56 protein-coding genes and 1 pseudogene (1 of these 57 running past the window's edge) are annotated in these 56,026 nt (G+C 61.7%); 27 read left to right on the top strand and 30 right to left on the bottom strand.

From position 1 onward, the window contains the following. The 6 genes from ACODTD_RS12920 to ACODTD_RS12895 form a co-directional block, all read right to left on the bottom strand. Nucleotides 1–552, bottom strand: coding sequence for a disulfide bond formation protein B (locus tag ACODTD_RS12920; protein WP_011336511.1), 552 nt, complete (start codon nt 550–552; stop codon nt 1–3). 220 nt (nt 553–772) lie between these two features. Next, nucleotides 773–2,011, bottom strand: coding sequence for a heme biosynthesis protein HemY (locus ACODTD_RS12915; RefSeq protein WP_011336512.1), 1,239 nt, complete (start codon nt 2,009–2,011; stop codon nt 773–775). Then, nucleotides 2,008–3,150: a uroporphyrinogen-III C-methyltransferase gene (locus tag ACODTD_RS12910; protein ID WP_489104902.1), complete on the bottom strand. Its 1,143-nt coding sequence runs from the start codon at nt 3,148–3,150 to the stop codon at nt 2,008–2,010. The genes ACODTD_RS12915 and ACODTD_RS12910 overlap by 4 nt, the downstream gene beginning before the upstream one ends. A gap of 16 nt (nt 3,151–3,166) precedes the next feature. Next, the gene (locus tag ACODTD_RS12905; protein ID WP_489104901.1) at nt 3,167–3,934 is read right to left on the bottom strand and encodes a uroporphyrinogen-III synthase; all 768 of its coding nucleotides are present in this window, start codon (nt 3,932–3,934) and stop codon (nt 3,167–3,169) included. Then, the gene (hemC, locus tag ACODTD_RS12900) at nt 3,931–4,872 is read right to left on the bottom strand and encodes a hydroxymethylbilane synthase (RefSeq protein ID WP_011336515.1); all 942 of its coding nucleotides are present in this window, start codon (nt 4,870–4,872) and stop codon (nt 3,931–3,933) included. The genes ACODTD_RS12905 and hemC overlap by 4 nt, the downstream gene beginning before the upstream one ends. Before the next feature lie 138 nt (nt 4,873–5,010). Further along, entirely contained in the window at nt 5,011–5,757 is a 747-nt protein-coding gene (locus ACODTD_RS12895) for a LytR/AlgR family response regulator transcription factor (protein ID WP_011336516.1), read from the bottom strand. 474 nt (nt 5,758–6,231) lie between these two features. On the opposite strand from ACODTD_RS12895, the gene argH reads away from it, so the two are divergent. After that, nucleotides 6,232–7,626, top strand: a complete 1,395-nt coding sequence (argH, locus tag ACODTD_RS12890; protein WP_011336517.1) for an argininosuccinate lyase — start codon at nt 6,232–6,234, stop codon at nt 7,624–7,626. 55 nt (nt 7,627–7,681) lie between these two features. On the opposite strand, the gene ACODTD_RS12885 is transcribed toward argH, so the two are convergent. Next, nucleotides 7,682–8,341: a glutathione S-transferase family protein gene (locus ACODTD_RS12885; protein ID WP_201818816.1), complete on the bottom strand. Its 660-nt coding sequence runs from the start codon at nt 8,339–8,341 to the stop codon at nt 7,682–7,684. A 123-nt stretch (nt 8,342–8,464) separates the two neighbouring features. Here ACODTD_RS12885 and ACODTD_RS12880 point away from each other — a divergent pair, with 123 nt between their 5' ends. The 3 genes from ACODTD_RS12880 (at nt 8,465) to ACODTD_RS12870 (ending at nt 12,224) form a co-directional block, all read left to right on the top strand. Continuing rightward, nucleotides 8,465–8,749, top strand: coding sequence for a hypothetical protein (locus ACODTD_RS12880; protein ID WP_027610447.1), 285 nt, complete (start codon nt 8,465–8,467; stop codon nt 8,747–8,749). Nucleotides 8,750–8,940: 191 nt separating this feature from the next. After that, complete coding sequence (locus tag ACODTD_RS12875) at nt 8,941–9,186, top strand: TIGR02647 family protein (RefSeq protein ID WP_127648051.1); 246 nt, start codon at nt 8,941–8,943, stop codon at nt 9,184–9,186. 194 nt (nt 9,187–9,380) lie between these two features. After that, on the top strand, nt 9,381–12,224 hold the full coding sequence (locus ACODTD_RS12870; RefSeq protein ID WP_285354312.1) for a class I adenylate cyclase: 2,844 nt from the start codon (nt 9,381–9,383) through the stop codon (nt 12,222–12,224). 6 nt (nt 12,225–12,230) lie between these two features. On the opposite strand, the gene rnk is transcribed toward ACODTD_RS12870, so the two are convergent. The 3 genes from rnk to cyaY form a co-directional block, all read right to left on the bottom strand. Further along, on the bottom strand, nt 12,231–12,641 hold the full coding sequence (gene rnk, locus ACODTD_RS12865) for a nucleoside diphosphate kinase regulator (protein WP_007951886.1): 411 nt from the start codon (nt 12,639–12,641) through the stop codon (nt 12,231–12,233). A 128-nt stretch (nt 12,642–12,769) separates the two neighbouring features. Then, nucleotides 12,770–12,994: a DUF1289 domain-containing protein gene (locus ACODTD_RS12860; protein ID WP_045121669.1), complete on the bottom strand. Its 225-nt coding sequence runs from the start codon at nt 12,992–12,994 to the stop codon at nt 12,770–12,772. A 4-nt stretch (nt 12,995–12,998) separates the two neighbouring features. After that, complete coding sequence (gene cyaY, locus ACODTD_RS12855; RefSeq protein ID WP_007951887.1) at nt 12,999–13,331, bottom strand: iron donor protein CyaY; 333 nt, start codon at nt 13,329–13,331, stop codon at nt 12,999–13,001. A 239-nt stretch (nt 13,332–13,570) separates the two neighbouring features. Between cyaY and lptM the strand changes: the two genes are divergently transcribed. From lptM to ACODTD_RS12825, 6 genes are read left to right on the top strand one after another with little or no spacing between them, the layout of a single operon-like run. Further along, nucleotides 13,571–13,744: an LPS translocon maturation chaperone LptM gene (gene lptM, locus ACODTD_RS12850; protein ID WP_007951888.1), complete on the top strand. Its 174-nt coding sequence runs from the start codon at nt 13,571–13,573 to the stop codon at nt 13,742–13,744. Between the two features lie 9 nt (nt 13,745–13,753). Continuing rightward, nucleotides 13,754–15,001: a diaminopimelate decarboxylase gene (lysA, locus tag ACODTD_RS12845; protein WP_007951889.1), complete on the top strand. Its 1,248-nt coding sequence runs from the start codon at nt 13,754–13,756 to the stop codon at nt 14,999–15,001. Nucleotides 15,002–15,005: 4 nt separating this feature from the next. Then, nucleotides 15,006–15,836 (top strand): diaminopimelate epimerase, encoded by an 831-nt coding sequence (gene dapF / locus ACODTD_RS12840; RefSeq protein WP_011336523.1) that lies wholly within the window; start codon nt 15,006–15,008, stop codon nt 15,834–15,836. Nucleotides 15,837–15,849: 13 nt separating this feature from the next. After that, nucleotides 15,850–16,575, top strand: a complete 726-nt coding sequence (locus ACODTD_RS12835) for a DUF484 family protein (RefSeq protein ID WP_007951894.1) — start codon at nt 15,850–15,852, stop codon at nt 16,573–16,575. A 2-nt stretch (nt 16,576–16,577) separates the two neighbouring features. After that, a complete protein-coding gene (gene xerC, locus ACODTD_RS12830; protein ID WP_011336524.1) occupies nt 16,578–17,477 on the top strand; it encodes a tyrosine recombinase XerC in 900 nt (299 codons plus the stop codon). Beyond that, entirely contained in the window at nt 17,474–18,178 is a 705-nt protein-coding gene (locus tag ACODTD_RS12825; protein ID WP_011336525.1) for an HAD family hydrolase, read from the top strand. The genes xerC and ACODTD_RS12825 overlap by 4 nt, the downstream gene beginning before the upstream one ends. A 65-nt stretch (nt 18,179–18,243) precedes the next feature. Here ACODTD_RS12825 and sutA read toward each other — a convergent pair whose 3' ends face one another. The 4 genes from sutA to glnK form a co-directional block, all read right to left on the bottom strand. Next, entirely contained in the window at nt 18,244–18,570 is a 327-nt protein-coding gene (sutA, locus tag ACODTD_RS12820) for a transcriptional regulator SutA (protein WP_007951900.1), read from the bottom strand. 102 nt (nt 18,571–18,672) lie between these two features. Then, nucleotides 18,673–19,098: a secondary thiamine-phosphate synthase enzyme YjbQ gene (locus ACODTD_RS12815; protein WP_011336526.1), complete on the bottom strand. Its 426-nt coding sequence runs from the start codon at nt 19,096–19,098 to the stop codon at nt 18,673–18,675. 215 nt (nt 19,099–19,313) lie between these two features. Next, a complete protein-coding gene (locus ACODTD_RS12810) occupies nt 19,314–20,651 on the bottom strand; it encodes an ammonium transporter (RefSeq protein ID WP_007951904.1) in 1,338 nt (445 codons plus the stop codon). A gap of 37 nt (nt 20,652–20,688) precedes the next feature. Further along, on the bottom strand, nt 20,689–21,027 hold the full coding sequence (glnK, locus tag ACODTD_RS12805; protein ID WP_002555808.1) for a P-II family nitrogen regulator: 339 nt from the start codon (nt 21,025–21,027) through the stop codon (nt 20,689–20,691). Nucleotides 21,028–21,425: 398 nt separating this feature from the next. Here glnK and ACODTD_RS12800 point away from each other — a divergent pair, with 398 nt between their 5' ends. The 8 genes from ACODTD_RS12800 to ACODTD_RS12765 all read left to right on the top strand — a co-directional run bounded on the left by ACODTD_RS12800 (nt 21,426) and on the right by ACODTD_RS12765 (nt 30,220). Beyond that, nucleotides 21,426–21,686: an accessory factor UbiK family protein gene (locus ACODTD_RS12800; protein WP_007920416.1), complete on the top strand. Its 261-nt coding sequence runs from the start codon at nt 21,426–21,428 to the stop codon at nt 21,684–21,686. A gap of 488 nt (nt 21,687–22,174) precedes the next feature. Next, nucleotides 22,175–23,668: a YifB family Mg chelatase-like AAA ATPase gene (locus ACODTD_RS12795; protein WP_011336528.1), complete on the top strand. Its 1,494-nt coding sequence runs from the start codon at nt 22,175–22,177 to the stop codon at nt 23,666–23,668. A gap of 368 nt (nt 23,669–24,036) precedes the next feature. Then, nucleotides 24,037–25,203, top strand: a complete 1,167-nt coding sequence (locus tag ACODTD_RS12790) for a hypothetical protein (RefSeq protein WP_011336529.1) — start codon at nt 24,037–24,039, stop codon at nt 25,201–25,203. Nucleotides 25,204–25,277: 74 nt separating this feature from the next. Further along, nucleotides 25,278–25,826 (top strand): adenylyl-sulfate kinase, encoded by a 549-nt coding sequence (locus ACODTD_RS12785; protein ID WP_011336530.1) that lies wholly within the window; start codon nt 25,278–25,280, stop codon nt 25,824–25,826. Continuing rightward, nucleotides 25,823–26,572 carry a class I SAM-dependent methyltransferase gene (locus tag ACODTD_RS12780; protein ID WP_489104900.1) on the top strand — a complete coding sequence of 250 codons (750 nt, stop codon included), beginning with the start codon at nt 25,823–25,825 and terminating at the stop codon, nt 26,570–26,572. Before ACODTD_RS12785 ends, ACODTD_RS12780 begins: the two co-directional genes overlap by 4 nt. A 6-nt stretch (nt 26,573–26,578) precedes the next feature. Further along, nucleotides 26,579–28,894: a PEP-utilizing enzyme gene (locus ACODTD_RS12775; RefSeq protein WP_011336532.1), complete on the top strand. Its 2,316-nt coding sequence runs from the start codon at nt 26,579–26,581 to the stop codon at nt 28,892–28,894. Beyond that, entirely contained in the window at nt 28,891–29,487 is a 597-nt protein-coding gene (locus ACODTD_RS12770; protein WP_489104899.1) for a gamma-glutamyl-gamma-aminobutyrate hydrolase family protein, read from the top strand. The genes ACODTD_RS12775 and ACODTD_RS12770 overlap by 4 nt, the downstream gene beginning before the upstream one ends. A 19-nt stretch (nt 29,488–29,506) precedes the next feature. Then, on the top strand, nt 29,507–30,220 hold the full coding sequence (locus ACODTD_RS12765; RefSeq protein WP_201818805.1) for a phosphocholine cytidylyltransferase family protein: 714 nt from the start codon (nt 29,507–29,509) through the stop codon (nt 30,218–30,220). 14 nt (nt 30,221–30,234) lie between these two features. On the opposite strand, the gene ACODTD_RS12760 is transcribed toward ACODTD_RS12765, so the two are convergent. From ACODTD_RS12760 to ACODTD_RS12750, 3 genes and pseudogenes are all read right to left on the bottom strand, one after another. Further along, nucleotides 30,235–30,957, bottom strand: a complete 723-nt coding sequence (locus ACODTD_RS12760) for a methyl-accepting chemotaxis protein (RefSeq protein WP_489104918.1) — start codon at nt 30,955–30,957, stop codon at nt 30,235–30,237. 132 nt (nt 30,958–31,089) lie between these two features. Next, a pseudogene (locus tag ACODTD_RS12755) lies at nt 31,090–32,211 on the bottom strand (Cache 3/Cache 2 fusion domain-containing protein); the annotation flags it as partial. Nucleotides 32,212–32,392: 181 nt separating this feature from the next. After that, nucleotides 32,393–33,313, bottom strand: coding sequence for a LysR substrate-binding domain-containing protein (locus tag ACODTD_RS12750; RefSeq protein ID WP_011336536.1), 921 nt, complete (start codon nt 33,311–33,313; stop codon nt 32,393–32,395). 157 nt (nt 33,314–33,470) lie between these two features. Here ACODTD_RS12750 and ACODTD_RS12745 point away from each other — a divergent pair, with 157 nt between their 5' ends. After that, nucleotides 33,471–34,865: a NorM family multidrug efflux MATE transporter gene (locus ACODTD_RS12745; RefSeq protein ID WP_489104898.1), complete on the top strand. Its 1,395-nt coding sequence runs from the start codon at nt 33,471–33,473 to the stop codon at nt 34,863–34,865. Nucleotides 34,866–34,907: 42 nt separating this feature from the next. On the opposite strand, the gene ACODTD_RS12740 is transcribed toward ACODTD_RS12745, so the two are convergent. Further along, nucleotides 34,908–36,578 (bottom strand): putative bifunctional diguanylate cyclase/phosphodiesterase, encoded by a 1,671-nt coding sequence (locus ACODTD_RS12740; RefSeq protein ID WP_489104897.1) that lies wholly within the window; start codon nt 36,576–36,578, stop codon nt 34,908–34,910. A 264-nt stretch (nt 36,579–36,842) separates the two neighbouring features. Between ACODTD_RS12740 and rep the strand changes: the two genes are divergently transcribed. Further along, nucleotides 36,843–38,852 carry a DNA helicase Rep gene (gene rep / locus ACODTD_RS12735; protein WP_489104896.1) on the top strand — a complete coding sequence of 670 codons (2,010 nt, stop codon included), beginning with the start codon at nt 36,843–36,845 and terminating at the stop codon, nt 38,850–38,852. A 57-nt stretch (nt 38,853–38,909) separates the two neighbouring features. Then, nucleotides 38,910–39,482, top strand: a complete 573-nt coding sequence (locus tag ACODTD_RS12730) for a xanthine phosphoribosyltransferase (protein ID WP_150734030.1) — start codon at nt 38,910–38,912, stop codon at nt 39,480–39,482. Nucleotides 39,483–39,531: 49 nt separating this feature from the next. Here the strand turns inward: ACODTD_RS12730 and ACODTD_RS12725 are convergent, their stop codons facing one another. The 6 genes from ACODTD_RS12725 to dadA form a co-directional block, all read right to left on the bottom strand. Next, nucleotides 39,532–41,454 carry an acetyl-CoA hydrolase/transferase C-terminal domain-containing protein gene (locus ACODTD_RS12725; protein ID WP_489104895.1) on the bottom strand — a complete coding sequence of 641 codons (1,923 nt, stop codon included), beginning with the start codon at nt 41,452–41,454 and terminating at the stop codon, nt 39,532–39,534. Nucleotides 41,455–41,590: 136 nt separating this feature from the next. Then, a complete protein-coding gene (locus ACODTD_RS12720) occupies nt 41,591–42,007 on the bottom strand; it encodes a c-type cytochrome (RefSeq protein ID WP_039765242.1) in 417 nt (138 codons plus the stop codon). A gap of 182 nt (nt 42,008–42,189) precedes the next feature. Continuing rightward, a complete protein-coding gene (locus ACODTD_RS12715) occupies nt 42,190–42,738 on the bottom strand; it encodes a cupin domain-containing protein (protein WP_003229444.1) in 549 nt (182 codons plus the stop codon). Nucleotides 42,739–42,826: 88 nt separating this feature from the next. Then, nucleotides 42,827–43,900: an alanine racemase gene (gene alr / locus ACODTD_RS12710; protein ID WP_201818877.1), complete on the bottom strand. Its 1,074-nt coding sequence runs from the start codon at nt 43,898–43,900 to the stop codon at nt 42,827–42,829. Between the two features lie 95 nt (nt 43,901–43,995). After that, complete coding sequence (locus ACODTD_RS12705) at nt 43,996–44,349, bottom strand: RidA family protein (protein ID WP_039765240.1); 354 nt, start codon at nt 44,347–44,349, stop codon at nt 43,996–43,998. Next, entirely contained in the window at nt 44,321–45,625 is a 1,305-nt protein-coding gene (gene dadA / locus ACODTD_RS12700; protein WP_011336544.1) for a D-amino acid dehydrogenase, read from the bottom strand. The genes ACODTD_RS12705 and dadA overlap by 29 nt, the downstream gene beginning before the upstream one ends. A gap of 155 nt (nt 45,626–45,780) precedes the next feature. Here dadA and ACODTD_RS12695 point away from each other — a divergent pair, with 155 nt between their 5' ends. Then, nucleotides 45,781–46,269, top strand: coding sequence for an Lrp/AsnC ligand binding domain-containing protein (locus ACODTD_RS12695; RefSeq protein WP_003177284.1), 489 nt, complete (start codon nt 45,781–45,783; stop codon nt 46,267–46,269). A 2-nt stretch (nt 46,270–46,271) separates the two neighbouring features. On the opposite strand, the gene ACODTD_RS12690 is transcribed toward ACODTD_RS12695, so the two are convergent. Continuing rightward, complete coding sequence (locus ACODTD_RS12690) at nt 46,272–46,625, bottom strand: YkgJ family cysteine cluster protein (RefSeq protein WP_221615864.1); 354 nt, start codon at nt 46,623–46,625, stop codon at nt 46,272–46,274. Nucleotides 46,626–46,770: 145 nt separating this feature from the next. Here ACODTD_RS12690 and ACODTD_RS12685 point away from each other — a divergent pair, with 145 nt between their 5' ends. Continuing rightward, a complete protein-coding gene (locus ACODTD_RS12685; RefSeq protein ID WP_221615804.1) occupies nt 46,771–48,081 on the top strand; it encodes an NAD(P)/FAD-dependent oxidoreductase in 1,311 nt (436 codons plus the stop codon). A 36-nt stretch (nt 48,082–48,117) separates the two neighbouring features. On the opposite strand, the gene ACODTD_RS12680 is transcribed toward ACODTD_RS12685, so the two are convergent. Continuing rightward, on the bottom strand, nt 48,118–48,363 hold the full coding sequence (locus ACODTD_RS12680) for a DUF1127 domain-containing protein (RefSeq protein ID WP_201818792.1): 246 nt from the start codon (nt 48,361–48,363) through the stop codon (nt 48,118–48,120). A 179-nt stretch (nt 48,364–48,542) separates the two neighbouring features. Here ACODTD_RS12680 and ACODTD_RS12675 point away from each other — a divergent pair, with 179 nt between their 5' ends. Beyond that, on the top strand, nt 48,543–49,964 hold the full coding sequence (locus ACODTD_RS12675; RefSeq protein WP_221615805.1) for an aminotransferase-like domain-containing protein: 1,422 nt from the start codon (nt 48,543–48,545) through the stop codon (nt 49,962–49,964). 60 nt (nt 49,965–50,024) lie between these two features. After that, nucleotides 50,025–51,593, top strand: coding sequence for a phospholipase D family protein (locus ACODTD_RS12670; protein ID WP_201818788.1), 1,569 nt, complete (start codon nt 50,025–50,027; stop codon nt 51,591–51,593). A gap of 21 nt (nt 51,594–51,614) precedes the next feature. Here the strand turns inward: ACODTD_RS12670 and ACODTD_RS12665 are convergent, their stop codons facing one another. Further along, the gene (locus tag ACODTD_RS12665) at nt 51,615–52,760 is read right to left on the bottom strand and encodes an MFS transporter (RefSeq protein ID WP_285354293.1); all 1,146 of its coding nucleotides are present in this window, start codon (nt 52,758–52,760) and stop codon (nt 51,615–51,617) included. 184 nt (nt 52,761–52,944) lie between these two features. After that, complete coding sequence (locus ACODTD_RS12660; RefSeq protein ID WP_201818784.1) at nt 52,945–54,438, bottom strand: aldehyde dehydrogenase; 1,494 nt, start codon at nt 54,436–54,438, stop codon at nt 52,945–52,947. A gap of 234 nt (nt 54,439–54,672) precedes the next feature. Here ACODTD_RS12660 and ACODTD_RS12655 point away from each other — a divergent pair, with 234 nt between their 5' ends. Next, nucleotides 54,673–55,035, top strand: a complete 363-nt coding sequence (locus ACODTD_RS12655; RefSeq protein ID WP_007954453.1) for a cupin domain-containing protein — start codon at nt 54,673–54,675, stop codon at nt 55,033–55,035. Between the two features lie 73 nt (nt 55,036–55,108). Here the strand turns inward: ACODTD_RS12655 and rpmG are convergent, their stop codons facing one another. After that, the gene (gene rpmG, locus ACODTD_RS12650; RefSeq protein ID WP_003177274.1) at nt 55,109–55,264 is read right to left on the bottom strand and encodes a 50S ribosomal protein L33; all 156 of its coding nucleotides are present in this window, start codon (nt 55,262–55,264) and stop codon (nt 55,109–55,111) included. Between the two features lie 11 nt (nt 55,265–55,275). After that, nucleotides 55,276–55,509: a 50S ribosomal protein L28 gene (gene rpmB / locus ACODTD_RS12645; RefSeq protein WP_003177273.1), complete on the bottom strand. Its 234-nt coding sequence runs from the start codon at nt 55,507–55,509 to the stop codon at nt 55,276–55,278. 446 nt (nt 55,510–55,955) lie between these two features. Here rpmB and ACODTD_RS12640 point away from each other — a divergent pair, with 446 nt between their 5' ends. Further along, on the top strand, nt 55,956–56,026 hold the beginning of the coding sequence (locus ACODTD_RS12640) for an ABC transporter substrate-binding protein (protein ID WP_221615806.1). It continues 1,516 nt past the right edge of the window; only the first 71 of its 1,587 coding nucleotides appear in the window; the start codon lies at nt 55,956–55,958; the stop codon falls past the right edge of the window.

The following is a 56,026-nucleotide window of genomic DNA, read 5'->3' as shown; positions in this document are numbered from 1 at the left end:
TTAATCCCTGACCAGCGCCGGGTGCGACGGTTGGCCGCTGAGTGGTCGCTGCAAAGCCATCCAGACCTGTCGCAATAACTGGTAAACGGCGAGGATCGACATCCCCACGAAAAACAGCAGACTCCACTCCGGAATGCTCAGATCGAACAGCGTCCAGGACAATTCCGCGCAATCGGCAGTGTCGTTGAACATCCGCATCAGCGCGCATAACCACGGCAGACTGCTGAACATTTCTTCTGGATTGGGCGCACAGTGCGCCAGTTCCTGCAGTGAATCGCTTTGAAATAACACCTGCCGCCACGCCGCCGTCGTGCCGCCGAGACTGCTCAGCAACGTCACCATCCAATACAGCGACAGGCCGACACGCTGCGGACCATGGACCGCAGCCAAACCACAACACAAGGTGAGGACGCTCATGAACAGGCGCTGGACCAGGCACAGACTGCAGGGCACCAGACCAACCGCGTATTCGAGGTAATAGGAAGCTCCCAGGGCTAGAATCCCCGCAGTGAAAGCCATAAAGAACAGGGAGCGTGAGCAGGCCAACGACATGGCTTATCCGTAACAATAAAGACAGGCAGTTACGGTAGAGGAAAGGGCCTCGGGCTTTCAAGACAGGGTAATGGCGACACTTCACCAGAGGTGTAGGGAAATCCCGACAGAGACGAGAGGATTCTGCGAAGTCCGCTGTAGGACTTTGTTCCGGAGGTGGTTTTCCGAAGGTTATTCAATCACTCGGGAAGAAACGGAGGAGCAAGCTCCTCCATCCCGATCACGCGCGAGCCGCCACCGGCAGCGGTGCTGCGAGCAAGCGCTCGTCCAGCAGACCGAGGCCCTCCTGGAACAACATGTTGCTACGGTCAGTGTCGCCAAGCCGTGCCAGAAGACGAGCCAGTTCCGCGCACGCTTCCGGATTGCGCTGCACGCGCAGGCTGCTTTCCAGGTAATCCCGCGCCTTGCCCCAAAGACTGGCTTGCAGGCACAGACGTCCCAGCGTCAGCAGCAGGCTGGCATCGCCCGGATGATCCTTGAGCCAGCCTTCCGCCGTCTGCAACTGCCGCGCCGGGTCACTGCCACGTACCAGACCATAGAGGCGCGCCAGATGGCTGTCGTACTTGCGCTTGAGCGCCGTGCGCAAAACTTCTTCCGCCTCGACCTGAGCGCCCAGCTGACGCAGTTGCTCGGCGTATGCCAGCACCAGCGCAGGCTCCTGACGCTGGGCAGACGTCAGTTGCTGCCAGGCCCGGTTCAGCGACTGCAAACCCACCGCACCATCCTCTTCGCGATGCGCCGCCAGGGAGAGGTTTTCTCCCCAGGCACGACGCTCGAGTTCGGTCAGTTCGGCCGGTGGCAGAACTTTGTCCTTGCGCAGCTCCGGCAACAGCCGGATCACTGACGACCAGTCACCGCGCTGCTGATGCAGGCGCTGCAACTGACGCAAGGTCTGGACATTGTGCGGATGGCGCTCGTGCATCGCCTGCAATGTGACCAGCGCACCATCGGTATCGCCACGATCGGTCTGCAACTGCGCATGGCTGAGGGCGATCGCCAGTTCGGCCTGCGGCTGACGCTCGAGCGCGCGCTCCAGCAGGCGATCGCTTTCCTCGTAGTTGCCTTGTTCGTTGGCGGCGCGGGCGGCACCCAGGTAATACAGCAACGGTTGACGCTCGGCTTCGGCGGCCCGGTAAAGGTGACGCTGGGCACTGGCCCAGCGACCTTCGGCCAGGTCGAGCTGACCGTGCTCGATCGCCACCTGCACGCGACGGCTGCGGTTGCGACGCGACCATGGATTGACCACGCCGCCGGAGGTCAGCACCAGTTCGACCAGCGCCTTGATACCCCAGACCAGCAGCCACAGCACCGCCACCACTGCCAGGGTTGCCCACAGGCTCGATTCATAACGAAAGCTTTTGTAGGCGACCAGCACGTAACCGGAATGCTCGGCAATCGCCAGACCCAGCGCCGCCGTTGCCGCGATCACCAGAAACACGATCACATACAGGCGCTTCATGGTGTCGCCTCCTGCGCGGTACTTGCGGCCGGTTTGGCGAAGGGTTTCACCGAGTCTTCGGCGTTGACGTTACGGCGCTCCAGATAGGCCTGCACCGTGCTCAAGGTTCCGGTGAGATCCGGCGTGTTGACGGTAACCGGTTGCTTGCTCAGTTCCGCGACCTGTTCGAGCATGATTTTGCTCTGCGGGTTGTCCGGGTTGAAGTTGCCCGTGAGGACGTCACGCGCTTCGGCCAGGGCCTGGGTGTACACCGGCGCCTGACCGTTGAGCGCGGCCCATTGCGCCTGCTCGAGCGCAAGGCTCAGGGCCAGACGCACCTGGCTCAGGCTCTGGCCGGCGAGCAGCGGCCGGACGTTCTTGTCGGCGTTGAAATCGATGCGGATATAGCGCGAGATCTGATCCCACCACTGCGCCCAACGACTGGCACCGTCGCCATCGGAAGTCAGGCCCAACAGCGAATCGCCGCGATCCTTGTACTCCGGCGCCAGCTCGGTGAGACCGACGACCTGATCGCGCAAGGCGCCCAGGCGCAGGAACAGCCCGGTGCGATCCGGCTGCTCGGTACTGCGCAGCGCTACAAGAGTTTTCGCCACTTGCTCGCGGGCGGCGAACGAGCCGGGATCGTTCTGCTCGCGCAGGATTTCGTCGGCACCCTGGACCAGCGCCTGGGCGCTGCTGATGTCCTGCAGGGCGGAAAGACGCAGGCTGGCCAGACGCAGCAAGTGCTCGGCCTCGGCCAGGCGCCAGTCCTTGCGGCTGGCGCCGAGGACGGTTTCCAGGCGTTGATTGAGGCGCTGCTGATCGCCCTGAAGTTGCGACACCAGACGCTGGCGATCAGCAAGCTCATCGGCGCCAGGCAATTGCCCGAGGCGCTCGGTCAGTCGTTGCTCGTTGAGCTTCAGGGTCTGGGCCTGATCGTTCAACGCCTGAACCTGACTCAACTGATTCTGAGTGCTGGTCTGCAGGTGTCGCACCTGCCAGACACCCCAGCCACCCACCGCAACACCGGCGGCGCCGAGCAGCAGCGCGAGAATGGCCAATCCGTTGCCTCGGCGCGGTTCCGCGGCCGGTGGCGGTGCATCAACCGGTGTATCGATCACAGGTTGAACGTCATCTTTAGGCAAGGCTGTTTCGCTCACGTATCCATCCTTTGCATTAGAGAACGGGCACGGGATGCTCCCGTAACGCCGTCAGCAAGGCCGCAGCACTGGCGCCGCGACAATCCACAACTGTTCGGGCCCCGGCGGCACTTGCCTGCTCGGCAACCCTTGGGCTTGGAACAAACAACGGCAACTGCGCCAGTGCAGGCCAGCTGTCGCCGGCCAGTTGGCGCAGGTGCTCGAAACCCTGTCCACTGCTGACCACCAGCCCGTTCAGGCGTTCCGCTGCAATCCTGCGGGGCAGCTCCTGCGGCGGATAGTCCGGCAGGTCGCGACGGTACAACTCCAAGTATTCGACACTAGCACCAAGCGTGCGCAGGCGCTCGGCCAGCAGCTCGCGTCCGCCCTCCCCGCGCAGGATCAATACCTGTGAACCGGGCATGGCCACCGCCTCAAGCAGACGCGGCAATTGCAGCAAGGCTTCGCTGTCGTCGCCCGCGTCCGGGAAGCTCACATCCAGCCCCCGATCCCGAAGGATAGCGGCGGTCGCCGCGCCCACGCTGAACCACGGCATCGTCGGCGTCGCCAGCCGCAGAGCGTCGAGCAGATCCACCGCGATCCGCGCCGCTGGCTTGCTGACCACGATCACCGCGCTGTAGCGCGGCAGTTGCATGATCGTGCGGCGCATTGTGTCAGAGACCGGCAGAGGGGCGTTTTCCAAAAGCGGCAGACAGCTGCTGAAAAACCCTTGTTCGGCCAGCACGGCGGCGAGCGCCGAACAGTCCTCCGCCGGGCGCGTGAGCAGCAGGCGCCAGGCGGTCACTCGTGACCTGCCTCGCCGTAGACTGCCTTGAGAATATCGTCGGCGCCTTGGCTGAGCAGGTCTTCGGCCACCTGCACGCCCAGCGTCTCGGCTGCCGCACGCGGTGCACGGGCTTGTGCGTTGAGCAGCTTGCCGCCGCTCGGCTCGCCCACCAGCCCGCGCAGCCACAACTGATCGCCTTCGAGCACGGCGTAGCAGGCGATCGGCACTTGGCAGCCGCCATTCAGGTGTTTGTTGAGGGCACGCTCGGCCGTGACACGGTCAGCGGTGTCGGCATGATGCAGGGGCGCAAGCAAGGCATGGATTTCAGTGTCGGCGCTGCGGCATTCGATACCGACGGCGCCCTGGCCACCGGCCGGCAGACTGTCGTCGACGCTGATGGCCGAGGTGATGCGATCTTCGAAACCGAGGCGGATCAGGCCCGCTGCCGCGAGGATGATCGCGTCGTACTCGCCGGCGTCGAGCTTGGCCAGACGGGTGTTGACGTTGCCGCGCAGGAAACGGATCTCGAGATCAGGACGGCGCGTCAGCAACTGCGCCTGACGGCGCAGGCTGGACGTGCCGACGATGCTGCCGGCTGGCAACGCATCGAGGCTGGAATACGTATTGGAGACAAACGCGTCACGCGGATCTTCGCGCTCGCAGATGCAAAACAGACCAAGGCCTTCGGGAAAATCCATCGGCACGTCTTTCATCGAGTGCACGGCAATGTCGGCTTCGTTTTCCAGCAGCGCGGTTTCCAGTTCCTTGACGAACAGGCCCTTGCCACCGATTTTCGACAGGGGCGAATCAAGCAGCTTGTCGCCGCGACTGACCATGGGCACCAGCGTCACCAGCAGGCCCGGGTGGGCTGCTTCCAGACGGGCTTTGACGTATTCGGCCTGCCAGAGGGCCAGAGCACTTTTGCGGGTGGCGATGCGGATTTCGCGAGAGGACATGGATCAATCCGTACTGAATAGATACGGCGGATAATAACAGCTCAGCCAAATCCACTTTGACCTGAATCAGAAACGGCGTGGCCTCCCTGGCCTGCAATGCCTGGTGAAAAGAACGAAGAACCGCCCGGAGCCTGCGGACTAAAGCCCCTGCATCATTTTGCGCACGCCCGCCACATGCCGGCGGCTGACGATCAGCGCGTCACCGTTGAGGCCCTTGAGGAACAACTGGAAGTGGCCCAGCGGTGTACGTTGCAGACGCTCGATGCGGTCGCGGGCGACCAGCGCGTTGCGGTGGATCCGCACGAAGCGCTCGCCGAATTCGTCTTCCAGCGCCTTGAGCGGCTCATCCAGAAGGACTTCGCCAGCTTCGTGGCGCAATGTCACGTATTTGTGGTCGGCAATGAAGTACACCACCTGATCCAGCGGAATCAGTTCGATGCCTTTGCGGGTGCGGGCGCTGATGTGGCTGCGCGGGCCGTTACCGCTTTCGGCGGCAGGACGGGTCAGGGCCGAGAGCTGGGCCCGGTTGGGACGTTCAGCCCGTTTCAGGGCGTCATGCAGATGTTCGGTTCGCACGGGTTTCACCACATAGCCCACGGCGCTGGCCTGCAGGGCTTCCACGGCAAATTCATCGGGACCTGCGCAAAACACCACGGCCGGCGGGGTTTCGCGTTCGCACAGACGGGCAGCCACCTGCAGGCCATCGAGGCCCGGCATGCGGATATCGAGCAGTACGATATCCGGCTTGTGGCTGTCGATCAGTGCCAACGCCTCTTCGCCATTGGTGGCGCTGGGCTCCAGGACTGTGTAGCCCTCGAGCTCGCTCACCATTCGGCTGAGTCGCTCGCGGGCCAGTGGTTCGTCATCAACGATCAGGACATTCATATTGCGCTGGATTCCTGCGTGAGTCTCGCACAAGGATAGCGTAGACAAGTGGAGTGACGTCCGTCACCGCGATCCACGCTAAGACTAGCGCGAGCGCCAAAAAGTGCCGTACGTCGGCTGGCAATATTTGCCGACACCTGCAACGTACCGCCTGAAGCCCGTCGCCGACTGCGTTTTACGCAGGGTATGCCAATGGCCAATACACCCACCCCTCTCTCTTCTTATAGTCGGTGGCCGGACCTTTGCGCGATCCGCCGCCACGTCGACCCCTATGTCCTACTGTAGACGCTCGTCGGACCGATATTGCTCAATCGGAAAATATCCTTGCGCAAATCCTCCCGCGACACCGGCGACTATGGAGGAGGAGATGAGAAAAAAACGTATCGACCAGTGTCAGCGACAGGATTGGCAACCCTGTTATTATCCGCGCCAGCGTTTCACGCCTTCTTTCTTCAAGCCGATACGAGCGAATTCATGAGCACTGACAAGACCAATCAGTCCTGGGGCGGCCGCTTCAGTGAACCCGTCGACGCCTTCGTCGCCCGCTTCACCGCCTCCGTCACTTTCGACCAGCGCCTGTATCGCCACGACATCATGGGCTCGATCGCCCACGCCACCATGCTGGCCAAGGTCGGCGTGCTGACGGATGCCGAGCGCGACAGCATCATCGATGGCCTGAAGACCATCCAGGGCGAAATCGAGGCCGGCCAGTTTGACTGGCGCGTCGACCTCGAAGACGTGCACATGAACATCGAAGCACGCCTGACCGACCGCATCGGCGTCACCGGCAAGAAGCTGCACACCGGCCGTAGCCGCAACGACCAGGTCGCCACCGACATCCGCCTGTGGCTGCGTGACGAAATCGACCTGATCCTGAGCGAAATCACCCGCCTGCAAAAAGGCCTGCTGGAGCAGGCCGAGCGTGAAGCCGCCAGCATCATGCCGGGCTTTACTCACCTGCAGACCGCTCAGCCGGTGACCTTCGGGCACCACATGCTGGCCTGGTTCGAAATGCTCAGCCGCGACTACGAGCGTCTGGTCGACTGCCGCAAGCGCACCAACCGCATGCCGCTGGGCAGCGCCGCACTGGCCGGCACCACTTACCCGATCGACCGCGAATACACCGCACAACTGCTGGGCTTCGACGCCGTCGGCGGCAACTCGCTGGACAACGTGTCCGACCGTGACTTCGCCATCGAATTCTGCTCGGCCGCGAGCATCGCGATGATGCACCTGTCGCGCTTCTCCGAAGAGCTGGTGCTGTGGACCAGCGCGCAATTCCAGTTCATCGATCTGCCAGACCGTTTCTGCACCGGCAGCTCGATCATGCCGCAAAAGAAAAACCCCGACGTGCCAGAGCTGGTACGTGGCAAGACCGGCCGTGTGTTCGGCGCCCTGATGGGCCTGTTGACCCTGATGAAAGGCCAGCCACTGGCCTACAACAAGGACAATCAGGAAGACAAGGAACCGTTGTTCGACGCCGCCGATACCCTGCGCGACTCGCTGCGGGCTTTTGCCGACATGATCCCGGCGATCAAGCCAAAGCACGCGATCATGCGTGAAGCGGCACTGCGCGGTTTCTCCACCGCCACCGACCTGGCCGACTACCTGGTACGCCGTGGCCTGCCGTTCCGTGATTGCCACGAGATCGTCGGTCATGCCGTGAAGTACGGCGTCGACACCGGCAAGGATCTGGCGGAAATGAGCCTGGAAGAACTGCGTCAGTTCAGCGACCAGATCGAGCAGGACGTGTTTGCAGTGCTGACCCTGGAAGGTTCGGTAAATGCCCGTGACCACATCGGCGGCACTGCGCCGGCGCAGGTCAAGGCTGCCGTGGTTCGTGGTCAGGCGTTGATCGCCAGCCGCTAAAAGCATCGCGGGCAAGTCGAGTTTTCGACTTGCCCGCGAACTTGCTCAAGGTTTTCTACTTTTTGGCGGCGATCATCGCCAAAAACGCCGGCATCGCCGCATCCTTGTCCGCTGCAATCTTCTGCACATGAGGATTCCGCTCAAGCCGCTCCAGCAGCGCCTTGGCCTTCGGCATGTCCGCCAGCAGATCCAGACCGAACAGTTTGTGCCCCACCGCAGCCGCCAGCGGCACGCTGTAGAGAAAGTACAAATCCGCAATGCTCAGGCGGTCGCCCGCCACATACGGGGCGAACTTGCCGTGACGTCCCAACGCCGCAAAGCCCAGCAGTAATTCAGCCTTGGTTTTCTCCTTGATCGCCTCCGGCAGCGCCGTGCCGAAAAACGCTTCGCCGTAACAGGCACGGGCCGGCAGCTCGATATACAGTTCGATCTCCTTGGCCACCGCCATTACCTGAGCGCGGGCAAACGGCTCGGTCGGCAGCAGCGGGACACCCTTCTGGCTGCTTTCGAGGTATTCGAGCATCACCATCGTTTCATTGATGTAGCCGCCTTCGGCCCCCAGCACCGGGACCTTGCCGCGCGGACTGATGGCCAGAGATTCAGGCGTAGGCGTCGGGTAGAACGTGACCTCTTCGAACGGCAGGCCTTTTTCCAGCAACGCCAGTTTGACCATGTTGTAGTAGTTGCTGACGGAGAATCCATAGAGCTTGAACATCACATAGCCTCCAGGCCGTGCGGGGTGGGCAGTGCCTGTTTATAGATTGCACCGGGGATTCGCGCCAGCAGCATCACGCCGCTGAATGCGGGTAAACTGGCGCCTTTCCTTGAGGAGCCTGCCATGAGCGAGCCGACTGACATCGACAATGATGAAGAAGAGTTCACCGAATCGACGCTGATCGAAGCGATCGAGAACCAGATCGAAAGTGACAACCCGCCAGCGGCCAAGGCAACCTTCAACAAGCTGACGCTGGTCGGCTACGAGCGTGACGACATCCTGAATCTGATGGCCCACGTGCTGGCCTACGAAATCGACGCGATGCTCGACGAAGACCGCGCGTTCAATACCGAGTGGTACGAAACCGCGCTGCGCGCGCTGCCGGAACTGCCACCGGAAAAGCAGTAAACGGCCCTGCCCCGTGGGAGCAGGCCTGCTCCCACACAATTTGTCACCCATCTCTGCGGCCTTCCGCCACCCCCTGACTACACTGGAATCCACCCCGGGACAAAAACCCTGACACGCGCACTGGACAGGCCGCGCCGGCAGGTTCACCTTAGGGGCGCTGTCGTCCAATTCCTAGAAAGTCTGGAGTCCTTATGTCGCTTACCCCTGAGTTGGTTGCCGAACTGGAAGTCCTCGCACTCTTCAACCTGGACAGTTCCCAGGAAGGTCTGAAAATTCATCAGACCGCTGCCCCGAAGCACATTGCCGCCGCACAACGCCTGTTCGAAAAAGAACTGACAGACCAGCCTGATGGCGGTTACCTGACCAGCCTCGGTCGCGATGCCGCACAAAACGTGCAAACCGTACTGACGATTCTCAGAGAGCAGCAAACCGCCTGATCCTCCCGACTTTGCCCACGGAAACCCCTGCCACGGGATTTCCGCGGGCCAGCCATGAACGTCCCCCATCGCCGCGCGATAGAAATCTGACGTCAAAAAACAAATTCAGCTTAAAACTCCTGCCGCTCAGGCGCTAAACTCCCGGACACCCGAGACCCCTTGCCTCCGAGCCCTGCGCGCCGGTTTGAGCCGACATGACCCGCACCCATGAAATCCGCCCCGACCTGGACGAAGGCATCGACCGCAAGGTACTCAGCCAGCTACGCGCGCGTTTTCTGAAACTCAATGAAGGCCGCCTGAACCGGGCGCTGGAAGGTCTGTCGACGCGCCAGCAAAGCGTGCTCACGCTGCTGCCACTGTTTTTCCACGTCAATCATCCGCTGTTGCCCGGTTATGTCTCGGGCAGTACGCCGGCCGGGCTGTCGAATTACGAACCCGACGCCGATGTGCTGGCCGAAGCTCAGCGCCTGACGCGCTCGTTCTCCTATAAGCCGCGTCACGGCAGCAACCCGCCACGGCCGATTCACGGGCTGTTCCTGATGGGCAGCCTCGGCACGCTGGCCCAGGCCGACCAGAGCGACATGGATGTGTGGGTCTGCCACGCCCCCGACCTTAGCGACAGTGATCTGGCCGAGCTGCGCAAGAAATGCCAGCTGCTCGAAACCTGGGCCGCCAGCCAGGGGGCCGAGGCGCACTTTTTCCTGATCGACCCGGTGCGCTTCGTCAAAGGCGAACGCGACACCCAGCTCAGCTCCGAAGATTGCGGCACCACCCAGCATTACCTGCTGCTGGACGAGTTCTACCGCACCGCGATCTGGCTCGCCGGGCGCACGCCGATCTGGTGGCTGGTGCCGGTCTATGAAGAACGCGCCTACGATGCGTACACCCACACCCTGATTTCCAAGCGTTTCATCCGCAACGATGAAACCCTCGACCTGGGGCCGATGGCGCACATTCCGCCGGGCGAGTTTGTCGGCGCCGGGCTGTGGCAACTGTTCAAGGGCATCGAATCGCCTTACAAATCGGTGCTCAAGCTGCTGCTGACCGAGGTCTACGCCAGCGAACATCCCCAGGTGCAGTGCCTGAGCCTGCGCTTCAAGCAGGCCGTATTTGCCAACCGGCTGGACCTCGACGAGCTCGACCCGTACATGGTGGTCTACCGCCGGATCGAGGAATACCTCACTGCGCGCAACGAGCCGGAACGGCTTGAGCTGGTACGCCGGGCGCTGTACCTCAAGATCAACCGCAAGCTCACCGGCAACACTCGCACCCAGAGCTGGCAACGCTCACTGCTGGAAAGGCTGGCCAGCGAATGGCATTGGGATCAGCGGCAACTGGCGCTGCTCGACAGCCGCAGCCAGTGGAAAGTCCGCCAGGTCAGCGCCGAGCGCCGGGCGCTGGTCAACGAGCTGAACTACAGCTACCGCTTCCTGACCCAGTTCGCCCGCACCGAACAGACTGTCAGCCTGATCAACAAGCGCGACCTCAACGTTCTCGGACGACGGCTGTATGCCGCGTTCGAACGCAAGGCCGACAAGGTCGAGTTCATCAACCCCGGCATCGCCCCGGATCTGGCCGAAGACACCCTGACCCTGGTGCAATCGCCGAACAAAAAGGAACCGGGCCAAACCCAGTGGGGCCTGTACAACGGCAGCCTGACGGCGCTGGAGTGGGAACACTTCGCGCCGATCAAGCGCAGCCGCGAGTTGCTGGAACTGCTGACCTGGTGCCACCGCAACGGCGTGATCGACAGCAGCACCCGACTGGCGCTGCACCCCGGCACCAGCGATATGAGCGAGTTCGAGCTGTTCAACCTGCTCGGCAGCCTGCAACAGAGCATCGCCCTACCCTTGTCGACCGTTGCCGAAGAACCGCTGTTGCGTGCCGCCGTGCCGAGCGAAGTGCTGATGCTGGTGAATGTCGGGGTCGATCCGCTCAAGCATCACCGCGACCTGAACATCCTGATGACCACCGAACGCACGGATTCGCTGAGTTACGCCGGCGTGCGCGAGAATCTGGTGCTGACCCTGGATCAGGTCACGCTCAACAGCTGGAACGAAGTGCTGGTCAACCGCTTCGACGGCCCGCATGCCTTGATGGACTGCCTGCGCGATTACCTCAACAACCTGCCGCGCGGGTCGCAACAACCATCGCTGCGAGTGCGCTGTTTCTGTCACAACCGCGCGCAATTCATTGCGCGCCGGGTGGAAGAAATCGTCGACACCGCGCAGACCCTGTTGCTCAGCGACCTGAATCACCGCTACCTGATCCAGGTGCAGCAGCATTACCACGTGCTGGAACTGGTGCCGGGCCAGGTCAGCCATGTCGCCCTCGCCACCCTGCCGGCACTGCTCGATTACCTTGGCGAGGAACAGCCGCGCTACAGCCCGCTGCACCTGGATCCGATGGCGCTGGAAGACCACGACCTGGCGTTGATCCTGCCGATGGGCCAGCCTGAATGCATTCAGGTGTTCTACCGGATCACCGAACAAACCGCCGAGCTGTACGTGCTCGACGAGTTCAATGCGCTGTGGCAACAGCACTTGCCCTATCACGACGAGCAAAGCCTGCTGGTGCCGTTGCAGCGGTTCCTGCAATCGATCCAGTTCCGCCGCGAAGCGCTGCTGCCGATGGATTCGGGTCATGCCGCCAGCCTTGAAATCTTGTATTACCAGTTATTGCCATCAGGGCCGGGGCGCGCGCGACGGGTCGAAATGCGCCCGGCGCCGCAGACACCGGTCAACAAACCGTTCTACGACGTGCAGGCGATCGTCGGCAAAGCCGCGCCCGGCGAAGTGCAGGTCACGCTGTATTGCAATCAACGGGAATTCAGCGAGCTGGAACATGGCGACCAGCTGTTCAGCGTGGTCGCCCGGGAGATCGTCGGACAGCGCCGGGAAAGCGAGCGCTACCGCTGCTATATCACCGACCTGGACCTGTCGGGTGTGATCGGTGACGGGCAGAGTTCGAGCAATCTGTATCTGCGTTACAAGGCCGACCTTGAACGCTCTCTGAACGAGGCGCTCGAGCAGGTCTGACGCGGGTTACTCCGGGAAATCACCGCCGTTGGCCGGCTGCGATTCGACTTCGAGCAAAGTCAGTTTCAGGGTCTTGCCACCCGGAGCCGGCCAGTCGATGTGCTGACCGACTTTCAGGCCCAGCAGCGCACTGCCGACCGGAGCCAGGATCGAGACTTTGCCTTCGTCGGCATTGGCGTGCTTCGGATAGACCAGGGTCAGGTGGTAGTCCTTGCCACTGCTCTCTTCACGGCAGTGCACGCGGGAATTCATCGTCACGACATCGGCAGGCACTTCATCGTGACCGACCAGGGTATCGGCGCGGTCCAGTTCGGTTTGCAGCGCGATCACGCCCGGCAGCGTGTCATCCAGGCTGTCGATCAGGCGCTCCAGACGTTGCACGTCCAGACGGGTAAGGGTGATGGAAGGTGCGGTCATGATCCGGGCAGACTCCTTTCTTCTGCACACAAAAAAAGCAAAACCCCGCCAAAAAAGACGGGGTTCTCACCAGGCCTCGATGGGTTGAGGCGTTTCCGGACACTATCACAGCTCAAAAAATATACAAGCTACGCTCCGGCGAGCTGCCGGCGCTGAGCCGCCTGCGCACAAATCACCCGGCGGCGCTCGTCATCGGCCGAACGCCACTCGCGGATGTCTTCGACATGGCGCATGCAGCCGAGGCAGACCTTCTGTTCATCCAGCCGGCACACGCCGGTGCACGGAGAAGGGACGGCCGGGCTGACGTTGCTGTAGAGCGGCTTCGGCGGACGGACGGGCGCAGTATCAGTCACGAAATCACAGGCCTTCGAAATCGAATTCGGTGCCGGCCTGCTGCTTGACGATGCGCTCGAGCATTTCGCCCAGCTGTTCTTCGCTCTTGTCGCACATCCAGCGTTCGCTTTCTTCGTCGTAGTCGAAGTGGAAACCGCCGGACACCGCGGCCAGCCACAGCTGACGCAACGGTTCCTGACGACTGAAGATCAGCTGGGTGCCGTTCTCGAACTTGACGGTCAGCACACCGGCCGAGTTCTCCATGTCGATGTCCAGGTCGCTGTCGTCGAAGATGTCTTCCAGTTTTTCCTGGGTTTCATCGACCAGATCGTGGAAACGGGCTTCGGACAAACTCATTGCGGCAACCTCAAAAAATGTCTGATCAGGCTCAAGCGCCGCAAGATACGGACGCTGCCAGCCGATTGCAAAGGATAACGACCAAGCGCCCTGCCCGGCGACGAAATATCCACCCGCCACGCGGGAAAAGTTTCCGTGCCGCAGCCCGAGCCCCGCCGGACGGGAGTTCCGTCGCATAGGCAAGCTGCCGGGTGGCCGGTATACTCCGGCGCAATTAACGCATTTTCAAGGATTTCGCCATGAAGCGCCTGATCTCTTCCCTTGCTGCGCTCGTCGCGGTTGCCTGCCTTGTTTCGGCTTGTGGTCAAAAAGGCCCGCTGTACCTGCCCGATGAAGATCAGGACCCGGCCGAGCAAGCCCAGTCTTCGCAAAAGCAGCCTGTCTCCAAGGCACACAAGCACGACGTTTACTAAGGGATCGCCATGGACGCTTTTAACTACCGTGGCGGGGAACTGTTCGCGGAAGGTGTGGCGCTGTCCGCCATCGCCGATCGCTTCGGCACTCCCACCTACGTTTACTCCCGCGCGCACATCGAGGCCCAGTACCTGGCCTACGCCGATGCGCTGGCCGGCATGCCGCACCTGGTGTGCTTTGCGGTCAAGGCCAACTCCAACCTCGGCGTCCTGAATGTCCTGGCCCGTATCGGCGCCGGTTTCGACATCGTTTCCCGCGGCGAGCTGGAACGCGTTCTGGCCGCCGGCGGCAGCCCGGACAAGATCGTGTTCTCCGGCGTCGGCAAGACCCGTGACGACATGCGCCGTGCGCTGGAAGTCGGCGTGCATTGCTTCAACGTCGAATCCACTGACGAGCTCGAGCGCCTGCAAGTGGTCGCCGCCGAGCTGGGCGTTCGCGCGCCGATTTCGCTGCGCGTGAACCCGGACGTCGATGCCGGCACCCACCCGTACATTTCCACCGGTCTCAAAGAGAACAAGTTCGGCATCGCCATCGCCGACGCCGAAGACGTGTACGTGCGTGCCGCGCACCTGCCGAACCTGGAAGTGGTCGGCGTCGACTGCCACATCGGTTCGCAACTGACCACTCTGCCTCCGTTCCTCGATGCCCTCGACCGCCTGCTGGATCTGGTCGATCGCCTCGGCGATTGCGGCATCCACCTGCGCCACATCGATCTCGGTGGCGGCCTGGGTGTGCGTTATCGCGATGAAGAGCCGCCATTGGCCGCCGATTACATCAAGGCTGTGCGCGAGCGTCTGGTCGGCCGTGATCTGGCGCTGGTGTTCGAACCGGGCCGCTTCATCGTCGCCAACGCCGGCGTGCTGCTGACCCAGGTCGAGTACCTCAAGCACACCGAACACAAAGACTTCGCCATCGTCGACGCGGCCATGAACGACCTGATCCGCCCGGCGCTGTACCAGGCCTGGATGGACGTGACCCCGGTCAAGCCACGCGAGACCGCTGCGCGTACCTACGACGTCGTCGGCCCGATCTGCGAAACCGGCGACTTCCTCGCCAAGGAACGCGAACTGGCGCTGGAAGAAGGCGATCTGCTGGCCGTGCATTCGGCCGGTGCCTACGGTTTCGTGATGAGCTCCAACTACAACACCCGCGGCCGCGCCGCCGAAGTGCTGGTGGATGGCGATCAGGCCTTTGAAGTGCGTCGCCGCGAAACCGTGGCCGAGCTGTTTGCCGGCGAAAGCCTGCTGCCGGAGTGACCCCATGCTGCTGCGTTTTACCAAGATGCATGGCCTGGGCAACGACTTCATGGTTCTCGACCTGGTCAGTCAGCACGCGCATATTCAGCCCAAGCACGCGAAAATGTGGGGCGACCGGCACACCGGCATCGGTTTCGACCAGTTGCTGATCGTCGAGGCGCCAAGCAATCCGGACGTGGATTTCCGTTACCGGATCTTCAACTCCGACGGCTCCGAAGTGGAGCAGTGCGGCAACGGTGCGCGCTGCTTCGCCCGCTTCGTGCTCGACAAGCGTCTGACCGCCAAGCGACAGATCCGCGTCGAAACCAAGGGCGGCATCATCGAGCTGGACGTGCGTAACGACGGCCAGATCGGCGTGAACATGGGCGCCCCGCGCCTGGTGCCGGCGGACATTCCGTTCCAGGCGCCGGAGCAGGCCCTGAGTTATCAGGTCGATGTCGACGGTACGCCGGTCGATCTGGCGGCGGTCTCCATGGGCAACCCCCATGCGGTGCTGCGAGTCAGCGATATCAACACTGCACCGGTGCATGAACTGGGGCCGAAGATCGAACACCATCCGCGCTTTCCGGCGCGGGTCAACGTCGGTTTTCTCCAGGTCATCGACCGCCATCGCGCGCAACTGCGCGTCTGGGAACGCGGCGCCGGGGAAACCCAGGCCTGCGGCACCGGTGCCTGCGCTGCTGCTGTAGCGGCGATCAGTCAGGGGTGGATGGATTCGCCACTGCTGATCGACCTGCCGGGCGGGCGTCTGTCCATTGAGTGGGCAGGCCCCGGCCAACCGGTGTTGATGACCGGCCCGGCAGTGCGCGTATACGAAGGACAAGTGCGTCTTTGAGTGAGCAGAAGCCATGACCGATAAGCCTCAGGTACCCGCCCGACAGTCCGGTGAATCAGCGTCCGAGAGCCTGGAGGCGGCAGCGGTTGCCGCGTACCTGGAGGCTCATCCGGACTTCTTCGTCGAGCATGAAGAATTGCTGCCGTCCCTGCGCATCCCCCATCAGCGCGGTGATACCGTCTCGCTGGTCGAGCGCCAGATGGCCATCCTGCGCGACCGCAACATCGAGATGCGTCATCGCCTCTCGCATTTGATGGACGTCGCCCGGGACAACGATCGCCTGTTCGACAAGACCCGTCGCCTGATCCTTGCACTGATGGACGCTGCCACCCTGGAAGACGTGGTGATCAGCGTCGAAGACAGCCTGCGCCAGGATTTCCAAGTGCCCTTCGTCAGCCTGATCCTGCTCGGCGACAACCCGGCCCCGGTCGGCCGCTGGGTGACCCACGCCGACGCGCAAACCGCCATCGGCGGATTGCTCACTGAAGGCAAGAGCGTCAGCGGCAGCCTGCGCGAACATGAACTGGACTTCCTGTTCGGCGAAGAGCAGCGCAAGCAGATCGGCTCCACCGCCGTGGTCGCCGTCAGCCACCAGGGCATCCACGGAATCCTGGCCATCGCCAGCCGTGACCCGCAGCACTACAAGAGTTCGGTCGGCACGCTGTTCCTCAGCTACATCGCCGAAGTCATGGGTCGCGTGCTGCCACGGGTCAACAGCTCCCTGCGCTCGGTACGCTGACCATGGAACGGCAACTGGACGCTTACTGCGAACACCTGCGCAGTGAGCGGCAGGTGTCGCCGCATACGCTGTCGGCCTACCGGCGCGATCTCGATAAAGTCCTCGGCTGGTGCATCAAACAGAACATCGGCAGCTGGCAGGCGCTCGACATCCAGCGCCTGCGCAGCCTGATCGCCCGCCTGCATGCCCAAGGCCAGTCCTCGCGCAGTCTGGCCCGCCTGCTCTCGGCGGTGCGCGGGCTCTATCACTATCTGAATCGCGAATGTCTCTGCGATCACGATCCCGCAACGGGTCTCGCACCACCGAAAGGTGAACGTCGCCTGCCGAAAACCCTCGATACCGACCGAGCGCTGCAACTGCTCGAAGGCGCAGTCGAGGACGACTTTCTGGCCCGGCGCGATCAGGCGATTCTGGAATTGTTCTATTCCTCCGGCCTGCGGCTGTCGGAGCTGACCGGGCTCAATCTCGATCAGCTCGATCTGGCCGACGGCATGGTCCAGGTGCTCGGCAAGGGCAGCAAGACACGCCTGCTGCCCGTCGGCAAAAAGGCTCGGGAAGCGCTGGAGCAATGGCTGCCGCTGCGGGCGCTGACCAACCCGTCGGACGACGCCGTGTTCGTCAGCCAGCAAGGCCGCCGCCTCGGCCCGCGAGCGATTCAGGTGCGGGTCAAACTGGCGGGCGAGCGCGAACTGGGGCAGAACCTGCACCCGCACATGCTGCGGCACTCCTTCGCCAGCCATTTGCTCGAGTCCTCCCAGGACCTGCGTGCGGTGCAGGAACTGCTCGGCCACTCGGACATCAAGACCACCCAGATCTATACCCACCTGGACTTCCAGCACCTGGCGGCGGTCTATGACAGCGCCCATCCACGGGCCAAACGCATGAAAGGCGATGATTCATGAGCATCCAGTTGATCACCTTCGACCTCGACGACACCCTGTGGGATACCGCCCCGGTGATCGTCAGCGCAGAAGCGGTTTTGCGCGAATGGCTGAGCGAACATGCACCGAAGCTGGGCGCGGTGCCGGTGGAGCATCTGTGGTCGATCCGCGAGCGCGTGCTGAGCAGCGAACCGGGACTCAAGCACCGCATCAGCGCGCTGCGCCGGCGAGTGCTGTTCCATGCTTTGGAAGAGTCCGGGTACGCCCACGGCGAAGCATCGGAGCTGGCAGACAAGAGTTTTGAAGTGTTCCTGCATGCGCGGCATCAGATCGAGGTGTTCCCGGAAGTCGAGCCGATCCTGGAAACCCTGGCCAAACACTACGCCCTCGGCGTGGTCACCAACGGCAACGCCGATGTGCGTCGGTTGGGGCTGGCGGACTACTTCAAGTTTGCGCTGTGCGCCGAAGACATCGGCATCGCCAAGCCGGATGCGCGACTGTTCCATGAAGCGTTGCAGCGCGGCGGCGTCAGCGCCGAAGCGGCGGTGCATATTGGCGATCACCCGGGGGATGACATCGCCGGGGCGCAGCAGGCCGGTCTGCGAGCGATCTGGTTCAACCCCGCCGGCAAGGTCTGGGAAGCGGAGCGCCTGCCGGATGCCGAGATTCGTAGCCTGAACGATCTGCCCGCAGTGCTCGCCCGCTGGAACAGCCGCGGCTAACTTTCTTTCGCCCATGAAAAAGCCCGCAGCGACGGCGGGCTTTTTCAGCAAGCGAGCGACACGCCTCAGATAGGGCGGCTGCCGTACTTGTTGTCCGGTTTCTTGGGCGGATCGGCGACCACGTTGGCCTCCACTTCCTGCACCTTGCCGCCGCGTGCAAGGAACTCTTCCATGGCCTTGGCCAGGGCGTCGCGCTCCTTGTTCTTGGCTTCAATGCTCGGCAACTCGTCGACCGACACCGCAGCCTTGGCCTTGCCTTTGGCAGCCGGGGCCGGCGTATCGTCACCGCCATCGTCTTCAGCAACGTCTTCCGCTGCTGCTTCCAGACCGTCTTCGGCCTCGTCTTCGTCGCCTACTTCGAGGTCGTCGTTTTCCAGATCATCGTCGCTCATGTTCTACCTCATGACTTGCGAAAAGCAGATTAGTTATAGACCAGCTTTGGCGACTGTCGAAAGTCGCCGGAAAAAAATCGGTAACCATTGGTGACCAACGGTTTATGCCCCTTCACCGTGCAAGGTGGCGAGGACTTTACGGGCACCGCCATGATCACGGTGCTCGCCCAGATAAACGCCTTGCCAGGTACCCAGTGCCAGTCGGCCCGCCGTTACCGGCAAACTGATCTGACAGCCCAGCACGCTGGCCTTGAAGTGCGCCGGGAGGTCGTCCAGGCCTTCGTCGTTATGCTCATAGCCGTCTGCTCCTTGTGGGATCAGACGATTGAAAAATCGTTCGAAGTCGCGACGTACCGCCGGATCGGCGTTCTCGTTGATGGTCAACGACGCCGAGGTATGCTGCAGCCACAAATGCAACAGACCGACCCGGCATGCCTTGAGTTCAGGCAGGCCGGCGAGCAACTCGTCGGTCACCAGATGAAAGCCCCGGGGCCGTGCCCGCAGGGTTATCAGAGTCTGTTGCCACATACAGTTCTCCGCACGTTCGGGGCGCATTCTAGCGCGCTCTGGAAAAAAACAAAGGCCCTAATATTCCTTCAATGATGTAAGCCTTTGGCCGCAGAAAAACACTCGTCGTAAACACGACCAAAGCAGTACGAAAAATCCTTTCAGCTGTATCGGGGAAGACAAATTCCAGACAAAAAAATGCCCGGCGAGCCGGGCAAGTTTTTTGCGGCGCGTGCTTACAGGTTGTAGCCACGCTCGTTGTGTTGTGCCAGATCCAGGCCGACCGATTCTTCTTCCTCGGTCACGCGCAGACCCATCACGGCATCCAGCACCTTGAGGATGATGAAGGTGACGATCGCGGTATAGATCACGGTGAAGCCGACGCCTTTGCACTGAATCCAGACTTGTGCGGCGATGTCGGTGACGGTGCCGAAGCCACCCAGCGACGGTGCGGCGAACACACCGGTCAGGATCGCGCCGAGGATACCGCCGATACCGTGCACGCCGAAGGCGTCCAGGGAGTCGTCATAACCGAGTTTGCGTTTCAGGGTGGTGGCGCAGAAGAAGCACACCACGCCTGCCGCCAGACCGATGACCAGGGCACCCATCGGGCCCACGGTGCCAGCGGCCGGAGTGATCGCCACCAGACCTGCAACGACGCCGGATGCGATACCCAGTGCGCTAGGTTTGCCGTGGGTGATCCACTCGGCGAACATCCAGCCCAGTGCAGCAGCGGCGGTCGCGATCTGGGTCACCAGCATCGCCATGCCGGCGGTGCCGTTGGCGGCCGCAGCGGAACCGGCGTTGAAGCCGAACCAGCCGACCCACAGCATCGCCGCGCCCATCAGGGTGTAACCCAGATTGTGTGGCGCCATCGGCGTGGTCGGGAAGCCTTTGCGTTTACCCAGTACCAGGCAGGCAATCAGACCGGCCACACCGGCGTTGATGTGCACCACGGTGCCGCCCGCGAAGTCGAGTACGCCCCAGTCCCACATCAGGCCGCCGTTGCCGGACCAGACCATGTGCGCGATCGGTGCATAAACCAGGGTGAACCAGATGCCCATGAAGATCAGCATCGCGGAGAACTTCATCCGCTCGGCGAATGCACCGACGATCAGCGCCGGGGTGATGATCGCGAAGGTCATCTGGAAGGTGATGAAGACCGCCTCGGGGAACAGCGCCGCCGGGCCGGTCAGGCTCGCTGGCGTGACACCGGCCAGGAACGCCTTGCCGAAACCGCCCACGAACGAATTGAAGTTGACGACGCCCTGCTCCATGCCGGTGGTGTCGAACGCGATGCTGTAGCCATAAATGACCCACAGGACGCTGATCAGACCGGTAATGGCAAAGCACTGCATCATCACGGAAAGAATGTTTTTCGACCGGACCATGCCGCCGTAGAACAGCGCGAGGCCGGGAATGGTCATGAACAGCACGAGGGCTGTGGAGGTGAGCATCCAGGCGGTGTCGCCGGAGTTCAGGACTGGAGCTGCCACTTCGTCTGCCGCCATGGCCAGGCCGGGCATTACGATAGACAACAGGGCTCCTAGCCCTGCGAATTTACGCAGAGTCATATTGTTTTCTCCTGGGGCGTTGGGTTTGTGGCGGCGCTTAGATCGCGTCGGTATCGGTTTCGCCGGTACGGATGCGGATCGCCTGTTCCAGATTGACCACGAAGATCTTGCCGTCACCGATCTTGCCGGTGTTGGCAGCCTTGGTTATCGCCTCGATAACCCGATCCAGATCCTTGTCGTCGATGGCAACGTCGATTTTCACCTTGGGCAGAAAATCGACCACATACTCCGCGCCGCGATACAGCTCGGTGTGACCCTTCTGCCGACCGAAGCCTTTGACTTCAGTAACGGTAATGCCCTGCACGCCGATTTCGGACAGCGACTCGCGCACGTCGTCCAACTTGAACGGCTTGATGATGGCAGTGACTAGCTTCATGAAACTCTCTCCCGAATTGGTGGACTTGCCCCAGGAAAACAAACCCGACTCAAGTCTAAGCGCAGTGCCTGGCTTTGTAACGCTTCGTTGTCGACGCCAGCTAACCGCTCCAGACGAAACTCCCCGCTCCGTCTGCCGCACTGCATTCGTCACAGCGACTGCATCAGTGCATGGGTCGAAGGTGTCTAAGCAGAAAGCTTGCCATCTCGCCAAAAACCACTGATTTCAATCCCTTGGCCGCTGCGGCAGATGCCATCACCCAAATGGCACTCGGGATACGCACAACAACGGTGCGTGGCCGTGCATCCAGTTGCGCGAAAAGCGTGCATCCGTGCCTGCGCAAATGACTATAGACACTGCGTGATACACTGCCGGCCATAGTTTCCAGGACATATCCCATGCTCGCGCCCAAAGACTTCCTCGACGCCCTGAGCGGCACCGCCTCCCGCCTGTTCAGCGGCGACACGCCCTTGCCAAAAGCCGAAATCGAAAGCCAGTTCAAGATGCTGCTGCAAAGCGCCTTCAGCAAACTGGACCTGGTGAGCCGCGAAGAGTTTGACAGTCAGATGGTGGTGCTGGCGCGCACTCGGGCCAGGCTGGAGAGCCTTGAAGCGAAGGTGGCGGAGATGGAAGCGAAGCTGACGCCGCCGGCGGAGTAACACCTCGTGTCTTTGTGAATGCGGCCCCTTGTGGGAGCGGGCTTGCCCGCGAATGAAGGTCGGAACGACCTTCCCGCCATTCAGGATTCGCTGCCGAATCTCGGCAGAATCCTACAGCTGGCAACCCCGCCGTCCGATTGCGTCGTGAAGCCCAGATTCCTAAGCTCACCCAATGCTGAATGTTCAGCACTGGGTTTGCGCCCAGTTTGGCCGATACGATTTCTGCCAGTCAGCGGCACTTTTTGAAGGTCGCCGCGACCTATGGCAAAGAATTGGAGCCAGATGGCTGGCTCGCCGGTGGCGGAACCTGAATCCCGAATTAAAAGTCCGCCTAGTTGGCGGTTTTTTTACGCCTGACGATTAATCATTTCGACTCCAGCAACATCCAGTGAAGGTTTGCCCAGGCAGCCGTCCCTCCAACTCTCTCCTCCCCGACTACCCTTAAAAAACCGCAGGAAGCGGCCCCCGATTCAACTCAAGGAACGACCATGTCCCTCGCCATCGTCCACAGCCGCGCCCAGATAGGCGTGGATGCCCCCGCCGTCACCGTCGAAGTTCACCTGGCCAACGGCTTGCCCTCGCTGACCATGGTCGGCCTGCCCGAAGCGGCAGTGAAGGAGAGCAAGGACCGGGTGCGCAGTGCGATCATCAATTCCGGGCTGCAGTTTCCGGCGCGGCGGATCACCTTGAATCTGGCGCCGGCGGATCTGCCCAAGGATGGCGGGCGGTTCGATCTGGCGATTGCGCTGGGAATTCTGTCGGCGAGTGTGCAGGTGCCGACGTTGACCCTGGATGACGTGGAATGCCTGGGTGAGCTGGCGTTATCCGGTGCAGTGCGGGCGGTGCGTGGGGTGTTGCCAGCGGCGCTGGCGGCACGCAAGGCCGGGCGGACGCTGGTGGTGCCGCGGGCGAATGCCGAGGAGGCGTGTCTGGCGTCAGGACTGAGGGTGATCGCAGTGGATCATCTGCTGGAGGCCGTGGCGCATTTCAACGGGCATACACCGGTCGAGCCTTATGTCTCGGATGGGTTGATCCATGCCGCCAAACCCTATCCCGACTTGAATGAGGTACAGGGCCAACTGGCCGCCAAACGGGCGCTGCTGATTGCCGCCGCCGGTGCGCACAATCTGCTGTTCAGCGGGCCACCGGGGACGGGCAAGACGTTGCTGGCCAGCCGATTACCGGGATTGCTGCCACCGCTGGCCGAGAGTGAAGCGCTGGAAGTGGCGGCGATTCAATCCGTCGCCAGCGGCGCACCGTTGACCCACTGGCCGCAGCGCCCGTTCCGCCAACCGCATCACTCGGCCTCCGGGCCGGCATTGGTCGGCGGCAGTTCAAAACCGCAACCCGGTGAAATCACCCTCGCCCATCACGGCGTGCTGTTTCTCGATGAGCTACCCGAGTTTGATCGCAAGGTGTTGGAGGTTCTGCGCGAACCGCTGGAATCCGGCTGCATCGTGATCGCAAGGGCCAAGGAACGGGTGCGGTTTCCCGCGAGATTCCAGCTGGTCGCGGCGATGAACCCCTGCCCCTGTGGATATCTTGGCGAACCGAGCGGCAAGTGCTCGTGCACGCCGGACATGGTGCAGCGCTATCGCAACAAACTGTCGGGGCCGTTGCTGGACCGGATCGATTTGCACCTGACGGTGGCGCGGGAGGCCACAGCGTTGAACCCTGCGGTGAAACCGGGAGAGGACAGCGCCAGCGCGGCCACGCGGGTCGCCGAGGCCCGCGAGCGTCAGCAAAAACGTCAGGGCTGTGCCAATGCGTTTCTCGATTTGCCGGGGCTGAAGAAGCACTGCAAGTTATCCACAGCCGATGAAACCTGGCTGGAGTCAGCCTGTGAGCGACTGACCCTGTCGCTGCGTTCAGCACATCGGCTGCTCAAGGTTGCACGGACACTGGCCGATATAGAGAAGGTTGATGCCATATCACGTGAGCATCTGGCCGAAGCGCTGCAATATCGCCCAGCGACGCAATGACGGGATGGACAGGCAGCTTACAGGCGACCTGTGCCAGCTGAAAATAAAGTCCGCGCGCGCTGATAGCCATTAGCCAAGATGTGATATAACGACGGCGCTTTTCATCAGGCGCCAGAGCTTTTAGTTAAAAACTTCAAACTTTAAAGCAATATAAAATGGAGGCGACACATCATGGAAAAGAACTCTTCAGCCCAGCGGGCGCAATACACTTGATCAATAAAATCGTCATGAGACGGCGGACTTAAAACAACTGCCGATGACAGATCTTCAATGGCGAACGCGTCAAGACAATATCAATCAGTTGTCTACGCGCAATCCAGCTGATCCAACTTTTTTGCCACGGCAAATTTTAAAAGTACAAGTCAATAATGAAAAACGTCTATTTGATCAGCAATGTCACCCGTGGCGGAAAAACCTACCTCGAATACCTGATCCCGGCGCTCAATGCCCTGCGCCACGCCTACAACTGCATCGTGCTGCAGACCGACAAGACCGGCCTGAGCAGGCAGGAGGCAGAAGAGATCCTTGACTATCCGGTTGAGCAGGTTGAAGTCGAAGTCATCGCGAACCTGGCCTCGCAAGTCGTCATTTCAAACGATGCCTGGATTGGCCGACTGCTCGACGATTCGAACTTCGGTATTTTCCTGACCCACGGCAATGTGGGAATGCCGACCAAAGACAAGTATTACTACGCCGAACTGACGTCCTATTGGGATGTGGTCATTTCTTCGTCCCGATCGGGTTTTGATCTGATCAGATCGGGCCTGCAACGCTACAGACCCGACAGAAAGGCCCTGAAATCGCTGATTGCCGATGGCATAGCCTTGCGCTCCGACCTGCGCAAGACCAGTCCGGTCGCGACTCTGCCCATCAAGGTTCCGAAATTCTTTGAATCCGCTCCCGGGTCAAACAAGGCGTCGGATGATTTCGTTGTCGGACTGCTGCCGACCCAACTGGGAATCTGCCCAAGCGGCGCCTCCCTGTACGAGAACCTGCAAACCGTGATCAACGCGGTCAAATCACAGATCCCTCACGCCCGGTTCATCCTGCGTCCGTACATGGCCGACCTTCAGCATCCAACCCTGAAGGACCTGTGCAACCAGCTCTCGGCGTATGAATGGATCACCATCGACACGACGGGCACCAGCAGCACGGTTTTCTACCAGCAGTGCGACACCATCATTACCGATGCCTCGACCGGCGGTGTCTCGTTCATGCTCAACACGTGCAGGCTGCCAATCTATTACGTTCCGACGACCGACGAGTCCAACCCGACCGTCGACGTCTGGTTGCAGCAAATGAACAACTTGCTGCCCATCGCCAAGAACGGCGAAGAACTCAAAGAGCTGGCACTCGGTTTCAGCCTGATGTCCCCTGAAGACTGCTACTTCATTTACAAGAAGTTCTATGAGAGTCAATACAGCAACTTGCCATTACCGCAGGATGTGTTTCACGACTTGATTGAAAACAGGCACGACTCGATGTTCTGCCAACTAACCATCGACTCTTTTGGCAACATCAAAGAACGTGACTGAATACTTGTATCGCGTATTGAACCGGTGCAGGTTCATCACGCCAGGTATCCAAACCGGACACTGGTCAGAATGCTATGAAATGTAACCCTCACGCGCAGGTGATCTGGATTACGGGCCTTTCAGGCGCCGGCAAATCAACGCTGGCCGGTGATCTCGTTGACCGTCTGCGCAGCCGCGGCGAATCGGTCGTGATGCTCGACGGCGACGAGCTGCGCGAGGTGTTCGGCGCCACCGCAGCCAGCTCGCAGAACCATGGCCGCGAAGGGCGACTCGCGCTGGCCATGCAATACGCCCACCTCTGCAGAATGATCGCCGCACAAGGCCACACCGTGGTGATCGCAACGATTTCGCTGTTTCGTGAAGTTCATGCGTGGAACCGTGCCCACCTGCCCGGCTATTTCGAGGTTTATCTCAAAGTACCGTTAGAGGAACTCGGTCGCCGGGATCCCAAGGGCATCTACCGTCGGTTTCATGCCGGTGAACTGCACAACGTTGCCGGTCTCGACCTGCCTGTGGATGAACCGCAGGCAGCGGACTGGCTGGTTGAATTCGACCCGCTGCGCTCCAGGCACGACCTGGCAGACGATCTACTCAATAAAATCAATACAAGGAATCCGGCATGAAAACCGAATGGGATTACACCACCCTGGCCGACGCTTACCTGAAGCGTCCTGACTACGCCGATGCTGCCATCGATGCCATGCTCTCGATCGCAGGTGCCGAACAGGGCGACAAATTCTGTGACGTCGGCGCCGGCGTTGCGCACCTGACGCTGATGCTGGCCGCTCGCGGTCTGGACGTCACCGCCGTGGAGCCCAACGATGCAATGCGCGGCAACGGCATCAAGCGCACTGCCGAACTGACCAATGTCAAATGGCACGAAGGCACCGGCGAAGCGACCGGGCAAGCGACCCAGGCGTTCGACATGGTCACCTTCGGCAGCTCGTTCAACGTCTGCGACCGCCAGCAGGCCCTCAAGGAAACCGCGCGCATTCTCAAGCCACGGGGTTGGTTCGCCTGCATGTGGAACCACCGCAACCTGGAAGACCCGATCCAGGCCCGAATCGAAGCGATCATCAAGGAACGCGTACCCGGTTATGGCTACGGCACCCGCCGCGAAGACCAGACGGCCGTGATCGACGCCAGCGAACTGTTCGGCCCGGTCGTGCATCTGGATGCCCGCGTCGTTCACCACCAGAGCATCGAAGAATGCCTGGAAGCCTGGCGCTCCCACGCCACGCTGGAGCGTCAGGCCGGTGCGAATTTCCATGAAGTGATCAGCGCCATCGACGACTACCTCAAGGGCCTGAAGACGCCTTCGATCCAGATTCCGTACTCGACGAACATTTGGGTCGCCCAGCTGAGATAACGCCTGATGGCCCTGCATTTCTCTACCAAGGCCGGGACGCTGTCCAGCCTGCAAGGACGGCTCACCTCGGCCTGCATTGCTCCGCTATTGGCATTCACAGTGGCGGACTGGCGGCGGGACCGGCAAGCCTGTGTCCAGGCGATCCGGGAACGACTGCCGGCCGCCCCGTGGATCGTGCGCTCCAGTTGCGGGCGCGAGGACAGTGCCCAAGCGTCCTTAGCGGGCGCCTTCCTGTCGATCCCGAATGTCGACGATGCAGGGCTGAGCCCGGCGGTGGAACAGGTCATCGCCAGTTATGGCGAGGCGTGTCCGGCGGATGAAATACTGATCCAGCCCATGCTGGAGAATGTGCTGCGATCCGGCGTGGCGTTTTCCCATGACCCCAACACCTGCGCGCCCTATCGCGTGGTTAACTGGTCGGAAGGCAACGACACGGCCTCGGTGACCGGTGGCATGGGCGGTCGGCTCTGGCAGCAGGCTGCCCAGAGCAAGGTTGCAGCGCCCGCCGCCCTCGCGCCCGTGGTTGGCCTGCTCGAAGAGCTGCTGGCACTGTTCGGTGGCGAGCCCGTCGACTGTGAGTTTGCCGTCACACGGGAAGCCGAAGGCGAAGTGCTCTGGCTGTTGCAGGCCCGACCCCTGATCCTGCCTTCCCGTCCAGAGACCGATGCCGAGCAATCGGCCCGGCTGGACAGCATTCAGCGCAAAGTGGCGCGCGGCATGCGACCGCATCCGTTCCTGATCGGACAGCGCACCGTCTATGGCGTGATGCCTGACTGGAACCCGGCGGAAATCATCGGTATCCGGCCCAAACCGTTGGCGCTCTCGTTGTACCGGGACCTGGTGACCGATTCCATCTGGGCTTACCAGCGGCACAACTACGGCTACCGCAACCTGCGCAGCTTTCCGCTGATGCCGCACTTTTTCGGCCTGCCTTATATCGATGTGCGCCTGTCGTTCAACTCGTTCATTCCGGCGGACCTCGATGAGGATCTGGCGGGACGACTGGTCGACTATTACATCGACCGGTTGCTGGCCGAACCGACACTCCACGACAAGGTGGAGTTCGAGATCGTGTTCTCGTGCTACACCCTGGACCTCTCGCAGCAGCTGGAACGCCTCGCCGATGCAGGCTTTCAGCCCCACGAGCTGGAAGCGATCAGCACCAGCCTGCGCCAGCTGACCAACCGCATCGTCCATCCCAAGGACGGTCTGTGGCGAAGCGATGCCAACAAGCTGGATGTGCTCAATGCACGTCGTGAGGAGCTGCTGGCTTCCGATGCCGATCCGCTGGAGCGCATTTACTGGCTGCTGGAAGATGCGAAACGCTATGGCACCCTGCCCTTCGCCGGTCTGGCCCGTGCGGGTTTCGTCGCCGTGCAGATGCTCAGGTCGCTGGTGTCCGTGGGCGTGTTCTCTCAGGCCGACTACGATGCGTTCATGGCCGGTGTTTCAACCGTCAGCGGGCAGCTGGCGCGCGACCGGGCGACGCTCGGCAAGTCAGAATTCCTTGCGCGTTACGGCCATTTGCGACCGGGCACCTACGACATTCTGTCTCCCCGTTACGATGAAGCACCGGAACTCTATTTCGACTGGACACAGCGTCCCTCCGCCCCGGAACCCCTTCAGCCGTTTTCGCTGACGCTGCCGCAGATGCGCGAGATCGTGAAGCTGCTGGAAGCCCATGGTTTGCAGCCTGATCCAGTGGGTTTGCTGGACTTCCTGCAGAACGGTATCGAACTGCGGGAGCTGGCCAAGTTTCACTTCACCCGCAATCTCTCCGATGCCCTTGCCCTGATTGCACAAGTCGGTGCCGAGCACGGCATCGATCGCGAAGACCTGGCTTACTGCGACATCCGCGCCTTCACCGAACTGCACGTGGCGGCGGCGGATCCGAAAGAGGTGCTGCTGCGCAGCATCGAACAGGGCAAGGCGCGTTATGCCGAGACGCTCAAGGTCTCCCTGCCGCCGGTGATCACCCGCCCGGAAGATGTCTGGAGCTTCGAGTGGCCGGAAACGGCGCCCAATTTCATCACCCAGAAACGCGTGACCGCGCCGGTTGTGCTGTGCGATGACCGGGACAAACTCGCCGGGGCGATCGTCTGCATTCCCAATGCCGATCCGGGGTTCGACTGGCTGTTCGCCTACCCGATTGCCGGATTGATCACCGCCTGGGGCGGCGCCAACTCGCACATGGCGATTCGTGCGGGCGAACTGGGCTTGCCAGCCGTCATTGGTGCGGGTGAAGTGCTTTACCGGCGCTGGTCGACCGCGGACTTCCTGCACCTGGATTGCCCGGGCCGCCGGGTGGAGATGATGACATGAAGGTGGTCGCAGTCAGTCAACGGGTGGACAGCCATCCCGAGCGCGAAGAAACCCGTGATGCACTGGATCAGCGACTGATCGGGTTCCTTCTGACAGCCGGCTTCATCCCGGTGCCAGTACCCAACGGCTTTCCGCTCGATCACTGGCTGGCGGCCGTCGCGCCACACGCCATCGTGCTGTCGGGTGGCAATGACATCGGTCAGTGGCCGGCCCGCGACCGTACCGAGAGCGAGTTACTGGATCACGCTCGCGAACGTCAGTTGCCGGTACTGGGCATTTGTCGCGGCATGCAGATGCTGGCGCACGAGGCTGGCGGCGAGTTGAAACCGGTGACCGGTCATGTGCGAACCCGGCATCAGCTGTCCGGCCGGATCGTCGCCGAGGTGAACAGCTATCATAGCCTCGCTCTTGCCGGTTGCCCGCAGGGTTTCGACGTCATGGCGCGCAGCGAGGACGGTGAAATCGAAGCCATCCGCCACCTTCAACTGCCTTGGGAAGGCTGGATGTGGCACCCGGAGCGCGAAGCGGATTTTGCCACCCACGACCTAGAACGTATCCGGCAGCTGTTCGGCGAACCTGACTCCATTCAATAACCCACGGGATAGACGTGTTGTGAAAGCCATTATTCTGGCTGCCGGACGTGGCAGTCGCATGAAAAGCCTCACGGATGAGCGCCCCAAGTGCCTGGTCGAGCTGCGAGGCAAAGCCCTGCTCGAATGGCAGCTGGAATCCTTGCGCGCGGCGGGCATCAGCGAAATCGCCATAGTGACCGGCTATAAAAGAGAGTGGCTGGCCGAGCGTGACCTGATCGAATTCCACAACCCACGCTGGGCGGACACCAACATGGTGTCGTCGCTGGCGTGCGCCGAATCCTGGCTGCAGGGCCAGCCGTGCATCGTGAGTTATTCCGATATTTTCTACAGCCCGGACGCCGTTCGTTCGTTGGTGACCAACGAAGCATCGCTGGCCGTCACCTACGACCCCCATTGGCTGAAATTGTGGACGCAGCGTTTCGGCGATCCGTTGCTGGATGCCGAAACGTTCCGCCTGACCGACGCAGGTACGCTGGCCGAAATCGGCAACAAGCCGCAATCGGTGGACGAAGTTCAGGGTCAGTACATGGGGCTGCTGCGCTTCACCCCTGAGGGTTGGGCAGAAGTCGTTCGGCTACGAGCCGAACTGACCCCGGAACAACGCGACAAGATGCACATGACCAACACCCTGCAACGTGTCATCGATGCGGGTCGGGTTCCGGTCGCGGCCGTGGCCTACAGCGGAGAATGGGGAGAGGTCGACTCCAGCGAAGACCTCTCCGCTTACCAGTAAGCGGGCACGGCGCCTCAACGGAAGCGGTCGACTTCCTGGCGCAGGTCGGCTGCCAGGCCTTCCAGTTCCTTGGCGGTGATTGCCAGGTTCGACACCACTTCGCGCTGCTCGCTGTTGGCCATCGCGATGCTTTGCAGGTTGCTGCTCAACAGCGTCGCGGTACTGCTCTGTTCCTGGGTCGCGGTGGTAATCGCCGCAAACTGCTGGCCTGCCGAACGGCTCTGCTCATCGATCCGCGCCAGCGCCGAAGCGACGTTGGCGTTGCGCGACAGGCCTTCCTGCATCAGCAGGTTGCCCTGCTCCATGTTGCTGATGGCGTTGCCGGTTTCCTGCTGAATGCTGTGAATCATGCTGGAAATTTCATCCGTCGCCTGACGGGTACGCGAGGCCAGGCTGCGCACCTCGTCGGCCACCACGGCAAAGCCGCGACCCTGCTCGCCGGCGCGGGCCGCTTCGATGGCAGCGTTGAGTGCCAGCAGGTTGGTCTGTTCGGCAATCGAGGTAATCACGCTGACGATGCCGCCGATTTCCTGGGAGCGCTGACCCAGGGTGTTGATCACGGTCGCGGTGGTGTTCAGCGCACCGGCAATCTGCTCCAGCGAGGAAGATGCTTCTTCCATCGAGGTGCGACCGATCTGGGTCTGCTGGGCATTTTCCTGAGCCAGACGCTGGGTGTTGCCCATGTTGTCGGCAATGTTCAGCGACGTAGCGGAGAACTCTTCAACCGCACCGGCCATGCTGGTAATTTCGCCAGACTGTTGCTCCATGCCTTCATAGGCGCCGCCAGACAGACCGGACAGCGCTTGAGCCCGACGGTTGACCTCTTCCGAGGCGCGGCGGATGTGCTCGACCATGGTCGACAGGGCCTGGCTCATCTGGTTGAACGCGCGAGCCAGTTGACCGATTTCGTCGTTGCTCGACACGCTCAGACGCACGCTCAGATCACCGGCGCCCAAGGCTTCGGCCTGACGGACCAGATCGCCCAGCGGCGCCAGTTTGCTGCGCAGCAACCAGACCACGGAACCGACCGCCAGCAACATCGCCAGCAGACTGCCGATGGCCAGCTGAGTGCCGACGCTCCAGGTCACCGCGCGGATCTCAGCCTTCGGCATGCTCGCCACCACCGACCACGGGCCGCCTTCGAAAGGCACGGCAATGCTGTAGAAATCTTCGGACTTGTCGCTCCAGAACCGGCCTTTACCCGGCGCCTTCGCCAAATCGTTGACCACAGGAATCGCTTGATCCAGCGCCTGCACGCCCGCCGGCGCCACCAGCCATTGGTTTTTCTCGTCCAGCAATGCCAGCGAACCGGTCTGGCCGATGCGGAAGCGCTTGAGGTTGTCGAACTGGGCGTTCTGCGCGTCGGTGTAATCGAAGCCGACGAACAACACCGCAATCACCTTGCCGCTGCTGTCACGCACCGGGGTGTATTGGGTCATGTAGGAGCGATCGAACAGCAGAGCACGACCGACGTAGCCCTGCCCTGCCATCAACTTCGCATAGGCCGGGTGGGCGTGATCGAGCACGGTGCCGATGGCGCGGGTGCCATCCTGTTTGGTCAGCGAGGTGCTGACGCGGATGAAATCTTCGCCGCTGCGCACGAACAGCGTGGCGACACCCGCCGTCATCTGTTTGAACTCGTCGACTTCCTTGAAATTGTTGTTCAACACTTCGCTGCCCAGGTGCAGGCCCGGGGTCTGGGTGCCGGCCACGGTCACCGGCTCGCTCGGATGAATGCTCAGACCTGCACTGAAGCGCTTCTCGAACAACCCGCTCAAGCGCTGGGTGCTTTCACGCAGCGTGCCGTGGAAGGTGCTCAATTGGTCGGCGAGCAGGCGTGCCTCGCTGGCCAAGTGTTCTTCACGGGTGGCGAGGTTGGCAGTGTCCAGCGAACGCAGAGCGAACACCGTACTGCCGCTGATGACTATCGCCAGTATCACGGCGAGCGCGAGGCCCAGCTGCGAGGCGATCCGAGCGCGAGGTTGAGACATGGACAGCTCCTGGCCGAACTTCCGATCCTCCTTGATCGCAGCTCGGATAATTTTCTAATGGGGGGTGAATCGTGGAGACCGGCACGACGGTTCCACATGCACGTATTCGGCGGTAAAACCGAATACTTGAGCGAAAAACAGGGTTATGGCGAAAGGCCGGCATTGTGCAGGCTCGAACGATTCAGCTCAAGCGCGTGACCGCCGGCAGCGCCATGGCGCGCACTTCGTTTTGCAGAAAGTCGCTGAGGCGGCGCAAACGTTCACCTCCAGGACGGGTCTTTGGCCACACCAGGTAATAATTCAGTCCGCTGGCGACCGCCGTTGGCCACGGCAGACTCAGGCGTCCTTGCGCGACATCCTCGGCCACCATCAGCAGATCGCCCATGGACACCCCATAGCCCCGGGCCGCCGCGATCATGCCCAGTTCCAGGGTATCGAACACTTGCCCGCCCTTGAGCGACACCTGATCCGACAGCCCCATGTGCTCCAGCCAGCTACGCCAGTCCCGGCGATCCGGCGTCGGGTGCAACAACTCGGCGCTGGCCAGTCGCGCCACATCCCAGGGCTGATCGTTGAGCAGGTTCGGCGCGCCGACCGGAATCAGCTCTTCGGGAAACAGCAGACTGGCTTCCCAGTCCAGCGGAAAATGCCCGTCGCTCAGCAATACTGCGCAATCGAAGGGCTCGTTGTTGAAGTCCACCGAATCCACATCCATCCACGCACTGGTCAGTTGCACCTCATTGCCGGGCTGCAAATGCCGGAAGCGACTGAGCCGCGCCAGCAACCAGCGCATGGTCAGGGTCGACGGGGCTTTCATGCGCAGGATGTCATCTTCGGCGCGCAAGGTATTGCAGGCTCGCTCCAGCGCGGCGAAGCCTTCGCGGATGCCCGGCAGCAGCAGGCGCGCCGACTCGGTCAGTTGCAGGTTGCGCCCGCTGCGGTGGAACAAGCGGCAGGCGAAGTGCTCTTCGAGCGTACGGATGTGCCGGCTCACCGCACTCTGGGTAATCGACAATTCTTCAGCCGCCCGGGTGAACGAACTGTGGCGGGCCGCCGCTTCGAATGCGCGCAGGGCATACAAGGGTGGAAGACGACGGGACATGCACAACGCTCCAATGGCGGGATTGCGTCAACTTAGCAGAATCGCGGCAGGATGAGTTTTAATCATGCCACCCATCCTTTTTATCCCTTTGTGCAACCTGCGCCAAACCCTGAGAATCGACGGTCTCTTGCCCCCTCTTTTAAAAGGATGTGAAAACATGCAGCGTCCTGTGCGTACCGAACTCTGGGCCATCCTGCGGCTGGCGGGGCCGTTGATCGCCTCGCAGTTGGCGCACATGCTGATGGTGCTGACCGATACCCTGATGATGGCGCGCCTCAGTCCCGAAGCGCTGGCCGGCGGTGGTCTGGGCGCGGCCACTTATTCATTCGTGTCTATTTTCTGCATCGGCGTGATCGCGGCGGTCGGCACTCTGGTGGCGATTCGTCAGGGCGCCGGCGACATCATCGGCGCCGCCCGCCTGACTCAGGCCGGGCTGTGGCTGGCGTGGCTGATGGCGCTCGGTGCCGGGTTGCTGTTGTGGAACCTGAAACCGGTGCTGTTGCTGTTCGGCCAGACCGAGACCAACGTCAACGCCGCCGGGCAGTTTCTGATCGCCCTGCCATTCGCCCTGCCCGGCTACCTGAGCTTCATGGCCCTGCGCGGTTTCACCAGCGCCATCGGCCGGGCGACACCGGTGATGGTCATCAGCCTCGCCGGCACGGTGGCCAACTTCCTGCTCAACTACGCGCTGATCACCGGCCTGTTCGGCCTGCCGAAACTCGGGCTGACCGGTATCGGCCTGGTCACGGCGATTGTCGCCAACTGCATGGCACTGGCGCTGGCCTGGCATATCCGTCGGCATCCGGCCTACGACGCCTACCCGTTGCGCGAGGGTCTGTCGCGGCCAAACCGGCAGTACCTGAAAGAACTCTGGCGCCTGGGCCTGCCGATCGGCGGGACCTACGCGGTGGAAGTCGGGCTGTTCGCCTTCGCGGCGCTGTGCATGGGCACCATGGGCAGCACGCAACTGGCGGCGCACCAGATCGCCCTGCAAATCGTCTCGGTGGCGTTCATGGTGCCGGCGGGGATGTCGTATGCGATCACCATGCGTGTCGGCCAGCATTACGGCGCCGGGCAATTGAGTGATGCGCGGATGTCCGGGCGGGTCGGCATCGTCTTCGGTGCAGTGGTGATGCTGGGGTTTGCGATGGTGTTCTGGTTGCTGCCGAATCAGTTGGTCGGTTTGTTCCTCGACCATAACGACCCGGCGTTTGCCGAAGTGATTCGTCTGGCCGTGAGCCTGCTGGCCGTGGCGGCCTGGTTCGAGCTGTTCGACGGCACGCAGACGATTGCCATGGGCTGCATCCGCGGGCTCAAGGATGCCAAGACCACATTCCTGGTCGGGCTTGTTTGCTACTGGCTGATCGGCGCGCCGGCGGCGTGGCTGATGGCGTTTCATCTGCACTGGGGGCCGACCGGCGTCTGGTGGGGTCTGGCGCTGGGGCTGGCCTGTGCGGCGGTGAGCTTGACGCTGGCGTTCGAATGGAAGATGAAGCGAATGATTCGGCTTGAGCCGCAATCTCAAGGTTTCAAGATCGCTCAGCCGGAATGAGTTTCCCTGTGGGAGCAAGCTCGCTCCCACAGGGATTTGAGGCTAAACCACGATACCCAGCGGCGGCTGGCTGGCGTCAACCACCAGATATTCAACCAGTTCCGCCAACGGCAGCGGCTTGCTGATCAGGTAACCCTGCACCTGATCGCAGCCGAACCCGCGCAACAGATCCAGTTGCTCCCGGGTTTCCACCCCTTCGGCCACCACTTCCAGGTGCAGGTTGTGCGCAAGATTGATCATCGCGTGCACCAGTTTGCGGTTCTCTTCGCGCTGCTCCATGCCGCCGACGAAGCTCTTGTCGATCTTCAGCAAGGTGATCGGCAGGCTGTTGAGGTGCACGAACGATGAGAACCCGGTGCCGAAATCATCCAGCGAAAAACGCACGCCGAGGCGACCGAGGGCGTCCATGGTCTGCTTGACCAGATCGCTGCGGCGCATCACGGCGGTTTCGGTGAGTTCGAATTCCAGCCACTGCGCCTCGACGCCGCGCTCGGCGATCAGACGACTGAGCGTCGGCAGCAACTGACTGTCCTGAAACTGGCGAAACGACAGGTTGATCGCCATGTGCAGCGCCGGCAGTCCGCGCTCGCGCAACGCCTGCATGTCGCGCAGGGCCCGGGAAATCACCCAGTAACCCAGCGGCACGATCAGACCGCTCTGCTCGGCCAGCGGCACGAATTCACTCGGCGGCAGCAGGCCGCGCTCACTGTGACGCCAGCGCACCAGCGCTTCGAGGCCGACGATCTGGCCGTCCTGCAGGTTCAGGCGCGGCTGGTAATGCAGCTCCAATTCATCGCGACGCAAAGCCCGGCGCAGCTCGCTTTCGAGGTCGGCCATGCTCCGCGCGTTGCGGTTGATCCGCTCGTTGAAGATGTGAAAAGTGCAGCCCTGAGTGCTCTTGGCCTGCTGCATGGCGATGTGCGCGTGCCACATCAACGGATCGGCGCCGCCCTGGGCCCGCGCATGGGCGATGCCGAGGCTGGAGCCGATCAGCAGGCTTTCGCCATCGACCCAGTAAGGTTCAGCCAGCGCTTCGGTGATGCGTTCGGCCATCCATTCTGCCCGTTGCGGGGCGCGGCGAGTGTCGATCAGCAGGGCGAATTCGTCGCTGCCGAGGCGCGCCAGTTGATCGCCGATTTCCAGCTGACTTTTCAGCCGTGCGACGACTTGCAGGATCAGGCGGTCGCCGGCCTGGTGGCCGAGAGCATCGTTGGCGTGGCGGAAGTTGTCGAGATCGAGGTGCCCGAGGGCCAGGCCGCGGCCGTCGTTTTCGGCGAGACGCGCCGTGAGCAGGGTCTGGAAGCCCTGACGATTGGCGATGCCGGTCAGCGGATCCTGCTCGGCCAGGCGTTGCAGGGTGTTTTCCAGCACGCCGCGTTCGCGCACATGCCGCAGGCAACGCCGGAGCATGTCGGTATCGAGGGCATCGAACACCAGCCAGTCGCTGACGCCGTCGGGCGCGGTTGCCGGTTCGTGCTCCAGCAGCAACACTGTCGGCAGGCTGCAACGGCCGGGCGCCGGCTGCAACGCGGGAACGGTCAACAGCACCGCATGGCGGTTGTCTTCGAACAGGCTGCTGACCGACTCCCAGCTCGGCGCGCTGATCAGCACCGCCGCACTCCCCAACGGAGCCAGACACTCGCGCAATAACGCTGTCCACGCTGGCTCTTCGGCCAGTAGCAGCAAACGCAAGGGTTCGACAGGCGTAGTCAAGCTGACTCCCTAGACTCTGCAATGATGTGGGCGGCGGGCATTATGCCGTTGCGGCAACCAATGACCAAACGACAACGGTAAGCAAAACGTTATTTTGTGTCACGAATGAGAACATTAGCCGCAAAATCACCGCGCATCCTGCGTGAAAGTAACAAAACCGGCAAATTTGAATCGCGTGCTGCGTCACAAGTCGGAGAGAGCAGCACAAATCGCTGAGCCTGTTAAAATGCCGGCCCATTTCGTCAACGACTCCCGAATTTTCGTATGTCCCGACTCAATCCCCGGCAGCAAGAAGCCGTGAACTACGTCGGCGGCCCTCTATTGGTGCTCGCCGGTGCTGGCTCCGGCAAGACCAGCGTGATCACGCGCAAGATTGCGCATCTGATCCAGAACTGCGGCATCCGCGCCCAGTACATCGTCGCCATGACCTTCACCAACAAGGCCGCGCGCGAGATGAAGGAGCGGGTCGGCACCCTGCTGCGTCCAGGTGAAGGACGCGGGCTGACGGTCTGCACCTTCCACAACCTGGGCCTGAACATCATCCGCAAGGAACATGAACGGCTGGGCTACAAACCCGGTTTCTCGATCTTCGACGAAACCGACGTCAAGTCGCTGATGACCGACATCATGCAGAAGGAATATGCAGGCGACGACGGCGTCGACGAGATCAAGAACATGATCGGCGCCTGGAAAAACGACCTGATTCTGCCGGCCCAGGCCCTGGAAAACGCCCGCAACCCCAAGGAACAGACCGCCGCCATCGTCTACACCCACTACCAGCGCACGCTCAAGGCGTTCAACGCGGTGGACTTCGACGACCTGATCCTGCTGCCGGTGAAACTCTTCGAAGAACACACCGACATCCTCGAAAAGTGGCAGAACAAGGTGCGTTACCTGCTGGTCGACGAATACCAGGACACCAACGCCAGCCAGTACCTGCTGGTGAAAATGCTCATTGGCAAGCGCAACCAGTTCACCGTGGTAGGCGACGACGACCAGTCGATCTACGCCTGGCGCGGCGCGCGGCCGGAAAACCTGATGCTGCTCAAGGACGACTACCCGTCCCTGAAAGTGGTGATGCTCGAGCAGAACTACCGCTCCACCAGCCGCATCCTGCGCTGCGCCAACGTGCTGATCTCGAACAACCCGCACGAATTCGAGAAGCAGCTGTGGAGTGAGATGGGCCACGGCGACGAGATCCGCGTGATCCGCTGCCGCAACGAGGACGCCGAAGCCGAACGCGTGGCCATGGAAATCCTCAGCCTGCACTTGCGCACCGACCGCCCGTACAGCGATTTCGCGATCCTCTATCGCGGCAACTACCAGGCCAAGCTGATCGAGCTGAAACTGCAGCACCATCAGGTGCCGTACCGTCTGAGCGGCGGCAACAGCTTCTTCGGCCGTCAGGAAGTGAAAGACCTGATGGCCTACTTCCGCCTGATCGTGAACCCGGACGACGACAACGCCTTCCTGCGGGTGATCAACGTGCCGCGCCGGGAAATCGGCTCGACGACCCTGGAAAAACTCGGCAACTACGCCACCGAACGCAAGATCTCGATGTACGCCGCCACCGATGAACTCGGCCTGGGCGAGCATCTGGACAGCCGCTTCACCGACCGCCTGTCGCGCTTCAAGCGCTTCATGGACAAGGTGCGCGAGCAGTGCGCCGGCGAAGACCCGATCTCCGCCCTGCGCAGCATGGTCATGGACATCGACTACGAGAACTGGCTGCGCACCAACAGTTCCAGCGACAAGGCCGCGGACTACCGGATGAGCAACGTCTGGTTCCTGATCGAAGCCTTGAAGAACACCCTGGAAAAAGACGAAGACGGCGAAATGACCGTCGAGGACGCCATCGGCAAACTCGTCCTGCGTGACATGCTGGAACGTCAGCAGGAAGAGGAAGAGGGTGCCGAAGGCGTGCAGATGATGACCTTGCATGCGTCCAAGGGCCTGGAATTCCCTTACGTGTTCATCATGGGCATGGAAGAGGAAATCCTCCCGCACCGCTCCAGCATCGAAGCCGACACCATCGAAGAAGAACGCCGCCTGGCCTACGTGGGCATCACCCGCGCGCGCCAGACCCTGGCATTCACCTTCGCCGCCAAGCGCAAACAGTACGGCGAGATCATCGACTGCGCGCCCAGCCGCTTCCTCGATGAGCTGCCCCCGGACGACCTGGCCTGGGAAGGCAACGACGACACACCGACCGAAGTCAAAGCCGTGCGGGGCAACAGCGCACTGGCTGATATACGCGCGATGTTAAAGCGCTAGAATTGACCACTTTTTACTAGACCTTCGACGCACAAAGCGTCAAATGAGGACAGCTTCATGGAAGCATTGCACCAGAAAATCCGCGAACAAGGCATTGTGCTTTCCGACCAGGTCCTGAAGGTCGACGCCTTCCTGAACCACCAGATCGACCCGGCCCTGATGAAGCTGATCGGCGACGAATTCGCCACGCTGTTCAAGGATTCGGGCATCACCAAGATCGTCACCATCGAAGCCTCGGGCATCGCCCCGGCGATCATGACCGGTCTGAACCTCGGCGTGCCGGTGATCTTCGCCCGCAAGCAACAGTCCCTGACCCTGACTGAAAACCTGCTGTCGGCGACCGTTTACTCGTTCACCAAGAAAACCGAAAGCACCGTGGCCATCTCCCCGCGCCACCTGACCAGCAGCGACCGTGTGCTGATCATCGACGACTTCCTGGCCAACGGTAAGGCGTCCCAGGCGCTGATCTCGATCATCAAGCAGGCCGGCGCCACCGTCGCTGGCCTGGGCATCGTGATCGAGAAATCGTTCCAGGGAGGCCGTGCGGAACTGGATTCGCAGGGTTACCGCGTCGAGTCGCTGGCTCGCGTGAAGTCGCTGAAGGATGGCGTGGTTACCTTCATCGACTAATCGCTGAAAAGCACAAGCTTGCCGCCGCATCCCCGGGATGCGGCGGATGCTACTGCGCGGTGGCCTTCAGGCCAGTAAGCAACAACCGCTGAAACAGGTCTTCCTTCAGACCTTCCGGGTTCGTGAGTTGCATCCGCTCAAGATGCTCCGGATACAGCGAAGCCTCAGGCGCATCCAGCGCTGCCTTGCCCAGCTCCAGAATCTCCGTCAGCTTGAACTTGCTCTTGAGCCAGTTCAGCGCCCGCAACAGATCCTTCTCGACCTCCGTGAAATCGCAGCCCAGCGGATACTCCGGAAACAGGTTCGAATGCCCCGCGGCAATCGCCTGCAAGCGGTGCGGGGTGTTGTCGGTAAAGCGCGGATCGAGACGGAAATCCTTCGGCAGCTTGCCGACCTTCTGCGCCTGTTCGATCAGGCCCTGCTGGAAGCGGGAGTCGCTGATATTGAGCAGCGCCTCGATCACCACCGCATCCGACTTGCCACGCAGATCGGCGATGCCGTACTCGGTGACCACGATATCGCGCAGGTGCCGTGGAATCGTGCAATGGCCGTATTCCCAGACGATGTTCGAACTGACGTCACCGCCGGATTCGCGCCAGCTGCGCAGCAGCAGAATCGACCGCGCATCGTGCAGGGCATGGCCCTGAGCGACGAAGTTGTACTGCCCGCCGACGCCGCTGAGCACTCGCCCGTCTTCCAGCTGATCCGCCACCCCGGCACCCAGCAGGGTCATGGTGAACACGGTGTTGATGAACCGCGCATCCAGACGCTGCAGGCGTTTGAGCTCTTCCTGACCGTACAGCTCGTTGATATAGCTGATGCGGGTCATGTTGAATTCGAGGCGTTTGCTCAGCGGCAACTCACGCAAGCGCTCATAGAAACTGCGCGGCCCAAGGAAGAAACCGCCATGGATCGACAGGCCGTCGGTTTGCGCAGACTCGTCGAGGGTCCCGGCGTTGGCCTGCTGCTGGGTCTGCACATCCGGGTAAACCTTGCGCCGGATGATCCCGGCTTCGGCCAGCACCAGCAGGCCGTTGACAAACATTTCGCTGCAGCCGTACAGGCCCTTGGCGAATGGCTCGACACCGCCCTCGCGTTCGATCAACTGTGCCCACTGGCTGAGGTTCACATCGGCCAGCAAGGCCTGGTAACCGGCGTTGTCGGCCTGACGCGCCAGCAATGCGGCGGTCAACGCGTCGCCCATTGAACCGATGCCGATCTGCAAGGTGCCGCCATCGCGCACCAAGGTACTGGCGTGCAATCCGATGAAGTGATCCTGAAAGCCGACAGGCATGTTCGGCGTGGAAAATAGTGTGCTGCTGTCCTTCTCGTCGATCAGCAGGTCGAAGGTATCGATGTCGACTTCGGCGTCGCCCGGCATGTACGGCAACTCGGTGTGCACCTGGCCGACCAGCAGAATGGTCTCCCCCGCCGCCCGGCGTTTGGCGATCATCGGGAACAGGTCGAGGGTGATGTCCGGGTTGCAGCTCAGGCTAAGACGATCCGGATGTTCGCTGCTGCTGGCGAGCAACTGCGCCACCAGGTTCAGGCCGGCGGCGTTGATGTCGCGGGCGGCGTGGCTGTAATTGCTGCTGACGTAATCCTGCTGGGCCGGCGCGCTGTTGAGCAGGCTGCCCGGCTGCATGAAGAACTGCTCGATGCGGATGTTGGCCGGCAGACTATCGCGGTGCAGATCGGCGAGGAATTCCAGTTCCGGGTAATCACCGAACACCCGCTCGACGAAGGGCTCGATGAAGCGCTTCTGCAAACCATCGCCCAGGGTCGGGCGGCCGAGGCACAGGGCGGTGTAGATCGTCAGCTGACGTTCGGGCAATCCGGCGACCCGCCGGTACAGCGCGTTGACGAAGGGATTGGGTTTGCCCAGCCCCAGCGGCAGACCCATGTGGATGTGCGCCGGCAACCGCGCCAGCACGTCGTCCACAGCCTGTTCGATAGAACACAACTGCACCATCTGAAGCCTCCTGCCCGTTCCGTGAATAGAGGTACGACCGAGATTGCCGGTTGTTTGCTGCAAAGAACAGCCTCAGGCCTGAACCGCGGGCACAAAAAAACCGTCCGGAGACGGTTTTTTTCGTCAGAAGCGCGGCTTATTTCAGGCCGGACATCTTCTGAATGGCGCCCTTCAGCTCTTCATCGGAGCAGTCGGCGCAGGTGCCTTTCGGCGGCATGGAGTTGATGCCGGTGATGGCCTTGGCCAGGATGCCGTCGAGGCCGCCCTGGTGATCGGCGCGCTCTTTCCAGGCCGCGGTGTCACCGATTTTCGGCGCGCCCAACAGGCCGGAGCCGTGGCAAGCGTTGCAATGTTTGGCAATCACTTCGTCCGGCGTCTTGGCGCCGCCACCGCCGCCTGCCGAAGCAGCGACTTCCATCCCCTTGCACTCTTGCCCTTGAACACACACCTGGCCGACCGGCTCAAGGCGTTTGGCAATGTCGTCATTCGTCGCAGCTTGAGCGCTGACAGCCCAGAGGGCCAGTACGGTTGCTGGTGCAGCCAGCATTTTCATAATTAGGTTCACGCGTTCACCCTCAATGGTGGCTATTCACGCCTGCGGCCACGGTTCGCAGGCGGGCGCAAGTATAGCGGTTAGCCCGCTTCACTGAAACAACCCCAAAGTCGAAGGGGTTATATCGCGCTGTGGAAAAACGTTTCGGGTGCCTTCGCCGGTATGGCCTGGCGCCTCTTTGTTTAAAAATTCGCCGGCGTGGCTGCGCTGATTAGTCGCGCCGGTGCATCGAACGGATTGCGGAAACGATGCGGCTTGGTACTTTCAAAGTAGTAGCTGTCGCCGGCTTCGAGGATAAAAGTTTCAAGGCCCACCACCAGCTCCAGGCGCCCTTCCACCAGAATCCCGGTTTCCTCGCCTTCGTGGGTGAGCATTTCCTCGCCGGTATCCGCGCCCGGCGGGTAGATTTCATTGAGGAACGCGATGGCCCGGCTCGGGTGCGCGCGGCCGACCAGTTTCATGGTCACGGCGCCGTCGGAAATGTCGATCAGCTCGTTGGCCTTGTAGACGATCTGGGTCGGTTTTTCCTGCAGGATTTCTTCGGAAAAGAACTCAACCATGGACATGGGAATCCCGCCCAGAACTTTCCTCAGCGAACTGATCGAAGGGCTGACGCTGTTCTTTTCGATCATCGAAATGGTGCTGTTGGTGACGCCCGCGCGCTTGGCGAGTTCACGCTGGGAAAGCCCTTTGAGCTTGCGGATCGATTGCAGTCGTTCACCGACGTCCAAGGCTGGAGCCTCCTGATGTTGTAGAAATATTGAGCGTTATCATGGCGACAGCGTTCAGTATTTACAACACTTGGGCCCCGCTTGCGCGTCAACCCTCGGAATAGAGCCTTGGCACCCGCCGCAGGTTGCAGAAAATCTGGTACGGAATGGTGTCCGCCCACTTCGCCACGTCGCTGGCGAGGATGTTCTTGCCCCACAACTCGACGGTCGAACCGAGGCCGGCTTGCGGCACATCGGTCAGGTCGATGCACAGCATGTCCATCGACACCCGGCCAAGAATGCGGCTGCGCTGGCCGGCCACCAGCACCGGCGTGCCGGTCGGTGCCTGACGCGGGTAACCGTCGGCATAACCCATGGCAACCACGCCGATGCGCATCGGTTTGTCGGTGATGAATTTCGCACCGTAACCCACCGGTTCGCCGGCCGGCAATTCGCGCACGCTGATGACTTTCGACTCCAGGGTCATCACCGGTTGCAGGCGCTCGGCCACGGCATTGGCTTCTTCGAACGGGGTAGCGCCGTAGAGCATGATGCCCGGACGCACCCAGTCGCTGTGAATCTGCGGCCAGCCCAGCACCGCCGGCGAATTGCGCAGGCTGACTTCGGCCGCCAGGCCCTGACGCGCAGCTTCGAACACTGCAACCTGATCGGCGCTGCTCTGCTCGTGCAACTCATCGGCCCGGGCGAAGTGACTCATCAGCACGACTTTCGCCACGTTGCCGCTGGCCAGCAAACGCTGGTAAGCCGCCGGGTAATCCTTCGGATGCAGGCCGACCCGGTGCATGCCCGAATCGAGCTTCAGCCACACGGTGATCGGTTTGCTCAACGTCGCCTGCTCGATCGCTTCGAGCTGCCACAGCGAATGCACCACGCACCAGAAGTCGTGCTCGACGATCAGCGCCAGCTCGTCGGCCTCGAAAAAGCCTTCGAGCAGCAGCACTGGCGCGCGAATCCCGGCGGCACGCAGCTCCAGGGCTTCTTCGATGCATGCCACCGCGAAGCCGTCCGCTTCAGCCTCCAGCGCCTGGGCGCAACGTACCGCGCCATGGCCGTAGGCATCGGCCTTGATCACCGCCAGCGCCTTGGCACCGGTGACTTCACGGGCGATACGGTAGTTGTGACGCAGGGCTTGAAGGTCGATCAGGGCACGGGCAGGACGCATGGCAGCAGACTTCTTGGCGGTCATGGGAATAAAAACCGGCGCTGGCTGGCGGCGTGAACCGCCAACAGCACCGGGAGAGGGATCTTTACAACGGGTTACGGCAACGCGGCGACGATGGAGATCTCGACCAGAATGCTCGGCTTGGCCATCTTCGCTTCAACCGTAGCACGGGCCGGAGCGGCGCCTTTGGGCAGCCACTGGTCCCACACTGAATTCATGCCGGCAAAGTGCGCCTCGATGTCGTTCAGGTAGATCGTCGCCGACAGCAGGTGCTGTTTGTCGGTGCCGGCCAGATCGAGCAGGCGCTCGATGTTGGCGAGTACGTCACGGGTCTGCTGTTCGACACCGGCGTTGAAGTCATCGCCGACCTGCCCGGACAGGTACACCGTACCGTTGTGGCTGACGATCTGACTCATGCGCTCATTGGTGAGCTGGCGCTGGATTGCCATGCTTTGCGGACTCCTGGGTGGTGTTGCCATAACGGGAAATATCGAGGCCTTCGGCGCTGATCTGTGGCTTTTTCTTCGCCATCAGGTCGGCCAGCAAGCGACCGGAACCGCACGCCATGGTCCAGCCGAGGGTGCCGTGACCGGTGTTCAGGAACAGGTTCTTGAACGGGGTGGCGCCGACGATCGGCGTGCCATCCGGGGTAGTTGGACGCAGGCCGGTCCAGAAACTCGCTTCGGCCAGATTGCCGCCCTGAGGATAAAGGTCGTTGACGATCATCTCCAGGGTTTCGCGCCGACGCGGGTTGAGCGACAGGTCAAAACCGGCGATCTCCGCCATGCCGCCGACGCGGATGCGGTTGTCGAAACGGGTGATCGCGACCTTATAGGTCTCGTCGAGAATGGTCGAAGTCGGGGCCATGGCCGGGTTGGTGATCGGCACAGTCAGCGAGTAGCCCTTCAACGGATACACCGGGGCCTTGATGCCCAGCGGCTTGAGCAGTTGCGGGGAGTAGCTGCCGAGGGCCAGCACGTAGCGGTCGGCGGTTTCCAGCTTGCCGTCGATCCACACGCCGTTGATGCGGTCACCGGCGAAGTCGAGGCGCTGGATGTCCTGACCGAAACGGAATTCCACACCGAGCTTGATGGCCATTTCGGCGAGGCGGGTGGTGAAGATCTGGCAGTCGCCGGTCTGGTCGTTCGGCAGGCGCAGGGCACCGGCGAGGATGTCGGTGACACCGGCCAGCGCCGGTTCGACGCGGGCAATGCCGGCGCGGTCGAGGACTTCGAACGGCACGCCGGACTCTTTCAATACGGCGATGTCCTTGGCGGCGTTATCCAGTTGCGCTTGTGTGCGGAACAACTGGGTCGTACCGAGGCTGCGGCCTTCGTAGGCGATGCCGGTTTCAGCGCGCAGTTCGTCGAGGCAGTCGCGGCTGTACTCGGACAGACGCACCATGCGCTCCTTGTTCACCGCGTAACGGTTGGCGGTGCAGTTGCGCAGCATCTGCGCCATCCACAGGTACTGGTCGATGTCGGCGGTGGCCTTGATCGCCAGCGGTGCGTGGCGTTGCAGCAGCCACTTGATGGCTTTGAGGGGTACGCCCGGCGCGGCCCACGGCGAGGCGTAGCCCGGCGAGACCTGGCCGGCGTTGGCGAAACTGGTCTCCATGGCCGCGGCGGGCTGCCGGTCGACCACCACCACTTCAAACCCGGCACGGGCCAGATAGTAAGCACTGGCGGTACCGATGACGCCGCTACCCAAGACCATAACGCGCATTTTTGTATCCCTCATCGCGGCGTGCCGCGCATGTGTGTTGTCAGAGCAATGATGCGCGCAGTGTAAAAAAGATTTGCCAGTGCTTTTCACTGTATAAGCGCCTATATTTGGCGACAATTCTCGGCAAAAACCCTTTTCACGGAGGCGCATCCCCTATGCGTACCAACACTCAGACCAAACGTGAGCTGGACAAGATCGACCGCAACATCTTGCGGATCCTGCAGGCGGACGGGCGGATTTCATTCACCGAACTGGGCGAAAAGGTCGGGCTCTCCACCACGCCATGCACAGAGCGGGTGCGGCGCCTGGAGCGCGAGGGGATCATCATGGGCTACAACGCCCGCCTCAATCCCCAGCATTTGAAGGGTAGTCTGCTGGTGTTCGTCGAGATCAGCCTCGACTACAAATCCGGCGATACTTTCGAAGAGTTCCGACGTGCGGTGCTGAAATTGCCCCACGTGCTGGAATGCCATCTGGTTTCAGGGGATTTCGACTATCTGGTGAAGGCGCGGATTTCCGAGATGGCCTCGTACCGCAAGCTGCTGGGCGACATCCTGCTCAAGCTGCCGCACGTGCGCGAATCCAAGAGCTACATCGTGATGGAAGAAGTGAAAGAGAGCTTGAGCCTGCCGATTCCGGACTGAGCTCAGACCAGCACCTGCCGGTTTTCGGCCATGTACTCGAACACCTGTTTCTCGACTCGTGGATGAATCAGCTCCACCGGCCGCCGGCCGTTGGGGCACGGCAAGGTCTGGGTCGTTCCGAACAACCGACAGATCAACGGCCGCTCGTCATACACCGTGCAGCCATTCGGCCCTAGGTGCACACAGTTAAGTGCGTCCATGGCCGCGTCCTGCTCGGCGCGCGTCTTGCGCGGCAGGCGGGACATTTCTTCGGGTGAGGTGGTCACCGGCCCGCAGCAGTCATGGCAGCCCGGCACGCATTCGAACGTGGGAATCTGCTGACGCAGGGTGCGGATTGTCTGACTGTTGCAGCTCATTGCAGCGGTAACCGAAGCGGAATAGGCGGCAATTGTGCCGCAAAAGCCGTGATCCAGACACCACGGGCCGACCAATGTTGCCCAGCCTCGGGCCTGCGGCTTATGCTCCGTCAAATTTTCTCGACACCCGCTCAGGATGACGCCCATGAATGCCCGCGCCCAAGCCACCGCGAGCCAACCCCACGTTGCCTCTTATTACGCCGCCAGCAGCTTGCCGCAGCCCGACCATCCGGTGCTGAAAGGTGAACTGATCGCCGACGTGTGCGTGGTCGGTGGAGGTTTCTCCGGGCTGAACACGGCGCTGGAATTGGCTGAACGGGGTTTGAGCGTGGCGCTGCTGGAAGCGCACCGGATCGGCTGGGGCGCCAGCGGTCGCAACGGCGGGCAACTGATTCGCGGGGTCGGTCACGGCCTCGATCAGTTCGCCAACGTGATCGGCGCCGACGGCGTGCGTCAGATGAAGCTCATGGGCCTGGAAGCGGTGGAAATCGTCCGCCAGCGCGTCGAAAAATTTCAGATCCCCTGCGACCTGACCTGGGGTTACTGCGACCTCGCCAACAAACCTTCCGACCTTGAAGGTTTTGCCGAAGACGCCGAAGAGCTGCGCAGCCTCGGTTACCGCTACGAAACCCGACTGCTGCAAGCGAACGAAATGCACACTGTGGTCGGCTCCAGACGCTATGTCGGCGGTCTGATCGACATGGGCTCAGGGCATCTGCACCCGTTGAACCTGGCACTCGGCGAAGCCGCAGCGGCGCAACAACTCGGGGTGAAGCTGTTCGAGCAATCGGCGGTCACCCGCATCGACTACGGCCCCGAAGTCCGCGTACATACGGCGCAAGGTTCGGTGCGGGCAAAAACCCTGGTGCTCGGCTGCAACGCCTATCTCAATGGGCTGAATCCGCAACTCAGCGGCAAGGTACTGCCGGCCGGCAGCTACATCATTGCCACCGAACCGCTGAGCGAAGAGCAGGCCCACGCCCTGCTGCCGCAGAACATGGCGGTCTGCGATCAGCGGGTGGCGCTCGATTACTACCGGCTCTCGGCCGACCGCCGCCTGCTGTTTGGCGGCGCCTGCCATTACTCGGGGCGCGATCCGAAGGACATCGGCGCGTACATGCGGCCGAAGATGCTTGAAGTGTTCCCGCAGCTCGCGTCAGCGAAGATCGATTATCAGTGGGGCGGGATGATCGGCATCGGTGCCAACCGTCTGCCGCAGATTGGCCGGCTCGCCGATCAGCCGAATGTGTATTACGCCCAGGCCTATTCCGGCCACGGCGTGAATGCCACGCACCTGGCAGGCAAGCTGCTGGCCGAGGCCATCAGCGGCCAACACAGCGGCGGCTTCGACCTGTTCGCCAAAGTGCCACACATCACCTTCCCCGGCGGCAAGCATCTGCGCTCGCCGCTGCTGGCGTTGGGGATGTTGTGGCATCGGCTTAAAGAGCTGGTCTGAGATCGTTCCCACGCTCCTGCGTGGGAACGCTCCTTTCTAGACCCGCCAGAACGGCTTCAACCCCTCCTCCAGCGCCTGCTCCCGGGTCAACCCGATGTCCTTGAGCTGTTCCGGTGTCAGACGCAGCAACACCTTGCGCGTGTGCAGACGATGCCAGAACAGGTCCCAGCGACTCAGGCCGGACGGTGCGTTGCGCATGCTCTCGTTGCGCGCGTTGTCCTGTTGCCCTGCCTCCAGTTCCTGACTGTGTAACGTCAGCCGCACATCGCTCAAGCCGTTCATTTTCGTTGCTCCTGTTTACTTGGGTAGCCAGAGATTCCATGATGCGCGGGCGAGCAAAAGCATTACAGATTCAACACATCTGTATTATTTCCATACAGATTTGCTGTCTCTGCGACTGAATTGTCGATTTACGCCACATCTGTACTGGTTTAACGAATCATCTGCATCGAGGCAGTGCCATGACGCTCTATGTGAATCTCGCCGAACTGCTCGGCACCCGCATCGAACAAGGCTTCTACCGCCCCGGCGACCGACTGCCGTCGGTGCGCGCCTTGAGCGTCGAACACGGGGTCAGCCTGAGCACGGTGCAGCAGGCCTATCGGATGCTGGAAGACAGCGGCCTGGCCACGCCGAAACCCAAGTCAGGGTACTTCGTGCCAGTGGGTCGAGAGCTGCCTGAACTGCCGGCAGTCGGGCGTCCCGCGCAGCGGCCGGTGGAGATTTCCCAGTGGGATCAGGTGCTGGAACTGATTCGCGCCGTGCCGCGCAAGGACGTGGTGCAGCTGGGTCGCGGCATGCCGGACATCTCGTCGCCGACGATGAAACCGCTGCTGCGTGGGCTGGCCCGTATCAGCCGCCGTCAGGACATGCCCGGTCTGTATTACGACAACATCCACGGCACCCTCGAACTGCGCGAACAGATTGCCCGACTGATGCTCGATTCCGGCTGCCAGTTGAGCGCCAGCGATCTGGTGGTCACCACCGGTTGCCATGAAGCGCTGTCTACCAGCATCCACGCAATCTGCGAGCCCGGTGACATCGTCGCGGTGGATTCGCCGAGCTTCCACGGCGCCATGCAGACCCTCAAAGGGCTGGGCATGAAAGCCCTGGAAATCCCCACCGACCCGCTCACCGGCATCAGCCTCGAAGCGCTGGAACTGGCACTGGAACAATGGCCGATCAAGGTCATCCAGCTCACGCCCAACTGCAACAACCCGCTCGGCTACATCATGCCGGAGTCGCGCAAACGCGCCCTGCTCAACCTGGCCCAGCGCTTCGACGTGGCGATCATCGAGGACGACGTGTATGGCGAACTGGCCTACACCTACCCGCGTCCGCGCACGATCAAATCCTTCGACGAAGACGGTCGTGTGTTGCTGTGCAGTTCGTTCTCCAAGACCCTCGCGCCGGGGCTGCGCATCGGCTGGGTCGCGCCGGGTCGTTATCTTGAGCGGGTGCTGCACATGAAATACATCAGCACCGGTTCCACCGCGCCCCAGCCGCAGATTGCCATCGCCGAATTTCTCAAGTCCGGACACTTCGAACCGCATTTGCGGCGGATGCGCACGCAATACCAGCGCAACCGCGACGTAATGATCGACTGGGTGACCCGCTACTTCCCGGCCGGCACCCGCGCCAGCCGCCCGCAGGGCAGCTTCATGCTCTGGGTCGAATTGCCGGACGGTTTCGATACGCTGAAACTGAATCGTGCGCTGCACGATCAGGGCGTACAGATTGCCGTCGGCAGCATCTTTTCCGCCTCGGGCAAGTACCGCAATTGCCTGCGCATGAACTACGCTGCCAAACCGACACCGCTGATCGAAGAAGCGGTGCGCAAGGTCGGTGCGGCAGCGATCAGACTGCTGGCCGAGGCCGACTGACTTTTACCGAGCAAAAAGCGTCCATATGCCCAACTCTGCCGCCAACCGGAACGATCCCACGTGAGTTTCAGACAGCCCCTACTCGCTCTGCTGCTACTCGCCTCGTTCCTGGGCGGTTGTGCGTCCCTCGACGTACCGCGCGAACCAAGCCAGGCCTTGCCGGCCTCCGACTCCGCTTTCGGCCGTTCGATCCTGGCCCAGGCGGCGCCCTACAAGGGCCAGTCCGGCTTTCGCCTGCTGTCCAACAGCACCGAAGCTTTCACCGCCCGCGCCGAACTGATCCGCAACGCGCAACGCAGCCTCGACTTGCAGTACTACATCGTCCATGACGGCATCAGTACGCGAATGCTGGTGGAAGAAGTGCTGAAGGCGGCCGATCGTGGCGTGCGGGTGCGGATCCTGCTGGACGACACCACCAGTGACGGCCTCGATCTGATCATCGCCACGCTGGCGGCGCATCCGCAGATCCAGATCCGTCTGTTCAATCCGCTGCACCTGGGGCGCAGTACCGGCGTGACCCGGGCGGCCGGGCGGCTGTTCAATCTGTCGCTGCAACACCGGCGGATGCACAACAAGTTGTGGCTGGCGGACAACAGCGCGGCCATCGTCGGCGGACGCAATCTGGGCGATGAGTACTTCGATGCCGAGCCCAACCTGAACTTCACCGATATCGACATGCTCAGTGTCGGGCCGGTCGCCGAGCAGCTCGGGCACAGTTTCGATCAGTACTGGAACAGCGCCCTGAGCAAGCCGATCGACGAGTTCCTCTCCAGCAAACCCTCGGCCAAAGACCTGCAGAACACCCGCACGCGCCTGGAAGAATCCCTGGAAGAGACCCGCAAACAGAATCACGCGCTGTATCAGCAACTGATGACCTACCGCACCGATCCGCGCATGGACATCTGGCGCAAAGAGCTGATCTGGGCCTGGAACCAGGCGCTGTGGGATGCACCGAGCAAAGTGCTGGCCAAGGGCGAACCCGATCCGCAATTGCTGCTGACGACCCAACTGGCGCCGGAGCTGATCGGCGTCAGCAAGGACCTGGTGATGATTTCTGCCTACTTCGTGCCGGGGCAGCCGGGGCTGGTCTACTTGACCGGCCGCGCCGATGCCGGGGTGGCGGTGAGCCTGCTGACCAACTCGCTGGAAGCCACCGACGTGCCAGCGGTGCACGGTGGTTATGCGCCGTATCGCAAGGCGCTGCTGGAACATGGCGTGAAGCTCTACGAACTCCGGCGTCAGCCTGGGGATAACGACGGCAGCGGCCCGCACCTGTTTTACAGCAAGTCCTATCGCGGCTCGGATTCGAGCCTGCACAGCAAGGCGATGATCTTCGACGGGAAGAAATCGTTCATCGGCTCATTCAATTTCGACCCGCGCTCGGTGCTGTGGAACACCGAAGTCGGGGTGCTGGTGGACAGTCCCGAACTGGCAGCCCACGTGCGCGAACTGGCCTTGCAAGGCATGGCTCCTGCCTTGAGCTACGAAGCGAAATTGCAGGACGGAAAAGTGGTGTGGGTCACCGAGGACAACGGCCAGATGCACACGCTGACCAAGGAGCCCGGCAACTGGTGGCGGCGCTTCAATGCGTGGTTCAGCACTACGGTGGGACTGGAGCGGATGCTGTAGCAACCCGCTCCAGCCGGCTTATCAAGCGGGCTCCGGCACCTTGCCGAACGCCCCTTGCCGCGACAGCAGTATCACCAGCCCGAACGCCCCGGCCGCCATCAGCCACGGCAATGCATGCCCGCTGATCCACTGACTGCCAGCCCCCGCCATCAACGGCCCGATCAGACAACCGACGCCCCACAGCTGCGCGACGTGCGCGTTGGCGCGCACCAGCGCATCGTCGCGGTAGCGCTCGCCAATCAAAATCAGCGACAGGGTGAACAGGCCACCCGCACTGGCGCCGAACAGCACCCACAACGGCCAGATCAGCAAGGTGTCGAGCAGCATCGGAATCGCCAGACTCGACAACATCAATACCACGGCGCAACCGGTAAACAGGGTTCGCCGTGACAGATAATCGGCCAGCGCACCGATGGGCAATTGCAGCAGCGCATCGCCCACCACCACGGTGCTGACCATCGCCAGCGCGATTTCAGCGGTGAAGCCCTGTTGCAGGCAATACACCGGCAACAGCGTCAGGATCATTGCTTCGAATGCGGCGAACAGCGACACCGCCCAGGCGATGGCCGGCAGCTCGCGAGCGAAGCCCCACAGATCGCCGAAGGTCACGCTGCTGGCCTCGCTGCTTGGCGCGCCGCTGCGGCCCAGCAGCAGAAACGGCGAAGCGATCAGCAGAGCGACACCCACCCAGAAACCGTAATCGTGATCGGTGCCGAGTGCGCCCAACAGCAACGGACCAGACAGTTGGCTCAGCGCATAACTGCTGCCATACAGCGCGACCAATCGCCCGCGCCAGTGCTCGACCACCAGTTGATTGATCCAGCTCTCGCCGAGGATGAACACGATGGTCAGAACCACGCCGATCATCAGCCGCAATACCAGCCAGATCGGGTAGCTCGGCAGCAGCGCCAGCAACCCGATGGACAACGCCCCGGCCCACAGGCACAGGCGCATCAGGTTCGCGGTGCCGAAGCGCGCGGCCAGATGACTGGAAACCTTCGCCCCCAGCAACACGCCAATGGCCGGCATCGCCGCCATCACGCCAATGGCGAACGAGCCGTAGCCCCAGCTCTCCAGGCGCAACGACACCAGCGGCATGCTGACCCCAAGGGCCAGGCCAACACTCAAGACAGACGCCAACACGGCGAAATACGTCGCCCAACGCATGTTCCACGCTCCTGTGGATAATTTTTATGTGCACCACAAAAGACTGTGGGAGCGAGCTTGCTCGCGATAACGGTTTCACATTCAGCAAATGTGCTGACTGATACACCGCTTTCGCGAGCACGCTCGCTCCCACAGGGATCTTTGTATCGTTCGGGAGCCCGCATCGGCAGGCTCCCTCAGCGATTTACAGCTTGATCCAGGTCGCCTTCAGCTCGGTGTATTTGTCGAACGCGTGCAGCGACTTGTCACGGCCGTTGCCCGACTGCTTGAAGCCGCCGAACGGTGCGGTCATGTCGCCGCCATCGTACTGGTTGACCCACACGCTGCCGGCCCGCAGGGCCTTGGCTGTCAGGTGCGCCTTGGAAATGTCCTGAGTCCACACCGCTGCCGCCAGGCCGTAAGGCGTGTCGTTGGCGATGTTGATCGCTTCCTCGGCGGTATCGAACGCAATGACCGACAGCACCGGGCCGAAGATTTCTTCCTGGGCAATCTTCATCGCATTGCTCACGCCGTCGAAAATCGTCGGCTCGACGTAGGTGCCACCGGTTTCCTGAAGAATGCGCTTGCCGCCGGCCACCAATTTGGCGCCATCGGAGTGGCCCGACTCGATGTAGGACAGCACGGTGTTCATCTGCTGGGTGTCGACCAGCGCGCCAACGTTGGTGGCCGGATCCAGCGGGTTGCCGGGTTTCCAGGTTTTCAGCGCCTCGATCACCATCGGCAGGAATTTGTCCTTGATCGAACGCTCGACCAGCAGACGCGAACCTGCGGTGCAGACTTCGCCCTGGTTGAAGGCGATGGCGCTGGCGGCGGATTCGGCGGCGGCCTGCAGGTCCGGTGCATCGGCAAACACGATGTTCGGGCTCTTGCCGCCGGCTTCCAGCCAGACGCGCTTCATGTTCGATTCGCCGGAGTAGATCATCAGCTGCTTGGCGATCTTGGTGGAGCCGGTGAACACCAGGGTATCGACGTCGTTATGCAGCGCGAGCGCCTTGCCGACGGTGTGGCCGTAGCCCGGCAGCACGTTCAGCACGCCTTTCGGGATGCCGGCCTCGACCGCCAGTTCGGCGATGCGGATGGCGGTCAGCGGGGATTTTTCCGACGGTTTGAGGATCACCGAGTTACCGGTCGACAGGGCCGGGCCGAGTTTCCAGCAGGCCATCATCAGCGGGAAGTTCCACGGCACGATGGCGCCAACCACGCCCACTGGTTCGCGGGTTACCAGACCCAGTTGGTCGTGCGGGGTGGCGGCGACTTCATCGTAGATCTTGTCGATCGCCTCACCGCTCCAGCTCAGGGCTTGCGCAGCGCCCGGCACGTCGATGTAGAGCGAATCGCTGATCGGCTTGCCCATGTCGAGGGTTTCGAGCAGGGCCAGTTCCTCGGCGTGCTGCTTGAGCAGGCCGGCGAAACGGATCATGGTGGCTTTGCGTTTGGTCGGTGCCAGGCGTGACCACACGCCGGAATTGAAGGTGGCGCGGGCGTTTTCCACGGCGCGCTGGGCGTCGTCGGCGTCACAGCTGGCAATCTTGCCCAGCAGACGGCCATCGACCGGGCTGATGCACTCGAAGGTCTCGCCGGAGACGGCATCGGTGTACTCGCCATTGAGGTAGGCGCGGCCTTCGATCTTCAGGTCGCGGGCGCGTTGTTCCCAGTCGGCACGAGTCAGGGTGGTCATTCGAGTGTCCTCCTCTTGTTCAATACGAGCGCCGCGATCGTCGCGGTCGTCCTCAGGAATACTGCCCGGCCAGCCTGCTTTCGGCCCAAGGCATCCGCCACCCTAAACCAGCGGCCGGGGTTGTTTCAATATATTTGACATAAGCTCGCCATACGGCCTTGCGGCGTTCAATTTAATCAACATAGACTTTGGCCCTTTCACGCCATCGCGCCGTCATTACGGGAGAAAACAACAATGAACATCCAGAACGTCGTCGACATCAGCCTGACCACAACCGAAGCCGAACGCTATCGCCCGGACCCGGCCAAAGTGCTCAAGGGCGATCCCGAACAAGCGGTGTTCAATCAGTACGACAGCCCTTGCGGGCAGATGGGCGTCGGCGTGTGGGAAGGTGCGGTCGGGCAGTGGACGGTGAACTACACCGAGCACGAATACTGCGAGATCCTGCAAGGCGTTTCGGTGCTGCGTGACGGCGAAGGCAATGCCAAGACCCTGCGCGTCGGTGATCGCTTCGTGATTCCGGCCGGTTTCCGTGGCACCTGGGAAGTGCTGGAAGCCTGCCGCAAGGTCTATGTGATCTTCGAACAGAAGGCCTGAGGCCTTTCGCCAGGCAACAAAAAAGGCCCGTATCGTGAGATACGGGCCTTTTTCGTAAGTCGGGAAAAATCAATTACTTGATTTTGCCTTCCTTGTAGATCACGTGCTTGCGAACAACCGGATCATATTTCTTGATCTCGATTTTGTCCGGGGTAGTACGCTTGTTCTTGTCGGTAGTGTAGAAGTGACCAGTACCGGCGCTCGAGATCAAACGAATCAATTCACGCATGATTAGCTCCCTTAAACCTTGCCGTCGCGACGCAGCTCGGCCAGCACAACGCTGATGCCACGCTTGTCGATGATACGCATGCCTTTGGCGGAAACGCGCAGGCGTACGAAACGTTTCTCTTCTTCAACCCAGAAGCGGTGATGCTGCAGGTTCGGCAGGAAACGACGACGGGTTTTGTTGTTTGCGTGGGAAATGTTGTTCCCAGTCACCGGACCCTTACCGGTAACTTGACATACTCTAGACATGCCTCAGCCCTCTAAAACCACATGCCCAACCCGGCATGGGTTGGCCGCTTAATCTCTAGTCATTGTGGCGCCAGGCGCCGCGATTCTTTAGAGGTCTTACCGGCTACACCTACAAGCGAAGGAACCGGGCCCCTAGAAAAGAGCGCTGCTTTATACCAGAAAGACCACGGAGCAACAACTTTCCGTGTGGAAAGAATGGCTAAAAAGCCGCTTTTTCCGGCTGAAAGCGCTTTGGGCAAAGGCTGCCGGCAATTTTTACCATTCGTCGAAGAAAACCGATCATACCCGCGATCGAGACTTTTCCCATCGCCTCTTCCGACAAATCCTCAGCCGCACAGTCCCGAAAATGCAAAAAGGGGATAGTCATTTGCAATCGCGACCACTAGGGTAGGCTTTTTCCAGACTGCACTTGCAGATGGGCCTTCGATCTGTAAAGGAAGCCGACCATGCGCCTCGCTGCCCTCCCCCTGCTCTTCGCCCCGCTGTTACTGAGTCCACTGGCCCAGGCCGCCGCCTT

It is taken from the genome of Pseudomonas sp. FG35 (assembly GCF_057809295.1).
Note: the sequence above shows the minus strand (reverse complement) of the source record. Positions and strands in the feature narration are given on the sequence as shown.

Bases quoted from the DNA above. Each gene is read 5' to 3' on its own strand.
- ACODTD_RS12880 (WP_027610447.1), top strand. From the start codon at position 8,465: ATGAGCGAGCCGACTGACATCGACAATGATGAAGAAGAGTTCACCGAA.
- ACODTD_RS12730 (WP_150734030.1), top strand. From the start codon at position 38,910: ATGGAAGCATTGCACCAGAAAATCCGCGAACAAGGCATTGTGCTTTCC.
- rep (WP_489104896.1), top strand. From the start codon at position 36,843: ATGTCCCGACTCAATCCCCGGCAGCAAGAAGCCGTGAACTACGTCGGC.
- ACODTD_RS12675 (WP_221615805.1), top strand. From the start codon at position 48,543: ATGACGCTCTATGTGAATCTCGCCGAACTGCTCGGCACCCGCATCGAA.
- xerC (WP_011336524.1), top strand. From the start codon at position 16,578: ATGGAACGGCAACTGGACGCTTACTGCGAACACCTGCGCAGTGAGCGG.
- ACODTD_RS12745 (WP_489104898.1), top strand. From the start codon at position 33,471: ATGCAGCGTCCTGTGCGTACCGAACTCTGGGCCATCCTGCGGCTGGCG.
- dadA (WP_011336544.1), bottom strand. From the start codon at position 45,625: ATGCGCGTTATGGTCTTGGGTAGCGGCGTCATCGGTACCGCCAGTGCT.
- ACODTD_RS12660 (WP_201818784.1), bottom strand. From the start codon at position 54,438: ATGACCACCCTGACTCGTGCCGACTGGGAACAACGCGCCCGCGACCTG.
- ACODTD_RS12885 (WP_201818816.1), bottom strand. From the start codon at position 8,341: ATGTTCAAGCTCTATGGATTCTCCGTCAGCAACTACTACAACATGGTC.
- ACODTD_RS12790 (WP_011336529.1), top strand. From the start codon at position 24,037: ATGAAAAACGTCTATTTGATCAGCAATGTCACCCGTGGCGGAAAAACC.
- ACODTD_RS12875 (WP_127648051.1), top strand. From the start codon at position 8,941: ATGTCGCTTACCCCTGAGTTGGTTGCCGAACTGGAAGTCCTCGCACTC.
- sutA (WP_007951900.1), bottom strand. From the start codon at position 18,570: ATGAGCGACGATGATCTGGAAAACGACGACCTCGAAGTAGGCGACGAA.
- ACODTD_RS12695 (WP_003177284.1), top strand. From the start codon at position 45,781: ATGCGTACCAACACTCAGACCAAACGTGAGCTGGACAAGATCGACCGC.
- ACODTD_RS12680 (WP_201818792.1), bottom strand. From the start codon at position 48,363: ATGAACGGCTTGAGCGATGTGCGGCTGACGTTACACAGTCAGGAACTG.
- ACODTD_RS12825 (WP_011336525.1), top strand. From the start codon at position 17,474: ATGAGCATCCAGTTGATCACCTTCGACCTCGACGACACCCTGTGGGAT.
- ACODTD_RS12720 (WP_039765242.1), bottom strand. From the start codon at position 42,007: ATGAAAATGCTGGCTGCACCAGCAACCGTACTGGCCCTCTGGGCTGTC.
- hemC (WP_011336515.1), bottom strand. From the start codon at position 4,872: ATGTCCTCTCGCGAAATCCGCATCGCCACCCGCAAAAGTGCTCTGGCC.
- ACODTD_RS12690 (WP_221615864.1), bottom strand. From the start codon at position 46,625: ATGAGCTGCAACAGTCAGACAATCCGCACCCTGCGTCAGCAGATTCCC.
- ACODTD_RS12665 (WP_285354293.1), bottom strand. From the start codon at position 52,760: ATGCGTTGGGCGACGTATTTCGCCGTGTTGGCGTCTGTCTTGAGTGTT.
- ACODTD_RS12815 (WP_011336526.1), bottom strand. From the start codon at position 19,098: ATGTGGCAACAGACTCTGATAACCCTGCGGGCACGGCCCCGGGGCTTT.
- ACODTD_RS12800 (WP_007920416.1), top strand. From the start codon at position 21,426: ATGCTCGCGCCCAAAGACTTCCTCGACGCCCTGAGCGGCACCGCCTCC.
- ACODTD_RS12655 (WP_007954453.1), top strand. From the start codon at position 54,673: ATGAACATCCAGAACGTCGTCGACATCAGCCTGACCACAACCGAAGCC.
- ACODTD_RS12835 (WP_007951894.1), top strand. From the start codon at position 15,850: ATGACCGATAAGCCTCAGGTACCCGCCCGACAGTCCGGTGAATCAGCG.
- ACODTD_RS12920 (WP_011336511.1), bottom strand. From the start codon at position 552: ATGTCGTTGGCCTGCTCACGCTCCCTGTTCTTTATGGCTTTCACTGCG.
- ACODTD_RS12770 (WP_489104899.1), top strand. From the start codon at position 28,891: ATGAAGGTGGTCGCAGTCAGTCAACGGGTGGACAGCCATCCCGAGCGC.
- ACODTD_RS12775 (WP_011336532.1), top strand. From the start codon at position 26,579: ATGGCCCTGCATTTCTCTACCAAGGCCGGGACGCTGTCCAGCCTGCAA.
- ACODTD_RS12915 (WP_011336512.1), bottom strand. From the start codon at position 2,011: ATGAAGCGCCTGTATGTGATCGTGTTTCTGGTGATCGCGGCAACGGCG.
- ACODTD_RS12780 (WP_489104900.1), top strand. From the start codon at position 25,823: ATGAAAACCGAATGGGATTACACCACCCTGGCCGACGCTTACCTGAAG.
- lysA (WP_007951889.1), top strand. From the start codon at position 13,754: ATGGACGCTTTTAACTACCGTGGCGGGGAACTGTTCGCGGAAGGTGTG.
- ACODTD_RS12725 (WP_489104895.1), bottom strand. From the start codon at position 41,454: ATGGTGCAGTTGTGTTCTATCGAACAGGCTGTGGACGACGTGCTGGCG.
- ACODTD_RS12810 (WP_007951904.1), bottom strand. From the start codon at position 20,651: ATGACTCTGCGTAAATTCGCAGGGCTAGGAGCCCTGTTGTCTATCGTA.
- lptM (WP_007951888.1), top strand. From the start codon at position 13,571: ATGAAGCGCCTGATCTCTTCCCTTGCTGCGCTCGTCGCGGTTGCCTGC.
- ACODTD_RS12795 (WP_011336528.1), top strand. From the start codon at position 22,175: ATGTCCCTCGCCATCGTCCACAGCCGCGCCCAGATAGGCGTGGATGCC.
- ACODTD_RS12685 (WP_221615804.1), top strand. From the start codon at position 46,771: ATGAATGCCCGCGCCCAAGCCACCGCGAGCCAACCCCACGTTGCCTCT.
- ACODTD_RS12760 (WP_489104918.1), bottom strand. From the start codon at position 30,957: ATGGCCGGTGCGGTTGAAGAGTTCTCCGCTACGTCGCTGAACATTGCC.
- ACODTD_RS12895 (WP_011336516.1), bottom strand. From the start codon at position 5,757: ATGAATGTCCTGATCGTTGATGACGAACCACTGGCCCGCGAGCGACTC.
- rpmG (WP_003177274.1), bottom strand. From the start codon at position 55,264: ATGCGTGAATTGATTCGTTTGATCTCGAGCGCCGGTACTGGTCACTTC.
- ACODTD_RS12750 (WP_011336536.1), bottom strand. From the start codon at position 33,313: ATGTCCCGTCGTCTTCCACCCTTGTATGCCCTGCGCGCATTCGAAGCG.
- ACODTD_RS12870 (WP_285354312.1), top strand. From the start codon at position 9,381: ATGACCCGCACCCATGAAATCCGCCCCGACCTGGACGAAGGCATCGAC.
- rpmB (WP_003177273.1), bottom strand. From the start codon at position 55,509: ATGTCTAGAGTATGTCAAGTTACCGGTAAGGGTCCGGTGACTGGGAAC.
- dapF (WP_011336523.1), top strand. From the start codon at position 15,006: ATGCTGCTGCGTTTTACCAAGATGCATGGCCTGGGCAACGACTTCATG.
- cyaY (WP_007951887.1), bottom strand. From the start codon at position 13,331: ATGAGTTTGTCCGAAGCCCGTTTCCACGATCTGGTCGATGAAACCCAG.
- rnk (WP_007951886.1), bottom strand. From the start codon at position 12,641: ATGACCGCACCTTCCATCACCCTTACCCGTCTGGACGTGCAACGTCTG.
- alr (WP_201818877.1), bottom strand. From the start codon at position 43,900: ATGCGTCCTGCCCGTGCCCTGATCGACCTTCAAGCCCTGCGTCACAAC.
- argH (WP_011336517.1), top strand. From the start codon at position 6,232: ATGAGCACTGACAAGACCAATCAGTCCTGGGGCGGCCGCTTCAGTGAA.
- glnK (WP_002555808.1), bottom strand. From the start codon at position 21,027: ATGAAGCTAGTCACTGCCATCATCAAGCCGTTCAAGTTGGACGACGTG.
- ACODTD_RS12705 (WP_039765240.1), bottom strand. From the start codon at position 44,349: ATGGCAATCCAGCGCCAGCTCACCAATGAGCGCATGAGTCAGATCGTC.
- ACODTD_RS12785 (WP_011336530.1), top strand. From the start codon at position 25,278: ATGAAATGTAACCCTCACGCGCAGGTGATCTGGATTACGGGCCTTTCA.